Here is a 42,245-nt window from a genome sequence, read left to right as displayed (position 1 = left end):
CGACGGCGCCGGGGGCGCCGGCATCGTATGGCCCGCGTGGGGATCCTGGGCCTGGGCGCTGAGCGCGCCGGCGGCGAGGATCAGGGGCGCGAGGGCGATGGCGAGGCGGTTCATCGGGCGGCTCCGTCCATGGGCCGCACCGTCACAACGTTGAACATCCCCGCGTGCATATGCATCAGCAGATGGCAATGGAAGGCCCAGTCCCCGGGCGCGTCTGCGGTCAGGTCGAAGGTCACCTTGCCGCCCGGCGCGACGTTGACCGTGTGCTTCAGCGGCTGATGCCCGGCGGGGCCGCCGGTCACCAGTTCGAAGAAATGGCCGTGCAGGTGGATGGGGTGCGCCATCATGGTGTCGTTGACCAGGGTCACGCGCACCCGCTCGTTACGCTCGAACCGGATCGGCTCGACCAACTCCGAGAACTTGCGCCCGTCGAAGCCCCACATGAACCGCTCCATATTGCCGGTCAGGTGGATTTCCATCGTTCGCGACGGCGGGCGTTGGTCCTTGTTGGGGGCCAGCGACACCAGGTCGGTGTAGACGAGGACGCGGTGGTCGACGTTTGTGAGCCCGATCGGACGCTCGCCGAGCCGGTTGGCGGGGTCCATGGCGATCGCGTCTACGCCCACGCCGACCGCCATGTCCGGCGGAGCGTTCTCAGGATCGCGCATGTTCATGCCGGCCATGGGCATGCCGGCCAGGTCGTCGGCCGGAGCCGCGGCCTGGGCGGACGCTCCGTGGTCCATCCCGGCCATGGCGCCGTGATCCATGCCGTCCATGCCCATGTCGCGCATGGTGAGGTTCGGAACCTCGCGCAGCGGCGGAACCTCCGCCGTCATCCCGAGACGCGGGGCCAAGGTCGCCCGCCCCATGCCCGAGCGGTCGATCGCCTCCGACACGATAGTGTAGGCGCGGTCCTCGGTCGGCGTGACGATCACGTCATAGGTCTCGGCGACCGAGATCTGGAACTCATCGGTCTCGACCGGGCGCACGTTCTCGCCGTCGGCCTGGACCACCGTCATGGGCAGGCCGGGGATGCGGATGTTGAAGATCGACATGGCGGAGGCGTTGATGATCCGAAGGCGCACCCGCTCGCCGGGCCGGAACAGGCCGGTCCAGTTCTCCTGCGGTCCGTGGCCATTGATCAGATAGGTGTAGGTCGAACCGTTGACGTCGAGGATGTCGCGCGGGTCCATCCGCATCTGGCCCCACATGCGCCGCTCCTCCAGGCTCATGCGGTCGCTGCCGTCCATGAGGCCCGCGAGGGTGGTGCGTTGCTGGTTGAAGTAGCCGGGGCTCTTCTTCAGCTTGGCCAGAATTTCGTGCGGATGCATGAAGCTCCAGTCCGAAAGGACCAGCACATGCTCGCGGTCGTAGGCGACCGGATCGGCGCCCGCGGGATCGATGACAATCGGGCCGTAGTGCCCCATCGCCTCCTGCAGGTTGGAGTGGCTGTGATACCAGAAGGTGCCCGACTGCCTGATCGGGAACTCATAGACGAAGGTCTCGCGCGCCTTGATGCCGGGGAAGCTGATGCCCGGCACGCCATCCATCTGGAACGGGACCAGCAGGCCATGCCAGTGGATCGAGGTGTCCTCGTCCAGAGTATTGGCGACCGAAAGTCGGACGTTCTGGCCTTCGCGCAGGCGCAGCAACGGCGCTGGCAGAACGCCGTTGATCGTCACGGCGTGGCCCGTGCGCCCCCCGACCGTGAAGGGCGAGTGACCCACCGTCAGATCGATATTCGGGCCCGTTAGCGTCGGCAGGTCGGCCCGCAGACCCTGCGACCCCGTCTGCGCCCAGGCGGGGAGCAGGCCTTGCAGCCCCAGCAAGCCGCCGCCGACGGCGCCGCCACGGAGAAGCGTTCGGCGATCGAGGCGGGGCGTGGACATCAGCGAGAAGTTCCCTGGCGGGTATTGAGCCGCTATTCAGATACGCACTCCCGACAGTGCCCCGTTGCTTCAGGGCGCCGCTCGGTCGGGATCGCGGCCTTCTGCGCCTTCCCATCATGGCAAGGTCAAGAGCCAATCGTCCGCTTTGAGGGAGACCCCTACATGAACATCGGCAAAGCATCACGGGCGACCGGAGTCTCGACCAAGATGATCCGCTATTACGAGTCCGTCGGCCTGATCCGGCCGGCGGACCAGACGGACAGCAACTATCGCGACTTCAGCGACCGCGACATCAACGAGCTGCGGTTCATTCGCCGGGCCCGCGATCTGGGGTTCTCCGTCGGCGAGATCGGTCAGTTGCTTGCGCTTTGGAGAGACCGTGGACGGCCAAGCCGGGAGGTGAAGGCAGTGGCCGAAAAGCACATTGCGGATCTCGACGCCAAGATCGCGGCGATGAAGTCAATGGCCAACACGCTTCGTGATCTCGCCCACTGTTGCGCCGGGGACGAGCGACCCGGCTGTCCGATCCTCTCGGACCTTTCGGGCGCGGGGATCTCGGGCCGCGATGGCGAAGACATGAAAACTCGTCCAAAAACACCTGCCGCAACTAACCGGTGAGGTGTTGCCGAAGCGGCCGTGCTCCGACCGCCGTCAAAACATGCGTGGACAGCCGATGTCGGAGAGTAGGGCGTGAGGTCAATGGCGTATGCCTATGGTACCGGATACGCCGGAGTTAGATGCTTTCACGAAAAGACGTTAAAAACGCAAGTGAGTCAAAGTTTCTCACGGGCGCATCGATTATCAATATCAGGTGTCTAAATAGGTAGAAAAAGATACCGACATCACGGAAAATTTATACTGTCAAAAAATTGTTTGTTTTCAAGACGCTTAGTTTTTTGAGGTTTTTTGGTCGGCATTGGTGTAGTCTTTGCGATGAAAAGCTTAAATGCATCAGATGGTTACGAAACAACAAGATAATCGAGTGGGAGTGAGGGGCAGTCATAAGGCGGCCCCTGACGAGATGATTGCGGAGTAGTGAGCGGAGCATAGCTGCTTGGTTCACATGCTGCGCCCCGTAACCTCACGGTAGTGACGAAGCTACGGGATAGGGAGGCGTCTGTGGGCCGGGCGAAAGGGGATCACGACGTCATCCGCCGGCCCAGCCAGCGGCGCACCCGGCCGACGTACACGGACCACGCCGCGCCGAAGAGGGCCTCCAGGTGTCGTTCCTCGCGCCGGATGGCGAGACGGTCGGTGGCGAAGGCGGCGACGGGGGCGGCCACGAAGAACCAGGCGTTGTCGAACAGGCCCCCGAGGCCGAGCAGAAGCAGCCCGTTAGCGAGATAGATCGGGTTGCGGCTCCAGGCGAACGGACCGGTCGTGACCAGGGCGGTCGCCGCCCGGTGCGGCAGGATGTTGGCGCGCCGCCGCCGCATCTCCAGCATGGCCCAGAGGTCCAGACCAAGGGCGAGCCCGACCAGAAGGCCGCCGGCGGCGAAGGCGCCGGGGAAGAGGGCGGGCGGAGTCCATAGACGCGCCGTGATGAGCGCGACAAGGACGGCGCCGCCCGTGATGAGCGGCGGCCAGGGCCAGCGGTTCGGCGCCTGCGGCCTCACCCGCCGGCCAGCTTGAGAACGCCGCGCAGCAGATAGGCGACGACGCCCAGGACGCCCACGCCCAGCACCCAGAGGGCGACGAACCAAAGGCCCTGCCGAAGCCCGTTTGTGGAGCCGCGACGCATCAGTGGTAACCGTCGTCGCCGACCTTGCCGCGAAACACCCAGTAGGCATAGGCGGTGTAGGCTAGGATGATCGGGATCAGGATCAGGGCGCCGACCAGCATGAACAGCTGGCTGGAGGCGGGGGCGGCGGCCTGCCACAGGGTGATCTCGTCGGGCACAGCGTAGGGGAAGACGCTTACGCCCAGCCCCGCGAAGGTGACGGCGAACAGGCCCAGAGACAGCAGGAAGGGCCAGACCTCACGCTTCTGACGCATGGTCCAGAAGAAGGCGGCTGCGACGATCAGAACGAGCAACGGCACCTGGGCCGTCAGAAGCACGCCGGGCCAGTCGAACCAGCGCCGGGCGTATTCGCCGTCGAGGAAGGGGGTGGCCAGGCTGACCGCGCCAATCATCAGCAGGGTCGCCGGACCCAGTTTCCAGGCCTGGGCGCGGGCGTGGGCCTGGAGCGCGCCCTCCGTCTTCATGTTCAGCCAGGTGGCCCCCAGAAGGGCGTAGCCGACGACGACGGCGGCGCCGGTCAGCAGGCTGAAGGGGCTGAGCCAGTCCCACCAGCCGCCGCCGTAGGCGCGGCCCGACACCTCGACCCCCTGCAGGATGGCCCCCAGGGTGACGCCCTGGGAGAAGGCGGCCAGCAGGGAGCCGCCGAAGAAGGCGACATCCCAGACGGGCTTGGCCCGTACCGTACGCCAGCGGTATTCAAAGGCGACGCCGCGGAAGACCAGGCCCAGCAGCATGGCGATGATCGGCGTATAGACCGCCGGCATCAACACGGCGTAGGCGAGGGGAAAGGCGGCGAACAGGCCGCCGCCGCCCAGGATCAGCCAGGTCTCGTTGCCGTCCCACACCGGAGCGATCGAGTTCATCGCCTTGTCGCGCTGATCGCCGGCCTTCAGCGTCGGGAACAGGATGCCGACGCCCAGGTCGAACCCGTCCATGACGATATAGGCGAAGACGGCGAAGGCCAGCAGGCCGGCCCAGACCAGGGTCAGATCAACGCTCATGATCGGTCTCCTCGCCGGTCGGGATGGGGCGGTCCGGGTCGATGGCGGGGGCGGGGGTGATGCCCGCCGTGCGGATCGGGGTTTCCGCCACGCCCGGCTCGTCGCGGTGCGGCGCATGGCTCATCAGACGCAGGATGTAGAAGACCCCGGCGCCGAACACCGTGAAATAGACCACGGCGAAGGCGGCCAGGGAGGTTGCGACGGCCGGCGCCGCCAGGGGCGCGGCGCTGTCGGCGGTGCGCAGCAGGCCATAGACCGTCCAGGGCTGGCGGCCGACCTCCGTGGTAATCCAGCCCGCCAGCACGGCGACGAAACCCATCGGCCCCATAACCAGGGCGAACCGGTGGAGCCAGGGCGCGTCGTAGAGGCGTTTTCGCAGGCGCGCATACAGACCCCACAGCCCCAGCAGAAGCATGGCCATGCCCAGGCCGACCATGACGCGGAAGGACCAGAAGACGATCTCGACCGGCGGCCAGTCAGCGCGGGCGATGGTGTCCAGGCCGGCCAAGGGCGCGTTCGGATCGTGCTTCAGGATCAGGGAGGACAGCTTGGGAATCTCGACTGCGCCGTGGACCGTGGCCGCGTCCCGGTCGGGAATGCCGAACAGGATCAGCGGCGCCCCGTCCGGATGGCTTTCGAAATGGCCTTCCATGGCCATGACCTTGGCGGGCTGGTGCTCCAGGGTGTTCAGCCCGTGCATGTCGCCGATGAAGATCTGGACCGGGGCGGCGACCAGGATCATCCCCATGGCCATGGCGAACATCTTGCGTGCGCCCTTGTTCGTCCGTTCCTTGATCAGGTGCCAGGCCCCGACCGCGCCCACGACCAGGCCGGTGGTCAGATAGGCCGCCAGCAGCATGTGGGCGAGGCGATAGGGGAAGGAAGGATTGAAGACGATCTTGAACCAGTCCGCCGGTACGAACTGGCCGACCTCGTTGATGGCGTAGCCTTGCGGCGTCTGCATCCAGCTGTTGACCGACAGGATCCAGAAGGCCGAGGCGAAGGTGCCGATCGCGACCATCAGGGTGGCCAGGAAGTGCAGCTTCTTGCCGACGCGGTTCAGCCCGAAGAGCATGACGCCGAGGAACCCCGCCTCCAGGAAGAAGGCGCTCAGCACCTCATAGGCCATCAGAGGACCGATGACCGGTCCAGCCTTGTCGGAGAAGACCGACCAGTTGGTGCCGAACTGGTAGGACATGACCAAACCCGAGACGACGCCCATGCCGAAAGCGACAGCGAAGATCTTCAGCCAGTATTTGAACAGGTTCAGATAGAGGTCTCGCCCCGTCTTCAGCCACAGGGCCTCCAACACGGCCAGATAGCTGGCCAGGCCGATGGAGAAGGCCGGGAAGACGATGTGAAAGGCAACGGTGAAGGCGAACTGCATCCGCGCCAGGATCAGGGCGTCAAGTTCCATGGTGTGGTCTCACCCGATCAGGCCGAGCGCGCCGGCGCTGCGGTAAAGCATATAGAAGGCGACGACGAAGATCAGCCCGGCGAACACTGTGTTCAATAGGCCTTTTTGTCCTGACAGGGCTTTCGCGAGCCGTGCGCCGATCAGACCGCCAAGGACGCCGCCGCCGATGAAGACCGCGGCCAGGGGCCAGTCGACCCAGCCGTCCAGGGCGTAGTTGAAGGCCGTGGTCAGGCCGAAGGCCGTCACGCCGACCAGCGACGAGCCGACCGCATAGTAGATGGGCATGCGGGTCGAGACCATCAGTCCAGGGACGATCAGAAACCCGCCGCCGATGCCGAAGAAGCCGGACATAACGCCGGTCAGGGCGCCGGCTCCGACGAGCTTCGGCGCATTGCCCCGCGTCAGGACCACGTCGGGGTCCCCCGAAGCCGAGCGGCCTCTCAGCATCAGCACCCCGACCACCAGCATCAGGGCGGCGAACAGAGCCAGCAACTTCTGACCGTCCACGGCCTTGCCCAGGGTGGAGCCGAGAAAGGCGCCGAAGACGCCGGCCAAGGCGAACAGGCCGGCGATCTTCCATTTCACCGTGCCGTGGCGCGCGTGGTTCAACAGATTGGCGAAGGCGTTGGCGGCGACAGCGAAGGCGCTGGTGCCGATCGCCAGATGCGGATCCTTGACACCCACCAGATAGACGATCAGCGGCACAGCCAGGATGGACCCGCCGCCGCCGACGAGGCCGAGGGTGAAGCCGACAAGCGAGCCGGCGCCGGCGCCGAGGCCGTACTGCAGCGGAGACAGGTCCATGATCAGGCTCAGGCGACGATGGGTTGCGGGCGGTCGAGGGCGTCGACGTGGTGCGGTGCCGCCATCCATTCGCGTCCCTTCAGCATGGCTGACCAGTAGATTTCCGGAAGGGCCTCGGACTTCAGCAGCCAGGCCAGGCGGGTCGGCTTGGTGCCGTCCAGAAGCCATCTCGGGAAGCTGGGCAGGAGCTTGCCGCCATAGCCGAACTCGGCCAAAACGATCTTGCCGCGCTCTACTGTGAGCGGACATGAGCCATAGCCGTCATAGACCGCCCGCATCGGCTGACCGTCCAGCAGCGACAGGATGTTCTCGGCCACCACGGGCGCCTGTTTGCGGGCGGCCGCAGCGGTCTTGGCGTTGGGCGCCGAGCAGGCGTCGCCCAGACCAAAGACGTTTTCGAACCGCTTATGGCGCAAGGTGGCGTCGTCCACCTCGATCCAGCCGCTTTCGGCGGCCAGCGGGCTTTCGCGGACGAAGTCGGGCGCGGTCTGCGGCGGGCAGACGTGCAGGAAGTCGAACTCGCGCCGCGTCTGGCGCACTTCGCCGTCCGCACCCGTCACGGCGAAGGTCGCGATCCGCGCCGGGCCGTCCACCGCGACGAGTTTCGACCCGAAGTTCAGGTCGATGCGATACTTGCGAACATATTCCATCAGCGCCGGGACGTAGGCCTTGACGCCGAACAGCACCGGGCCGGCGTTGTGGAATTCGATCTCGATGTCGTTGCGGCCGTTGTCGCGCCAGTGGTCGGCCGACAGATACATGGCCTTCTGCGGGGCGCCGGCGCATTTGATCGGCATGGGCGGCTGGGTGAAAATCGCCCGGCCGCTGTGCATGGCCTGCACCAGCTTCCAGGTGTAGGGCGCGGTCTCGTAGCCGTAGTTGGAGGTGACGTTGTTGCGCCCCAGGGTTTCGGCCAGGCCAGGGATGGCCGCCCAGTCCAGCTTTAGCCCCGGCGCAGCGACCAGCATCCGGTAGCCAATCCAGCGGCCGTCGGTCAGTTCGACGCGATCATGGATGGGGTCGAAGGCCGCGACCGCGCCACGCACCCACTGGGCGCCCTGGGGGATCAGGTCCTCGGTGCGGCGCTGGGTCCGCTCGGGCGTGAAGACGCCGGCGCCGACCATGGTCCAGCCGGGCTGATAATAGTGATGTTCGGACGGCTCCACGATGCGAACGTCGAGGCCTGGGCGGCGGCGCAGGAGGCTGGCGGCCGTGGCGATGCCGGCGGATCCGCCGCCGACGATCAGGACATCGCAGGAATCCGGGGGGGCGTATTGGGCGCTCATGACGCGGCTCCTTCAAGACGGGGACGCAGGGCGCCGAGGTCGTAGCCGGCGCTCTTGGCGCGGGCGATCAGATGATCGGGGGTTTGTGCGCCGGCGTTCGCCAGCGCCCACAGGGTGGTGGTTCGCGTGCCGGTGCGGCAGAAACCGAACACGGGCTGGGGCAGGTCAGCCAGAGCCTCGCGGAAGTCCGCCACGTCCTGGTCGGAGATGGCGCCGCCGACCACGGGAACGTGGGCGAAGGCGAGGCCGGCGGCCTCGGCGGCCTGGCGCAGATCCTCGGCGCTGGGCTGGCCGGGCTCCTCGCCGTCGGGTCGGTTGGAGATCACCGACCGGAAACCCTGGGCCGCGATGGCGGGCAGGTCTTCCGGGGCGATCTGGGGCGAGGCGGATAGGGCCTTGTCCAAGGGGCGGATATCCATGGCTTTGTCTCCCTAGGGTCTTTTCTGGTTCAGGCGTTTCGGTCGAGCGTCAGGCGGAACAGCGCCATGCCGGCCACGAGGGCGCCGACGAAGACAAAGGCCTGCCAGGCGCCGGTCGTCAGGGCCGCCAGCGCCGGGCCGGGGCACAGGCCGACCAGCCCCCAGCCCAGGCCGAACACGACGGCCCCGCCGACCAGAGGGGTGTCGATGGTCCGGCTCTCAGGCACATGGAAGGTCTCGGCCGCGACCGGCGTCTCCATGCGACGGCGGATCAGATAGGCGATGGCGGAGGGGATCAGCGCCCCGCCCATGACGAAGGCCAGCGAGGGGTCCCAGGCGCCCGTCACATCCAGAAAGGCCAGGACGCGGGCCGGGTTGATCATGTCGGACACCACCATGCCGGCGCCGAACAGCAGGCCGCACAGGACGGCGACGATCAGCCGGTTCATGCCAGGCCTCCCAACAGATGGCGGGTGACGAAGACGGTCAGGGCCGCAACCGCCATGAAGACGCCGGTGGCGACGATGGAGCGGGACGACAGGCGGGCCAGGCCGCAGACGCCGTGGCCGCTGGTGCAGCCCGAGCCCCAGCGGGTGCCGAAACCGACGATCAGGCCGCCGAGCACCAGCAGCCAGATGTCCGAGGTAATCTGCACCTCGGGCCTGCGGATCAGCGCTGAGGCCAGGGCCGCGCCCCCCAGCAGGCCGGCGATGAAAAGCAGGCCGAGGGTGCGCGGCGCGCCTTTCGACAGGCCGGTCGCCGCGGCGGTCAGGCCGGAGATCCCGGCCACGCGCCCATTCAGCAACAGGTAGAGACCGGCCGACAGGCCGACCAGCAGACCGCCGGCCAGCGGCCAGACGAAGGGGATGGGCTCAAGCATGGGGGGCTCGCCTCACAGCGCGTTCAGCGGGACCTTGAGGTAGCGCACCCCATTGTCCTCGGGCTCGGGCGGGCGGCCGCCGTTCATGTTCACCTGGACTGACGGCAGGATCAGCCTGGGCATGGGCAGGGTGGCGTCGCGCTGGGTGCGCATGGCCACGAACTCGTCCTCGCTGACGCCGTCGCGGATATGGATGTTGCCGGTGCGCTGGGCGCCGATGGTGGTCTCCCAGGCGAACTCGGTCCGGCCCGGAGGCGCCTTGTAGTCGTGGCACAGAAAGACCCGCGCCTCGTCCGGCAAGGAGGTCAGGCGATGGATCGAGCGGTACAGGGTCCCGGCGTCGCCGCCGGGGAAGTCGCATCGCGCGGTGCCATAGTCGGGCATGAACATGGTGTCGCCGGGGAAGACGGCGTCGCCGATAACGTAGGCAAGGCAGGCGGGCGTGTGGCCGGGTACGTGCAGCACCGTAGCCTCGAGGTCGCCGATGCGGAAGTGGTCGCCGTCGTTGAACAACTGATCGAACTGGCTGCCGTCGCGGCGGAAGTCGGTCCCTTCGTTGAAGATTTTGCCGAAGACCGCCTGGACGGTGAGGATCTCATGGCCGATGGCCAGCTGACCGCCGAGCTTCTCCTGAAGATAGGGCGCCGCCGACAGGTGATCGGCATGGGCGTGGGTCTCCAGCAGCCACTGGACCGTGAGACCTTCGGATTTCACGTAATCAATGAGGGCGTCGGCCGAGTCGTGCGCGGTGCGGCCGGACGCCGGATCGTAGTCGAGCACGCTGTCGATGATGGCGCAGACGTCGGAGCCAGGATCGCGCACGACATGGCTGACGGTGAAGGTGGCCTCGTCGAAGAATGACCTGACGACAGGGCGCTGGCGAGGATCGCCCAGCGCGGCGCGCACGATGTCGGCGGCGTGGTCCCGGGCGGGATCGAGGATGGGCGAGGACATGGCGTGTCTCCGTTTCGGTGACCCAACACATATACCCATTCATAGTTCGTGCAAGTATGTATTTTATTGTAGCGGAAACGGTGGGAAGCGCTTAGCTTGCGGCTATGGAAACGATCGACACCGGGCCAGCCGTCTATCCCCCCGCAATTCGCGCCCTGCGCATCAACGACACGGCGCCGGACTTCACCGCGCGCACGACCCAGGGCGAAAAGCGCCTGAGCGACTACCGTGGACGCTGGCTGGTGCTGTTCTCGCATCCGGCGGATTTCACGCCGGTCTGCACCAGCGAGTTCGTGGCCCTGGCCCGGCAGGCCGAGGCCTTCGCGGCGATCAACTGCGATCTGATGGCCCTGTCGGTGGACAGTCTGTATTCGCACCTGGCCTGGCTGAAGGACATTTACCGCCGCTTCGGCGTGAAGGTGTCTTTCCCGATCATCGAGGATCCCTCCATGGCCATCGGCCACGCCTTCGGCATGGTGGACGCCGGCTCGAGCGACAGCGCGACGGTGCGCGCCACCTTCGTGATCGATCCCGAAGGCGTGGTGCGCGCCATCAGCTGGTACCCGATGAACATCGGCCGCTCGGTTGATGAGCTGCTGCGTCTCGTCACCGCCTTGCAGACTTCTGACCGTGAGGCGGCCTCCACGCCGGCGGGCTGGACGCCCGGCGACGCTCTCCTGGAGCCGGCCGCCACCACCCTGGACGCCGCCATCGCCGACGGTGACGGCGATGCGCCCTGGTACTACCGCGAGCGCCGCGCATGACCGACGATCAAGCGGCCGCCATGGAGCGGCTGAAGGAAAAGGCGCCGGAGGCCGCAGAACTGCTGCGCCAGTTGGCCAACGCCAACCGGCTGCTGATCCTGTGCCATATCGCCGAGGAGGAACGTTCGGTTGGCCAGCTCGAGGCGGACCTGGGCATCAAACAGCCGGCCTTGTCCCAGCAACTGGCTGAGCTGCGCCAGTACGGTCTGGTCAAGACGCGCCGTCAGTCGCGCTCGATCTTCTATTCGATCGCCGACGAGCGGGCCCAGGCGGTCATGGGCATGCTCTATGAGATCTTCTGCGGCGATGCGAAGGCGGTCGGCGCGCGCGTCGCCGCCCCGGCGCCCCGCCCATCGACGCCGGCTCGCGGCGACACGGCGCAATTCGCGCGCATCACCGCCGTCGCGCGTCGCTGACGGCCAACCCGCACAGGAGACTCTCGTGAAGGGCTTCATCGACAATATCGAACGTCTGACGGAAGAGAACACAGACTTTCGCCGTGTTCTCTACACCGGCCACAATCTGCAGCTCGTCCTCATGGCCATTCCGGCCGGTCAGGAGATCGGCGAAGAGGTCCACGACGACCGCGACCAGTTCTTCCGCATTGAGGCCGGTGAGGGCGAAATCTGGATCGACGGCGTGCGTCACGCCGTGAAGGCGGACGACGGTGTCATCGTCCCTCAGGGCGCCCGGCACAATGTGGTCAGCACGGGGTCCGAGCCGCTTCGGCTCTACACCCTCTACGGCCCGCCGGAGCATCTCGACGGGACGGTTCACGCGACGGTGGAAGAGGCCTCCGCCGACCACGAGCACTTCGACGGCCGCACGACCGAATAGCCGTCAGGGGCCGACGTCATCCGCATCGGCGCGGCGGTCGTCGGGCCGCGGCAGGTGCAGAGCGATACCCAACGCCTCCGCCAGACGGGTGTCGCGACGATAGATGTCATCGCGAAAGGCGACGCGGCCCTGGCCGTCCAGGAAGGCGGTCCAGTACAGCAGGCGCACGTCGATCGGTCGACCGGTCGCCACACGGACGGTCTGGCCGCTGTCCAGCGCGGCGTCGAAGCGGGTGAGTCTCTCGGGGTCGGGCGCCAGGAGAAGGCGGGCGAAGCCGACGGCGTCCTGCACCCGCACGCAGCCGTGACTGAGATGGCGGAAGCTCTGGTCGAACGCGCCCCGAGACGGGGTGTCGTGCAGGAAGATGGCGTAGCTGTCCTGAAGCTCGAACTTGACCTGGCCCAGGGCGGCATTCGGACCCGCGCGCTGAACCACCATGCCGTTCTGGATCGTCATGTTGTTCGCCCGCATATAGGCGGCGCCACGCGGCAGGATCTCGCGCTGGGCGATGGAGGTCGGCACCGTCCAGGGCGGATTGGCGACGACCGAGGCGAAGGGCCGTTCCAGGCTGGGCGTCGCATTGTCGGCGTCACCCGTCACGACCCGCATCGAATGCACGGGCCGACCGTCCTTCCAGTAGACCATGATGGAGGCGGCGGTATTCACCTCGATCCGCTCCGGGGCGACGTCTCTCTTCAGCCAACGGCGGCGTTCCAGATTGAGCGCGATCTGGCGAGCACGGGCCTCGGCCGAAATCGACAGCGCCCGCTGGGTCGCCGGGCCGATGCGGGCGTCCGCCTCCAGACCGTGGCGCACCTGGAACGCCCGAACGGCCTCTTGCAGAACAGAGCCGTAGTCACCGCCAGACGGGCCGATCATGGAGGCGGCGGCGTCGCTGAGATCGCCTTCCACCCGAAGGCGCGGCAGGAGGGCGGGAAGACGGGGGTCGGACGCAAACGGTTCGATCGTCGCGCCCAGGGCGAAGGGCGGCCAGCCGCCGCGGTCGGCGATGGTGCGATAGCGGAGGAAGCCGTCGCACAAGCCCTGATAGCCGCGGTCCTGAGGCGCAAGGCCCGCCATCGTCTCGGCCAACGTTCCGTCGTCGACCGCCGTCGCCAGCAGCGGCGGCGTATCGACCTGGTTGCGACCCATCTCCCAAAGGGTCTCGACGGATGCCGGGTCGACCCGGCCATGAGCGAGCGCCTCGACCAGGGTCAGGACGGCCTGGGTCAGTTCGGCTTCGCTCAGGGCGAGACCGTCGGGCGCCGACAGCCCGTGGCGGTCCGCCAGAGCCAGGGCGTCCATGGCTTGCCGGCGCGCTGGCCCCGCCCAGGCGGGGCGTCCGCCGCGGGCGGCGTAGAAGGCTGTGGTCAGGGCAGTGATGTCAAAGGCGGCGGGCGCGGGTGCTGCTCGCGCCGCCGTCGAAACCCAAAGCGGCGCCGCTGCGGCCGCCAGCAGGTGTCGGCGGTTCAGGGTGAAGGAGCGACGGTTGGCCATGCCGCCGACACGGCAGGGTTCACCTTAAGGCAGGCTTAAGGTTGGCCGGTCCGCCAGCCCCAACGCGCGAAGATGGCGGCCCCCTCGTCGGACTTCAAAAATTCGAGGAACGGCTGGGCGTCGGCGTCCTGGCGGCCGGTCTCAGTCACAACGGCGCCAGCGTCGCGGTAGATGCGGTAGGGCTCTTCGACCTCGACCACATCAGCGAGGTCCGGATTGGCGACCTGCCAGATGCCCCAGATGATCCAGGCGTCCAGCGTCGGGTCGTCAATCCAGGCCTGGCGAGCCTCGGCGCTGTTGCGGGCATAGACGGCGATGTTGCGACGCAGGGCGCGCACCTTGGCGATGTCGCCGGTGCGGCCCGCCATATCCTCCCACAGGCCGTTCTGGCCCGCGCCATTGACGACCAGGACTCGGCGACCCGGCTGGAAGAGATCTTCCAGGCCGCCGATGCCGTTCGGATTTCCCGGGCGAACGAGAATGGAGGCGGTGCGCAGATAGAGCGGCTCGACCGCCTCGGCGCGGATGCGGCCCTCCAGAGCGCTGACGAAGTCGGTCATCATCGTCTCGGAGCCTGAGAAGATCAGGTCGCCGTCCGCCTTGGCCTGGCCCAGCCATTGGGGCGTGGGTCCGGCGACGACGGCCACGGCGCGACCGGTGCGCGCTTCATAGGCCTTCGCCGCTTCGCGCATGGCGGGGGCGGGGCCGCCGGGACCATAGACATGAAGAGGATCGGCGGGCGTCTGGGCGTGGGCGGCCAGGGCCGTCGTGCTCAAAAGGGCGGCCAAGGCCAGGGTGGAAGGACGCATCAAGAGTTCTCCTGGGGCAGGGCGAAGTGATTGGCGGGGATCTTGAAATAGACGCGCCCGTCCGGTGCGGCCGGCGGCAACACGCCGCCGCGGATGTTCACCTGAAGCGCGTAGAGCATCAGGTTCGGCAGGGGAAGGGTGGCGTCCCGGCCGTCGCGAAGCCGCACGAAATCCGCCTCGCCGCGTCCGCCGCCGACATGGATGTTGTCCGCCTTCTGCTCTCTCACGGTGCTGAAGCAGGCGGGCTTGCGGCCATCGGGACCGTAGTCGTGGCCGACGAAGACGCCGGTCTCCTCGGGCAGGGCCAAGATGTCCTGGATGCTTCGGTAGAGGGCCTTGGAGTCGCCGCCCGGAAAGTCGGCGCGCGAGGTGCCGGCATAGGGCATCATCAGCGTGTCGTGGACGAAGGCGTTGCCGCCGATCACATAGGTGATGGACGCCAGGGTGTGGCCTGGGGAGAAGATGACCCGCCCCGGCAGGCCGCCGACAGCAAACGCATCACCGGCCTGGAAGAGACGGTCCCACTGGCGCCCGTCGGCCGGGAAGTCGTCGTCCAGGCCGTAGATGTCCTTCCACAGCCTCTGGACGCCAACCACTTTCTCGCCGATGGCGGTTGGAGCCTCCAGCTTCTCGTTGAGATAGGGCGCGGCCGAGAAATGGTCGGCATGGGGATGGGTGTCCAGCAGCCATTCGACGGTCAGGCCTTCAGTCTTGACGTAGTCCAGGATGGCGTCGGCGTTGCGGGTCGAGGTCGCCGCGGCCTTCTCGTCGAAATCCCAGACCGGATCGATGATCGCGCATTTGCGGCTGACCGGGTCGGAGACGACATATTGCCAACTGCCGGTCTTCTTGTCGTGGAGCGCCGCGATGCGCGCTCCGCCGTGGTCGATGATCTGCATGAAGTCTCCGTTTGGTTTGCGAAGAAAAGGGCCGGACCGCTTGCGCGGCCCGGCCAGCGTCCGATCACGCGGCTTTCGGGGCGTCGGGGAGGTCGCGCGTCGAGAAATACCAGTCGGTGTAGACGTAACCCTCGGAGGCGCGGGCCTCAGCCGCCTCGGCGGTCTTGGGTGGGGGGCGATGGCCGGCTGGCCAGGGCGCCAGTTCTCAGGCGTCGCGACCCCGTTGGCGTCGGACGCCTGGAGCGCGGTGAGCAGCCGAACGAACTCTTCGATGCTGCGGCCATTGCTCATGGGATAGTAGACCATGGCGCGCAGCTTGCCTTCCGGATCGATCAGGAAGGTGGCGCGAACAGCCGAGGTGTCGGCCGCCCCGGGGTGGATCATCCCGTAGGCCTGGGCCACCTCCATCTTCAGATCCTCGATGATGGGGAAGGGGATTTGGACGCCGAACTTCTCCTTGATGTTCCGCGTCCAGGCCAGGTGCGAGAAGATGCTGTCGATGGAGAGCCCCAGGAGCTCGCAGTTCATCGCGGCGAATTCATCCGCGTGCTTGGCGAAGCCGATGAACTCGGTCGTGCAGACCGGGGTGAAGTCCGACGGATGGGAGAAGAGGATCAGCCATCTGCCGCGGTAATCGGCCAGGCTGCGATCCCCGTGCGTGGTGCGGGCGTGAAAGTCGGGGGCGGGTTCGTTGAGGCGGGGCAGTCCGGTCATGTCGATGTCTCCTTCAGACGCCCCATTGAACACTTACATACACACTTACACAAAATAATAGTTCTTATGGCCAGGGAAGGTTCCGTCTATGCCGAGCCGTCAGTTCACAACCAGGGCATATCCAGCCTGCTGGTGGTGGATGACCGTCATCAGGGCGGCGAGATCGACGCTCACGCCCGGTTCGAGGTCGGCTTGCGCGATGCCGTTCCCCGCCATGGCCTGGCCGCACAGCCGAACCTGGACGCCGGCGGCGATGAGGCTGCGGATCAGGGCGCTGTTGGGATTGGCGTCGCCCTTGCCTCGCGCGGCCCAGGCGGCGTCGGACAGGACCGCAGGGGTGGCTGCGCCGTGTAACACGACGACGATCTGACGCTGGTCGGCGTCCACGCCGCCCGCCGCCAGCATATTCGCCAGCCGCGCAACGCGATCCAGCCCCTTCAGCGGCCTGTCGTCCGGACCGCCCTGGGAGACGTCGAAGATGACCCGATAGACGCGCGACGGATCCGGCTGTTCGCCGGCCTCGGGCAGGGGCTTGAAGCCGCCGAAGCCAGAGACAGCCTGGGCGAAGCTTGGGGAGGCCGCCAGGGAGGCGGCCAGGGACAGGGCGAGGAGGAGGGTTTTCATGGCGGGTTCCGGTGTGCGGGCGCTGGGGGTCAGGGACGGCGGGCGACGAGATCGATCAGGGCGGACCGGCCGCTATGGCCGGCGCCTTCGGAGACGTCGCTGTCGTGGCTATTCAGATGCAGGATGTCGAAGTCGGCGAAGGCGTCGCGGAGCAGCGCCTCGGTGTAGAGGTTCTCGACCTGCCCCGGGCCGCCCGTTCCATAGGCGATCTGTTCCGGCCGATAGCCCTGCAGCAGGATCAGGCCGCCAGGCTTCACGGCCGCCTTCATACGCTCGAAAATTCGGTCGCGCAGGGGAGGCGGGGCGAACTGAATGAAGACGGCGACCACGACGTCGAAGGCGTCCTGCGGCCAGGCCCAGGTCTCGAGGTCCGCCACCTGAGCGTCCAGTGTGACCCCGCGTCGCTCGGCCAGGGCGAGGGCCTTCTCGATCGCGCGTGGGGCGATATCCGTGGTGGTGACGGCCAGACCCTGTTCGGCGAGCCACACGCCGTTTCGCCCCTCGCCATCGGCGACCGCCAGAGCGGTCATGCCGGGCTGGAGCCGCGCGATCTGAGCGGCCAGAAAGGCGTTGGGCGTCTCGCCGAACAGATAGTCCTGGCGGTCATAGCGGCTGTTCCAGAAGTCGCGGGCGGCGACGGAGTCCATAAGGTGTTCCTTCATATGATGAGGACGCTCGCAGGCAGATCGGTCTCGCCGGGCGTATGGTCGGCGAACCAGGATTCAAGCGCGCCCACAGTGTCGATGTCGAGCGTCCGGCGGTCTCGCCCGTAACGTTCGGGCACCCCCTGGGCGGTGACGAAGGCCACCGGATAGTCCGCCTCCGGCTCGACAGGGCGGTCCCCGACCAGCAGGCGATCAAGGCGCTGCCCCTTGGGATTCTCCAGCTTCACAAAGGCCGTGAGGCCCCGGCAGCGTTTGATGTAGCCGCCCATCTGCGCGTAGGGGTCGGCGGCGAAGGTGCGCTCAAGATTCTCTTCCAGCATCGCCTTCAACTCGGCTCCGGTCAGCGTCGTGCGCGAGATGGGCGGGTTCATCGGCGCCATATTGTAGAGGTCGCCCAGAGTGACCGGGCCCGGTGCGACGCCGCGCCGTATCGCCAGCCGTTCGAGAAGGCGATGTCCACGCCCGCCGCCTGCGCCGCAGCCGCCAGCAGGACGTCGTCCATCGGCGCGCTGGCCATGGCGTAGCGGTGAAGGGGGATGGCCGTGCGGGCGATGACGCGCGCCAGACGTTCCCGCTCGGGAGCCAGGGCCGTCTCCACCAAGCCGGCGACTTGATCGTCTTGGGGGCCAGCGTCCACGGCTATGAGCCGATGGCGGCGCAGGGACACGCGGCCGTCTGCGATCTCCAGGTCCAGCCGGCCGATATAGGCGCCGTGGCAGCCGGACTGAATGATCAGGGTGTCGCCGACGCGGGCCGGCTCGTGCAGGCGGTTATGGGTGTGGCCGCTCAGGATCACGTCGACGCCCGGCGTCTCGGCGGCCAGCTTGAGATCCTGCGGAAAGCCCAGGTGGGACAGCAGGACGACCAGATCGACCTTCTCCTCGCGGAGCTGGTGCAGTTGCTCCCGGGCTTCGGCCACACCCATTTCAAACCGCACGCCTTCAGAGAAGGCGGGGGGCATGGTTTTGTCGACGATAGGGCAGGCCAGGCCGATCACGCCGATCCTCAGACCGCCGCGCTCGAACACCCATCGCCCGTCGAACACCGGCGCGCCGTCATCTTTGCGAAAGACATTGGCGGCCAGGACGGGATACTCCAGTCGCGCCGCCAAAGCCTTGAACCCCGCCGGGCCATAGGCGAACTCCCAGTGCGCCGTCATGGCGTCGATCTTCAGGGCGTTCATGATCGGAACCAGCGCCTCGCCCCGGCTCGCGACGGCGACCCGCGTGCCATGGAAGGTGTCGCCGTTATCCAGGGTCAGGCACGGACCTTCGGCGCGCGCCTCTTCGAAGAGACGGGCGATGCGGGCGACCCCGCCCAGCCGTTCGAACCGCCAGCCGCCTTCGGTGCGCACCAGTTCGGGATGCGGCTCGAGATAGCCGTGCAGGTCGTTCAGCTGGAGCAGGGTCAAGGTGGTCATGGCCGGTCTCAGCGCAGCGGTTGTCCGGAGCGGATACGACCGATCACCGCTTCGAGTTGCGCCTGGGGCATGCCGCCGGGGATCAGATTGCCGTTGATGATAAAGGCGGGCGTGCCCTGCAGGGCCAGGGCCGCCGCTTCTCGGCCGTTTCGGTCGAGCACCGCGTCGATGTCTGCGCGGTGATCGGCCAGGTCCTGATTCAGGCGCGCCATGTCCACGCCGGCCGACTGGACCAGACGCGTGATGTCCGCCTGGTCGCCGATGCGCGACGGCGACAGCATGAAGGCGTTATGGACGGCCTCGTACTTGCCTTGGTAACTGGCGGCGAGGGCGGTCAGGGCGGCGGTCTCCGAGACGTCGCCGAAGATCGGCCAGTCCTTGTACAGGACGCGCACCTTGGGGTCCGCCTTCAGCAGGCCGTCGATCTCCGGCTGCATCTTCTTGCAGTAGGGGCAGTTGTAATCGACGAAGCCGATGATGGTCACATCGGCGTTTTCGGCGCCGATGAAGGGCGCTGCCGGGTCGCGCAGCAGATCGTTGAAGCCGACCTGGGCGATGGGCGGCATGTCTTGTCCGGAGGCGGCGGAAGGGCTGGCGGGCGCCGCGCCGTTGTCGGCGTCGGCGGGGCCGCAGGCGGCGAGCGCCAGGACGGCGGCGAGGGCAGGGGCGAAGGTGCGGTTCATGGAAGCTCCGTGAGGCGAGGGGTCAGTGCAGACGCGCGATTTCGGTCGCGATCTGTTCGGGGGCGATTTCCCCCATGTGGGCCTTGGCCAGACGGCCGTCGGCGTGGAGGAACAGGGTCACCGGAATGCCGGCCGTGCCGTAGTGGCGGGGCACCGCCATGGCCTCGTCGAACAGCACATGGTCGAGGGCCAGCCCCTGGCTCTGCAGAAAGGCCCGAACGCCGGCTTCGCCCTCGCCCTGGTTGACGAAGAGGAAGCGCACATTCGGATGGGCTTTTTCGGCCTGGGCCAAAGCCGGCATCTCGCGCCGGCAGGGCGGGCACCAGGTGGCCCAGAGATTGATCACCGTGGGCCGGTCGCCCGGAGCGGAGAGGTTGATGGGCGGGGCGTCCATCGCGGCCAGCGTCAGGGCGGGCGGCGCCATGGGCTGCGTCGCCGAGGCCAACTGATGGGCGGTGGTCCAAACCAGGGCGCTGGCCAGCACAGGCGCAATGGCCCAGGCGCGTTCGCGCGTCGTGCGCAGCAGCAGGATCGTGGCCAGGATCATGACCGGCGCGACCCAGATCCAGCTGAACCCGCCCTGCCAGATCGCGAGCGCTCGCCACGGGTCGGCCCCGAAATACTCCCAGTGCGTCGCCACGTGACCGAGGCGGGCGGTGGCCAGACCGCCGAAGACCAGAACCGTGCTCCACAGATTGAAGCGCGGGCTGACCCGGCTGGCCAGCAGTCCGGCGCCGATCATGAAGACGAACACGCCGGCGATGATGGCGAACCGCTCTCCCGACAGGACGAGCGGGCCCAGGGTGATGGCGTTCATGCGGCGGCTCCGGCGCTCTGCAGGGCGGATGCGACGTCTTGGGCCGACATCTCTCCGATCAGTCGGCTGCCCGGCGCTTCGGTCGCCGAGGGCGAAAGGAAGATCATCGTCGGCGGTCCGACCACTCCGTGCCGCTCAAGAAGCGCGCGCGCCTCGGGCGTGCTGCGCGTGACGTCGACCTTGATGAGGTCGGTGTTCGAAAGGCCGGCGATGACGGCGGGGTCCTCGAACACCGTCCGCTCGATCACCCTGCAGCTGACGCACCAGTCGGCGGTGAAATAGACCAGGGCGGGACGTTTGCGCGCGCCGGCATCGGCGACGGCGCGGTCCAGCGCCGTCTGATCCAGCACGACCGCCGCGGTTTCGACCGGCGCGGCGGCTGCTAGTCCAGCGGGACGCGCCAGGGGCTCAAGCGGACGCCAAGGGTCGTCCGCCCCGAGGCTGAGGCCGACCAGCAGCAACAGGCCCCAGGTCGCGGCCGCCAGGCCGGCGACACGGGCGACGCCGTTTCTCAGGTTCGGGCTGAGCGGCTGGAACAGGCCGAGAGCCGCCGCCAGACCGAGCGCCAGCGCCGCGCCGAGAGCGAGCGTCGCCGTCGGCGGCAGGATGCGGCTGGCCAGCCACCAGGCCATGCCCAGGAAGATGAAGCCGAACAGCATCTTCACCCGGTCCATCCACGGCCCGGCCTTGGGCAGGAAGCGCGCGCCGACCGTGCCGAACACGATCAAGGGCACCCCCTTGCCCAGGCCCAGGAAGAACAGGGCCGCCGCGCCCAGCCCAACGTCGCCGGTCTGGGCGATGTAGAGCAGGGCGCCCGCCAGGGGCGCGGTGACGCACGGGCCCACGATAAGGGCGGAGACGAAGCCCAGACCTGCGGCTGAGGGCAGGGACCGCCGGCCGTCGCCGCCGTCGCGGGACAGGCGGCTGGTCCAGGCCGAGGGCAGTTGCAACTCGAAGCCGCCGAACATGGAGGCGGCGAGAACGACGAAGACGACAGCCAGAGCGCCGACGGCCCAAACCGACTGGAGCGCCATCTGCAGGTTCTGTCCGGACCAGGCGGCCGCGACGCCCAGGAGGGCGAAGGCGATGGAAAGGCCCAGCACATAGGCGACCGAGAGCATCAGGCCTCGGCGCGTACCGCGCCCGTCCACGCCGCGTCCGATGACGCCGGCCAGGATCGGATACATGGGAAAGACGCAGGGCGTGAAGGCCAGCAGCACGCCGAAACCGAAGAAGGCGAGCAGGACCCAGGTCGCCCCGCCCTGCAGCGCCAGGCGATCGACGAAGCCCGGGTTGGCGTCCAGCGTGACCGCCGGCGATGACGCGACCGGCGAAGGCGCCGCCGCTCCCTCGTCGTTCTCGGGCGCGGGTGCAGCGCCCGGCGCCTGGATCGCCAGCATGGCCGCGGCCTGTGCGGTCTGCGCATCGGCCTCCCGCGCGGCCACGTCGGACTGCGGCCGGGTCGGCACGTCGATGGTGCGCGTCATCGGCGGGTAGCAGATCGAGTCTTCGAGGCAGCCCTGATAGGTGATGTTGACCGACGTCGGCTCGCCGGCCTGCGTCAACGTCTGCGCCGACAGGGTCGCGCGACCCGCGTCGTGCCAGACGTCGACGACGCCGAAGCCCGGGTCGTCCTTGGTTTCGCCGGCGGCCAGTTCCAGCGGCAGAGACTCCTTCCCGCCCGGCGTGCTGGCGACGGTGTGGTCACGATAGAGATAATGGCCAGGCGCAATGTCCCAGGCGAAGGCCAGATCGCCGTCAGCCTCACGCGTCACCGTCAGGGCGAAGGCCTTGTCAGGCGAAAGCGGAGCCTGACCCAAGGCCGAACCCGGCAGGGCGAAGGACAGGACGGCGAGAGCGGTGGGCAGTAGTCGGCGGAAAAACCTCATGGCCATCTCGTCGGCAAGCGAGCTTAAGTCAGGCTTAAGCCGGAGCTTGCACGTCACACCGCATGAGATTGCTCGCCATAGAAGACGATCCCGTTCTCGCTGACGGCCTCCAGGTCGGGCTCAGCGCCTGTGGCTGGACGGTCGAGGTCGTTGGGCGGGTCGAGGACGCCCTCGCGGCGCTGGAAAGCTCGGCGTTTGATGCGGTCGTGCTGGATCTGGGCCTGCCCGACGGCGACGGACTCTCGGTGCTGCGCTTCGTTCGCGAGCGCGACATGGATGTCGGCGTGGTGGTCTTGTCGGCGCGCGATGACAGTCGGGACCGCATAGTGGGTCTGGACGCCGGCGCGGACGATTATGTCGGCAAACCGTTCGATCTCGACGAGCTGGCCGCGCGATTGCGCGCGGTGCGGCGTCGCCTGCTCGGACGTTCGACCCCCGCCTTGCGCCACGGCGGGGTGACCATCGATCCCAAGTCGCGTCTGGCCTGGCGGGAAGAGGGCGACCTGCCCCTTTCGAGACGTGAGTTTGCTATCCTGGAGGCCCTGATGGAACGGCCCGCACAGGTCCTCTCGCGCAGTCAGTTGGAAGAACGCCTGTACGGCTGGCAGGAGGAGATCGGCTCCAACGCCGTGGAAGTGCACATCCACTATCTTCGGGCCAAGTTGGGCGCCGGCTTCATCCGCACCGTGCGCGGCGTGGGATACACCCTGCAATGAGCTCGATCCGCCTGCGTCTGTTCGTCACTCTCGCGCTCGTGACCGCCCTGGTCTGGGGCGGCGCGGTCGTCTGGGTCGAAATCCAGACCCGGGCCGAAGTGCAACGGGTGCTGGACCGGCGCCTGATGGAGTCGGCCCGCATGGTTTCGTCCTTGATGCAGGCCGGCAGCGTGCGCCCGGCGATCCAGGCTCCGGACACCGGGGCCGCCGATGTCTATGACCGTCAGCTCTCCTGCCAGATCTGGTCACTGGAAGGCGATCTGATTGGTCGGTCCCAAAGCGCGCCTGCGGAGCGATTGTCGGAAGGGGGCGACGGATTTTCTGAGCGCACGATCCGGGGCGAGCGCTGGCGCGTCTATACGGTGCATGATCGTGACGCCGGTTTTCGGGTGATGGTTGGGGACAATCTGGCCGTTCGCGAACACCTGGTCGGCAATGTCGTCACCGCCTTGATCGGTCCGGCGGTCCTCGGTCTGCTGGCGCTGGGCGTGCTGATCTGGTGGTCGGTTGGGCGGGGGCTGGCCCCTATTCGACAAATGACCCGCAGCCTTGCGGTACGGGATGCGGAAGACCTGACGGCGTTGGACGTATCGCCGGACGCCCGCGAACTCCGTCCCTTCGCCCTGGCGCTGAACGATCTGATGTCTCGCCTTGGCGCAGCGCGGCGTCGCGAGGCCGAGTTCACGGCCGCCGCCGCGCACGAGTTGCGTACCCCTCTGGCGGGCCTGCGTGTCCAGGCGCAGATTGCGGCGTCGTCTTCGGACCCTGCCGTTCGAAGCCGCGCGTTGGAGCAGATTCAGACCTCTGTCGATCGCACCGCCCGCCTCGTCACGGGGCTTCTCGCCCTGGCGCGCGAGGACGAGATGCCGGTTAGCGACGAAGATCGCCGCTGGGTGACGCTCCGATCGCTGTTTGCGGGAGCGGAAGGCGATTCCCGGGTGTCGATCGTCGAAGGTGACGCCCTGCTGAATGTGGATCCGGATCGCTTCGGGGCAGCGGCCGCCAATCTGCTCGCCAACGCACAGGCGCACGCAAAGTCTTCAATCCTGATCAGTTACGACCCGACTTCCGGCCACTTGATCGTCGAGGACGACGGAGCGGGCGTGGCCTTCTCGGATCTACATCGTTTGGGACGGCGTTTTTTCCGCGCGTCGAATGCCCCTTCCGGAGGGAGCGGTCTGGGCCTCTCTATCGTCCTCGCCACTGTGAAGGCCCATGGGGGACAGGTGCAGTTCTTGCGCTCACCAGGAGGCGGTCTTCGTGTTGAGGTGACAATTCCGGAGCAGGCGTCGGAGTCTTTGAACAACTCGACCAAGCGAGACTGACGGTATCAACCGGCTTCAGTGGCGTCTGTTGTCGGTTTGATGATACGGTATAGTCCAACTACCTATTCGCTTGTCATAGCGGTGCTGGTTGGTCTTGAAGCAGAGTTGCCTGCCGATAGATGGCGACATCACTAGAATTTTATTACGTCGAATTTCACCAATGAATTCAAAAGCGCTGTCCAAGTGACGGTAGCTCGCGCGGTATGGTGCGCGGATGAGAGAAAAGGCGCTGATAAATCAGCGCCTTCTGGTCTATTGAAGGATCGAGTGGGGCTTGCTCGGCGAGGTCGCTACGCTTCCGACCATTCGGCTTGGCCTCAAGTTCATCCTCCTGAGCATGGTCAGGAAGAGCGAGTTGCAGGACGCGACCTGGGATGAGGTGGACTTCGCCAACGCGGTCTGGTCGATCCCCAAGGCGCGGATGAAGCGGTCGCGCCCTCACAACGTCTATCTCTCCACCCAGATGCTGGACATTCTGATCGCGCTGAAGACCTGCGCGGGGAACTCTCGCTACCTCCTGCCGTCGCGCTATGACGCCGACGCGCCGATGTCTCGCGCGACCTTCAACAGGGTGACCAGCGCCATAGCGGAGCGGGCTTCAAGCCAGGGCCTGCCACTTGAACCGTTCACGGTCCACGACCTGCGGCGGACGGCCTCAACCCTGCTCCACGAGATGGGGTTCAACTCAGACTGGATCGAGAAGGGGCTGGCTCACGAGGAGCGATCTTCACGCGGCGTCTACAACAAGGCGGAGTTCGAAGCGCAGCGCCGGCATATGGCTCAGCAATGGTCAGATGCGGTCGACGCCTGGGAGGCTGGCAGGCCCTTCACACCCGTGGTCACGGTGCAGGAGACCTCGGCTCCGCGTTTTGATCCGCGCGTCTGACAGGGCGCGAGCGCCGCAGGCGGACGTCCGGGCCGGCCGCCCTCGGAATTGGCCGATCCCGGCGAAGTTTCAGCCAGGCCTCGACCTCGGCGAGGTCCCACACGACGCAGCGCGGCGTGAGCAGGAAACGCTTGGGAAACTGACCCTTCTGCTCCATCTCCCAGATGGTGCTGTCGGCCAGCGGCACCATCTGACGAAGCTCAGGCTTCTTGATGGTTCGCTTGAGCGGCGGTGCGGCGGCTTGTGCCATCGGGCTCTCCTTTGAATACGACTCAAGGGAATCCGAAAGGCGACGACGGAGCCATCCGCAGGTCTCCTTGGGTGAAGTCGCCACCGTGTCGTTGCGGATTGCCGACCCTCAGCGGGGCTGGAAAGCTCTGCCCCGGTTGCCGATCATCACCCAGCCGGCGTTGGTCGGGCGGTAACCGCCTTTTGCGACGGCCTCGGCAAGTCCCAGCACCGTCAGTTCGCGTCCGCGGTTCTCGTTGCCGGCGCGCGCCGGATCCACGAGGTCCAGCAAGGCTTCGATGCGTTCAGCGTCAGTCATGGGTTCTCTATGGACGGATCGGCAGCGAGTTCAAGGAAAGAGGTATGTTCGTTGAGGTCGACCGGTCGGCATGTCGCGGCACGAAGGATCGCGAGTTCCAACGGACGCCGGCGTGCAAAATATGCATGGAATTTAAATCAAAATCTTTGCATAAGCGTCGGACGCTTCCTACGTAGGTGGCGAAGGATTTTCCCAATGTCGGCGCTCAACGATGTGAAGAAACGACTGCGGCCTGGTCAGGTCTATCGTCGTCAGGATTTCGAGAAGTGGTCCAATGCCGTAGATCGGCATCTGCGCCAGCTCGTGGAGGAAGGGCGACTGGAGAAGGTCTCCGGCGGCCTCTATCTGGCGCCGCGCCAGACGCGCTACGGCAAGGCTCCCGCCCGGCCGGAGAAACTGGTGGAGAGCTTCCTCAAGGACGACCGCTTCCTGCTGGTCTCGCCGAACGCCTACAACGGCCTGGGGGTAGGGACGACCCAGCTGTACAACGAACCCGTTGTCTACAATCTCAAACGCCATGGCCGGTTCGACCTCGGCGGCCGCGTCTATGACTTCCGCAAAAAGCCCTCGGTCCCGGCCAAGCTGACCGAGGAGGTCCTTCTCGTCGATCTGTTGCAGAACCTGGACCGGCTCGCCGAGACCCGCGCCGAGGTCCTGCCGCGCGCCCTGGATCGCGCCCGGCGCATGAACCCCGCGCGCCTGTTCAAGGCGGCGCGGGACTTCGGCTCCGTGCGCGCCCAACGGCTTCTCAGCCAAGCGCTGGAGGCCGCGTGAGGTCGTGACCGTCTTCCTGCATGATACCCCGGACTTCGGCGATCTGATCGAGGTCCTTGCCGGCCAGATGGGCATAGACCCCGGCTTGGTGGAGAAGGACTACTGGATCATGCAGGCTCTCTGGGGGCTGCAGGCGGGCGGCTTCGCCTTCGAGCTCAAGGGCGGCACGTCCCTGTCGAAGGGATATCAACTGATCCATCGGTTCTCGGAAGACATCGACATCCTCATCCATCCGGACGGCGATCTGCCCGTCGGGCGGAACCACACCAAGGCAGCGCAAGCGGCGCTTTGTCCTGCAGGCTTGGTCCGACTACGTCCGTCCGTTCCGAGATCCGTCGCCGCACATGCGCGTAGCCGACTTCGGTCCGCTCGAGAGGATGGGACGGCCCCTGGGGGAGTGTCTGTGGAAACCGACGCATCACGAGCTCCAGGACGGCCCGGGGAACTACGGAGCCAAGCTCGCCCGTCAGCTTATTTCAACTATGGGAAACACCGAGCCCAGCTAGGCCGGTCGGCAGTCCGAGCGCCAGAAGGCCTGAGAAGGTCCCTATCTGGAAGAAATATATATTGCTTGCTATAATATTGCGCACAATCTAATGGCGATGGGCCCGCTCCTTTACGGGCCCATCGCCCCGGTACCAAGGAGACTTTCCATGACCACCCTCTATAGCACCAAGGCCGTCGCGGTCGGCGGCCGTCACGGATCCGTTCGGACCGACGATGGTCTGCTCGACGTTCAATTGGCCTTGCCGACAGCGCTGGGCGGCAACGGCGGCGCGACCAATCCCGAGCAGCTTTTCGCGGCTGGTTATGCCGCCTGCTTTGAAAATGCGGTCATCCACGTTTCGCGCAGCAGGAACGCCCGGGTTGGCGATAAGGACGTAATCGTCGAGGCGACCGTGGGCATGCAACCCAACGGCGCTGGCGGTTTCGTCCTCACCGTCGCCATGGCCGTCGATATTGGCGGTCTGGATCAGGCGACCGCTGAACAGATCGTCCAGGCCGCGCATTCCGCCTGCCCTTACTCGAACGCGATCAAAGGGAACATCGACGTCGACATTACCGTCACGACCCACTGATGGGCGCGGAGGAGAGAGCATGACCGAAGACGATGTGTTGAGGCTCGACAGGCAGGTCTGCTTTCCGCTCTACGCAGCCTCGAACCTGATCACCCGGCTTTACCGGCCGCTCCTCGACGCGCTCGGACTCACCTATCCGCAGTATCTCGTCATGATGGTGCTGTGGGAGAAATCCCCCTGCACTGTCGGTGAAGTGGGGGAGCAGCTTCACTTAGAAACCGGAACATTGACGCCGCTGCTGAAGCGGATGGAGGCTGCGGGTCTGGTGGCTCGCAAACGCGACGCCTCGGACGAACGGCGGGTGCTGGTTACCCTGACGGAGCCGGGCGAGGCGCTTAGGGCTCCGGCAAAGAGCGTGCCGAGGGCGCTCGCCGATAAGCTGGCCATGCCCGTCACGGATCTGGAAAGGCTCCGCACGACTTTGACCGGTCTGCTCGGCGCCATGACTGAAAAGCCCTGAGTCGCTCGACGAACGGGGCTCCTGCGCGAACCCGGCGTCCGCCGCCGTCAAAGTGTGCAAGGGACGACTATTCGGTGATCGCCTCGGGTCGGTACCGGCTCCTCCCGTAGTTTCAGAGACGATTCGTGCTTTCCGAAAGCCAAGGACCGAACGAACATATCCAGCGAGCGGGATCGTGGGTCACGACCATGACGCACGCGTTGCGCTCCACGGCGTGCGGCGAAACAGTTCCATCACCTGGCGCCCGCGCACGCGATGGCCACGCGCTGTTGTTCGCCGCCCGAAAGTTTGGCCGGGCGCTTGTCGAGACGATGGCCCAGGCCGAGCGTGCGAAGCAATTCCACGGCGTAGCCGTGCGGCCGGAGGCGCGATGTCGGCGATCTCGAGCGAGATGGCGAGTTTCGCGGCGGTGGTGAGGGAGGGAATGAGGTTCGCCTTCTGGAACACGAAGCCGATATGGCCCCGACGAAACCCGCCTAGCCGGTCGAGATCGACCGCAGGGTTCGAGACCAGCTCGCCGCGGGATGTGGATCTCGCCACGGCTGGGCGGCTCGAGCAGGCGCGAATCAGAAGCAGCGTGCTCTTGCTTGAGCCGCTCGGCCCGGAGATGCCGACGAGTTTGCCGGCTTGGGCCTCCGGCGAGACGCCGTCTAGCGCCCGAACAACGGTCTCGCCGCGGGGATAGTAGCGCGCGGTCGCCCACGCGAAGCAGGGGCGGCGCGGTCATTCGTAGGACCTGGTCGCCTGGGTTGAGCTGAGCGATGGCCGCCGTCCTGAGACCGGTCATTTCGAAGCGATCGCCGACGCAGCATCGGGCTGCCGCTGGGCGCCGCCGTCCGGCTCGCCAAAGATGACTACCGCGTCGTCGGCTTGACCCCGGGGCTGGTCGATTCTGCGGGGGATGGCCTTCTGTTCCTCGACAACGACGCGACGACGATCGCTTCGCGTTGGCCGAGCGAGCAGGTCCTGCACGAGCCCCGTAGACGCCTTTCGCCAGGAGCCTTACGGCGCGCTGAAGCGCGCCTTCCGCAGGCTGATCGTGTTCGACGGCGCCGACCACGCCGTCTTCGGAGGCCGGACGCGAGGGGCGGCGGAATCAAGCGACCCGATGATCCAGGGCGAGGCGATCCGGATCACGTTCGCCTTACTGGACCATTTCCTGAGGGAGGAGCCTGCCGCCCAGCGGCTGAAGCGCTTGTGCGCCGCCTCCCACTTGCCGTAGCGCTCGAGAAGGTCCTGCCAGTGAGCGCAGGACCGCGGCACCCATAGCACTCCATTCACGAACAGCCGATTATCGGACCCCGTCCGACCGGGATCCGACTTTCCCGGCAGCAGCGGCTCGATACGGGCCCACTACGCGTCGTCCAAATATTGCATGACGTCACCGCTATGTGGAACGAATCCGCGCCCCCCGATCACCGCGTTGATGCGCTGCCCAAGTCGTCGGAAAAGCGGCGCGGGCGGCTGCATTAAACGGTCGGCTTTCAGCGCCGCTCGCGTGTGTGGACAGGTTACGTCTTGCCCAAACAACGGGTCGACCGGATCAACCGCAGCAGCGAACAGGCGGACAGCGGCGAGCGAGCGGCCGCCTCAGCGTTTCAACCGACCGAATGTCGTCAATCCGCAGCCAGATTGAGTTCCGTGCGCCAAGCCTCGCCGGACAGGGCCCGTACCCGACCCAGGTCGTATACCCGCTGCATCGCTTCCGGGCTGAAGTCGAGACTGTCACCGCCGTCGAACTCCGCGGGTATCGTGGTGACCGAGAAGCTGACGCCGTTGCGCGCGGCGAAGGTGCGGTTGGCGAACAGGTTGGCGCGCAGGTTGGCCTTGAGCGCCGTGTCGATCGTTCGTCCCAGCACGCTGCCCACGGCGTCGCTCGTGACGTTTACGACGGGCTCGGCCTTGCCGTTGACTATGATGTGGATGCGGGCGCCACGCAGGACCCCGTTCGGATCCGTCCAGTTCCACATCATCTGCGGAACGGCGACAAAGGGATTCATGACGCCGCCGTCGACGTGCATCTCCTCGAAAGCCGGTGAGTCCAGGGCGCCGGAGGCCCGGGCCTTTATCATCACCGGCGGGAAGGCTCCCGGAATACTGGCGGACGCTGTCAAAATGTCGCGAAACAGCGCCAGCGCTTCAGGGCCGCCACGCTCCGCGATCGCGCCCATGTTCCAGACCACGCCGCGTTGGGCGTCCAGATCGGTGGTCGCGACCAGCAGGACGCGCCCGCGGCGATGCTCGGCCGCGATCTCCGTCAGCATGGCCGCATCGACATAGGTCTCGATCAGGGCGCGAAGGGGCGCGCTTTGATAAATGCCGGATCCGACGAACGCGCCGAGGCCTCGTCCCTGGAGCAGATTCGCGGCCAGGCCCCCGGTATAGGCTTCGCGTAACTCGGCATCCCGGTCAGGACCCAGAAAGACGAACGGAGCGGCGAGCGCGCCGGTCGAAACGCCCGTCACCACTTCGAAGTCAGGCCGGTCGCCCCGTTCGGTCCAGCCGTTAACGAGACCGGCCGTATAGGCCCCCGCGGCGCCGCCGCCGGAGAGAGCGATCAGGTCGAACCGCCCATCCGCCCCGTGAGGCGCGCCCTCACTCAGCTGCAGCCCCATGACTTCGGCCGCAAGCGCGTCCTCGACTGAAAAGCGGACACCAGGAAAACCCACAGGGATGGCTGTTTCGCGAAAGCCCAGGCCGAAATCGCTGCGGGCTCCGCTCGCGCACCCCGCGAGCGCCAGGGTCGCGGCGACAAGAATACTGACCGTGGTCCGGATCATGGGCATGGCGTCGCTCCTTCACTACGCGGAACGTGGCGGCCGGGGTCGGAAGCCACGCAGGAGGCGGGCCCCGGCTGGCGACCACGGCCCCGCGCGACCCTGAGAATCCTCAACGTCCCGGCGCGACCGACCCGTCCGCCGCGGGGTTTGGGAAGCAGGCTCGTGGTCATGGAACGTTCCGGGGCGCAGGGGTGGTCCAGCCGCCACCCAACGCCTGATAGAGGGCGACGGCGTTGGTCATCTGCATCTCGCGCAGTTGAATGAGCGCCGTTTCAGCCGTCAACAGGCCCCGCTGCGCGTCAAGTTCCTCAAGATAGGAGGTGTAGCCGGCGCGATAGCGATTGCGGGCGTGAAAGACCGCCTCATTCAGCGCGAGGCGTTGCGCTTCGGCGCGGTCCGCCTGGGCCTGGAGACGGTCGACGCCCTCCATGGCGTTCTCCACCTCCGAAAAGGCTCCGAGGACCACCCGCCGATAGGCGAGGGCGGCCTGGTCGCGCCGGGCTTCGGATGCGTCGGTCTGGGCGGTCAGGCGACCGCCGTCGAACAGGGGCGCAAGGACGCTGCCGCCCGCGCTCCAGATCGTGACGGGGTCCAGCCCTTCGACGAACAGTTCGGCCAGCGAAGCGCTCAGCCGCACCTGGGGCAGCAGGGCGGCGCGCGAAGACGCAAAGCTGGCGTCAGCGGCGACCAGTTGGGCTTCAGCCTGGGCGATATCGGGCCGTCGGGCCAGCAGGGTCGATGGCAGTCCCGGTTCCGGGTCGGGCAGGATGAGAGCGTCGAATCTGCCCCTCGCAATCGGGCCGGGGAGGGCGCCTGTCAGCAGCCTGAGAGCATTCTCCTGACGACGGATCGCCAGTTCCAGGGTCGGGATCCGCTGCGCGGCGGCCTGAAATTCGGCTTCGGCCTGGGTCAGTTCCAGGCGCGAGGTCTGGCCGGCCTCCGCTCGCCGCCGGGCCAGCGTGACCGCATCCTCGCGCGACACCAGGGTGCGGCTGGCGACCTCGAGCTGGGCGTCCAGCGCCACGAGGGCTACATAGGCGCGCGCGGTGGCGCCCGCTACGGACAGGGCCGCCGCGTCGCGGCTGAAGCGACTGGCCTGTAGGGAGGCGCGGGCGGCGGCGTCGGCGCTGCGCAGGCGCCCCCACAGGTCAATCTCATAGGCGACCTGGAGCTGGGGTTGGGCGAGCGCGGCTTCGGCGGCCTGGCCGAAAGCGTTCAACTCACGCGCCTTCTGGACCGCGACCGAGCCGGTCAGCAACGGCGACAAGGCCGAGCGCGACTGGGCGGCGAAAGCCTCGGCCTCGCGGACCCGGCTCTCGGCGACGGCGACATCGGTGTTGCGCGCCAGCGCCTCGTCCACCGCGGCGGTGAGCGCGGCGTCGCCAAAGGCGCTCCACCAGCCCGCCTCGACCGCAGAGCCTGCCTGCGTTTCAGCGCGCCAGCTTTCTGGCGCGGCGAGGGCGGCCTCGACGGGGGCTTGCGTCGGCTCCACCGTGGCGCATCCCGACATCACCATGGCCGACGCGCCGACGATCAGGAGGCCGCGCATCATTGCGCGTCCCCGGCGCCGGCCGTGTCCACGCGGGCGACGACCGACATGCCGGGGCGCAGGCGCTGGAGCCCCTCCTGTCCTGGATCCAGAGCGATCCGGACCGGGAGTCGCTGGGCCACCTTGGTGAAATTGCCGGTCGCATTCTGCGCCGGGAGCACGGCGAATTCGGAACCGGTCGCTGGAGAAATCTGCTGGATTCTGCCGCGGAATTGCTTGTCGCCCAGGGCGTCGATGGTGACGGTCGCCGCCTGACCTTCGACCATCCGTCCAGCCTGCCGCTCCTTGAAGTTCGCGATCACCCAAAGCTGAGGTGGGACAAGAGAGACAAGCTGACTGCCGGCCGTCACATACTGGCCGCGGCGGGCCCCCACCTGGCTGACACGGCCAGCTTCGGGCGCAGTGATAACGGTATTGGCCAGATCGATCTCGGCCAGGCGCACCGCAGCCTGCGCACCCTCGACGGCCGCAACGAGGCCGTGACGCGACACCCCGACAGACCGTTCGTCCTGCCGCGCGACCTCGCGACCGGCCTGGGCCTGGCGCACGGCCGCCTGGGCGGATTTCAGAGTCGCTTCGGCCTGATCGCGTTCGCGCAGGGATACCGAGCCGTCGGCCGCGAGGTCAGCGACCCTGACCATGTCGGCTCGAGCCCGGGTCAACTGGGCCTCGGCGGAAGCGATATCAGCGTCGCGCGCGCCTACCGTCGCCCTGCGCGAGGCCCCGGTCTGGGCCGAATTGGCCAAATCCGCCTCGCGCGCCGCCAATGTGGACCGAGCCTGCTCCAGGCGTTGCCGATAGATCCGGTCATCGATGCGAAACAGCGGCGTTCCTGCGGCCACAGGCTGGAAATCCGCCACCAGGACCTCTGCGATGTAACCGTTCAGCTGGGGCGAAATCACGGTGATTTGACCCCGGACATTGGCGTTCTCGGTCCGCTCGATCGACGACGTGAACGGCGGCAGCTTCCAGGCGAACAGAATCAGCAGAACCGCGGCGACAGCCAGAACGGCCGTAACTATGGCGGCGACGGGGGGCTTTCGCTTTCCGGGGGGCGCGGACTCCCCGACCGGCGCGGCCGCAGGGGGCGGGCCTTCGTCCTCGGGCTGCCGGGCATGCGCCGGTTGCGCGTCCTTGGGGTCATGGTCGGTCATGGGGGCAATTCTTCGAAAAAGTTGGGCGTCAGATGGCGACGGCGCCGGCGACGTCGCCCGCAGGTTGAGGGTTGGCTTTGGCCTTGATGGCCTGGCGTACGACCAGCGCGAGAGAGACGATGAGCTGCACCACAGCCGTCACCCCAATCACGAAAAAGACGTCGTTGAACGCCAGGATGTTGGCCTGTTGCGTGACCTGCTGGGCGAGGGTGCTGACGCCATTGAGCGAAGCCGCACTGCGATCGGCCACCGTGGAGGCGAAGGCGCCGCCGTAGGTCTGGAGCAGGGCTGCGGCCTGCGGGTCAGAGCCGACGATGGCTTCGGAGAGATAGGCGCCATGATGCTGGGCGCGCATCACCTGAAAGGTTGAAAGCACGGCGGCTCCCAGCACCCCGCCCAGCACCTGGGTGACGCCGAACATGACGGCGAAGGTGACGACCGAGCCAAAGCCTCGCGCCAGAAGTTGTCCCACGCCGATGATCACGGCCGCGCCCATGAACATGGCTCCGGCGAAGCCCAACAGGGCCTGGCTGACATAAAGATTGACGGGATGGGTCTGGGCCGTGGCCCCCGCATCCATGAAGGCGCCGACAGCGATCAGGATCAGCGACAGTAGCACCTGGATGATGACCAGCTTGGGCGAAATGAGGAGCGAAAAGGCGCTCACCAGAACACCGGCGACCGTCGCCATCAGAACGACGCCATACAGATGGCGCAACTGCTCGGCTCCCATGCCCAGTGTCTGCAGCAGGCCCGTGGAACCAAACGTCTGTTCGCTGAGGAGCACCCGAACCAGCAGGATCGATACCGCGAACCTGAAAAAGCTTCCGGTGAAGAGCCAGCGGGTGTCCACCAGGGGGTTGGCGCGGTGGTGTTCGAAGGCGGCGCCGCCGGCGATCAGAATAACAGCGAGCGCCAGCGCCCAGCCCAGCCAGGGCGCCTCGAACCACCACTCCACCCGGCCCAGGCCCGCCACGGCGACGATCAGTCCCAGGCCGGCCGCCAGCAGGACGAAGCTGAAAAAGTCCCTTCTTTCGAACGCGTGGATACGAACGCCCGGAGGGAGCCGAAGGATGCGCACCGCCGCGAGGCAGGAGAGGGCGAGGCCCGCCTCAAGAACATAGAGGCCATGCCAGTTGCCCAGGTCGAGGAGGTCAGGCGAGATGATCCGCGCCAGGGGCATTCCCAGTTGCGACACGCCGATCCCGAGGATCAGAGCCGGCAGGCGCAGCTTGGCCGGAAACGCCTGCAGCATGTAGAAGACCGCCAGAACACCGAGCGCTGCGCCGGCGACGCCGCTGAGCGCGCGGACGGCCAGGGCTCCGGTGAAGCTGTCAGTCGCCAGATGGGCGAAGGCGGCGAGGGCGTAGATCGACAGGAAGACCATCACGAATGAGGTCAGGCCGAACTGCTGACGATATTTGATGACCAACAGATTCATCGAGACGTTGAACATCACATAGACGGTGCTCAGCCAGGCTCCCTGCACGGGATCGAGTCCGAGTTCCCCCTGGATCGCGGGCAGATTCACGGCGACAAGGGCGGTGCCGAGACCGCCCGTGAACCCGAGCAACAGGGCGACTAGGCCGTAGCCCAGCCGGACCGGATTGGAAAAATCAGGGGTGGATGGGGAGCCGGGCATCATCGGCCGTTCGTGAGGTTTCCAGTCGGGAACCTCGCCGATGACCTGGCCGAGCTGGCGCCGGGCTGCGGTCATTGATCGCGCCTCAGGATGCCCTTGAGGACCAGATCGAGCACGCGGCTCGCTGTCTGGTCTTCATCCGCATCTTCCTGGCGGCTGGCCGCGATCACCATTCGTATCACGGCCAGCACATCGCTGATTTTCAGGTCGGGACGCACAGCGCCCTCGCTCAGGGCGGCGGCGAGCGGAGCCTCGAAAAGCCTGACGAACTCTCGCTGGCGCTCCTGCAACTGCGGATGGTCGGCGGCGACAGCGCGCCAGGCGTCCGCCAGAGCCGGGGCCTCACGCGCTGCGCGGCCCGATTGCGCGATCATGGAGAACAGCGCCTGACCAGGCTCGACATCCACGCTGGCCCGGCTGACGGCCGCCATCTCCCGCTCGAACAGCGCCAGCAGCAGCGCGGCGCGGTCGGGAAAGTGCCGATACAATGTCGCCCGGCCTACGCCGGCCGCTTCCACAACGGCGTCCAGCGAAACATGCACGCCCTGCTCGGCAAACACGTGTGACGCCGCATCCAGAATGGCCCCCCGATGGCGGGCGACATCCCTGCGTTCCTTGCGAAGACCTGACATGGGTCGCAAGTGGACAATACTGTCCGTTTTGTCAAGCGCCGCATTTACGCTCCCGGGAGATATCGACAAGGGGTCTAGGCGTGGCTAGGCGGTTTGGAAGCGGATGCCGGTGTTTTGAACGTCAGAACGTCGCCCTTGGCCGATTCCGCGCCGGCTACACCTCAGGTCCGCCGGGGCCTTCGGCGGCGGCTCAAGCGATGGTCCCTGCAAGAGGCGGTCTCCGAGCCCGAAATCCTTGGACCAAAGTGAGGACATGACGGCGGCGCAGAAGTCCGGATCTCCCGTCGGTTGCCCGGCTTATTCGCACGAGGCTGCTGGCCGAAACCACGGCGCGACCGGGGCGAGTTCGACACAGCTTTTTAAAGCTAGTCAGGCGAGGGGGGGCACCATCAGGCCGACCGCCAGACCGCCCCAGCCCAGGCCGGGCCATGCCAGGACTGTGGCGGCCAGATCGGCCAAAAAAGCGGCTAGTACTATCGACCCGACAGCCCCGAAGCGCATGATTAATCGCAGCGCGTTCAACTCTTGCATGGTGTCTTTCCTGATCGCGCTCCGTCCTGGCAGCAGTTCCGGTTGGCCATCTTTCCTGATTGGCTGGGCCGCGCGGAGGTTGACGAACTGGTCCAGGCACGATCATCGGAAAAGCCGTTGCAGCGCGCTGCAGCAGGCGCCGAGGACGCCGGGTGGCCTCAACCCTCCCGCGCGCAGAATAAGCTATAGCCAGCGCTACGCGGGGAGGATCTCCAGCATGTCAAGCGGCCGAGATGCCGCCGTTGACGCTTATTGCCTGACCCGTCAACCGGCGCGCCGCGGGACTGGCGAGGAACACCGCAAGGGCGGCCAGATCGGCAGGGTCCGCGACGCCTAGGCTCGCCATTGACGCGGCCTTGGCGAACAGTTTGGCGCTGAAACCCTCCTTCAGCACGCGAGCCGAGGTCTCTGTGCCTGCAATCAGGGAGGGAGTCAGCACATTGACCCGGATCCCATCGCGCTTGGCCTCCATCGCTACGGTGCGGCTGAACCGATGATCGCGGCCATGGCGGCGCCGATGATGGACTCGCCCGGCGTGGCGGTCTTGCCGGCGTCGGACGCCACATTGATGATCACCCCGCTGCGCTGGTCGCGCATGCTGGCAAGGACGGCGGCGGTCATCAGCATCGGGGGCGCCGTCAAGGCGGCGATCGTTTCAGGTATGGAGCCTATGTCGGTTCGAAACAGCAGATCCGGGACGATCGGCGGAACGGTGGAGCACATCAGGATGTCGATGATTCCGAGTTCGGCGCGCGCTTCGCTTTCGATGTCCGTGGCTCCAGCCGCTGTCGAGGCGTCGCCGCGAATGAACGTCACCGGTCCGAGGGAGGACAGGCTCCGGATCGCCGCTGCGCCGCGCTCCGCGTCTCGCCCGGCTATCGCGACCGTAACCCCGGCCGCGAGCATTTGCCTGGCTGTCTCCAGACCGACGCCTGCGGTTCCGCCGACAAGAAGGGCCGTGCTGTCGACCAGGGCCTTCGGCGAAGGGAGAGACGATTGCGTCATTTGGTGTCCGGTATCTCGGTGGGATGGTGCGGATTGCGATGGGTCAGGCCGCTGTGGTTTCGGCCTCGCAGCGGGTGGTTACATCGAAGTGATATCCGCCGAGAGCGTCTTGCAGCGCGGCCAGCGTAGCCCCGTTCGCCGCGAGCGAGCCGCAGACCTGAACCACCACCAACGGTCGTCCGGTGCTGGGCGGGGTCTCGACCGAGAGGAGCCGGTCCGGCCCGACGATGTCCGTCGCGATCCGGGCTGCCACCCGACGCGTGGCGTCGAGCCTCAAGTCGGGCTTGAAGATCTTGCCCACCGCCGTCAACGGCATCTTGTCCATGATCGTCACTTCGACCGGACAGGCCGCACGCTCCTTGACGTGTTCCCGGCACCATTGGAGGAGTTCGGCCGGGGTGGCGCTGCGTTCCGGGAGCAACTGGACGTAGGCCACCGGAAGTTCTCCCTTGGACTGATCCGGACGGCCCACCGCCGCCGCGAGCTGGACAGCTGGGTGCGAGACGAGGACTTCCTCGATCATACGAGGGTCCAGATTGTGCCCACCCCGGATTATCACGTCCTTGGCGCGGCCGTGGATCCAGATGTAGCCGTTCTCGTCGACACAGCCGACGTCCCCGGAACTTCCCCAGACCTCGCTTCCCGGGGCTCCGGTGACGAAGAAGCTTTCATCGTTGGACGGATCGACATAGCCGTCCGAAACGCCGGGCCCCTTGCCGACGATTGTTCCCTGCTCACCGGGCGCGGCTTCGCGCACGAACTGATTGTCCTCCAGGATGAAGGCCCGAACATCGTGGAACGGAGTCCTCAGGCCGACCGACCCGAGGACGGGAGGCGCTTCATTGGGCATGCAGCCAAGGAAGCCGTGGAATTCGGTGGCGCCCCAGACTTCCCGTAGATGCAGGTCGAAAGTCTGATGGAATTTGCGCCCCAGTTCGACCGGGATGGTGCTTCCCCCGGAGGTCATGGTCCGTATCTTGTGGTTGGCCGAGTCGCCCTTGGCCGCGAGGAGCGCGGCGGTGTCGGGCTATGCGCTAGGCGGCGGGTGCGAACTGGCCATGCTGTGCGACTTCATCATCGCCTCGGACACGGCCAAGTTCGGCCAGCCCGAGATCAACCTGGGCGTGGCGCCCGGCATCGGCGGCTCGCAGCGGCTGACGCGGCTGGTGGGCAAGTCCAAGGCCATGGACATGATCCTGACTGCGCGGATGATGGATGCGGCCGAGGCCGAGCGCGCCGGTCTGGTCAGCCGCGTGGTGGCCGGCGACGCCCTGCTGGACGAGGCGCGGGCGGCGGCGGCGAAGATCGCGTCGCAGAGCCCGCTGGCGGTGATGATGAACAAGGAAATGGTCAACGTCGCCCTGGAGACGACGCTGACCGAAGGCGTGCGGTTCGAGCGCCGCCTGTTCCACAGCCTGTTCGCCTTCGAGGATCAGAAGGAGGGCATGTCCGCCTTCGTCGAAAAGCGGAAGCCCGACTTCAAGGGGCGGTAGCCCTGGCATTGGCAAGATAACGGATCGGGCGCCGTCTTGTAGCGCCCCCCAGCGGTTCTGCAGGCTAAAGCCGCAATGTCCGTTGTTGGTTGATTTTGAGCGTAGGGCACGAGTTTCGAAGGCGCGGTCGATCTAGCGCGCGCTGATTTCCTTCGCATGTTTTTATGCAGCGACCGATTCAATCTTGGGCCAAGTAAAGGCTTCAAAACTTATTCTCACAGCACCCTCTCACAGGGCAGGGTCACGATGCGTTATTGCGCCGTATATCCGCCATCGACGGCCAGGACGGCGCCGGTAACGAACGAGGCGCGATCGGACAGCAGGAACGCCGCGGCATCGGCGATTTCCTCGGGCTTACCCAGGCGACCGATCGGGTGGAGTGCGACGATCCCGTCGAATTCCTCCTGGCTGACGACGCTGCGGACGAGCGGCGTGTCGATATAGCCCGGCGCGATCGCATTCACGCGGACGCCGCGATCCGAATAATCCAAGGCCGCGGATTTCGTGGCGCCGATGATCGCGTGTTTGGAGGCGATATAGGCCGCGTTGTTCCGTTGGCCGACGAGCCCCAAGGCGGAGGCCATATTGACGATGGCGCCCCCGCCGGACGCGATCATCGCCGGAATCTGATACTTCATGCAGCCGAATATGGCGTCGAGATTGACGGCCTGCACCCGGCGCCACGTGTTCGGATCATACTCGACCACGCCGTTTGAATCGCCGCCGATCCCGGCGTTGTTCACGGCCAGATCAAGCCGGCCAAACGTCTTCACGGTCCAGTCAACCATCCGCTCGATCGCGTCGAAGTCACCAAGATCGATCTCCCAGGCGCGAGCGCCTCCACCGATCTTGGCGGCGAGGGCCTCTGCGCCGTCATGATTGAAATCGGCGACCACGACCGCCGCGCCCGAGGCCGCGAGCCTGCGGGCCGTCGCCGCGCCGATGCCCGAGGCGGCGCCGGTGACGATCGCCACCTTGCCTGCGAAGTCCTGATCCATGTCCTTGCCCTTCGCGATATGGGTCACTGGGCCGTCATGCCCGCATCGACGACATGTTCGGCGCCGGTGATATAGGAGGCCTCGTCCGAGGCGAGGAACAGCACCAGATTGCTGACCTCGGCGGGATCGGCGATGCGACGCAGCGGGATTTGCACGAGTGCGTCGCCCCCCTCCTCATCCGTCGCCTCAGCCATCATGGGCGTTCGGATGAAGCCGGGGTGAACAGAGTTCACGCGAATGTTGTTCGGGCCATATTCGATCGCCGTCGCCTTGCTCATGCCTCGGACCGCGAATTTGCTGCCGACGTAAGCCAGGCTGGGAAAGCCGTAATTGGCGACGATGCCGGCGATGGAGGAGATGTTGACGATCGAACCCACGCCCGCCTTCAGCATCGATGGAATGACCGCCTTCATGCCCAGGAACACAGACGTCTGGTTGATCGCGCAGACCTTCAGATAATCTTCTTCGGAAATATCGGACGTCCTGGCGATCGGGCCGAGCACGCCGGCATTGTTGACCAGGACCGTCGGGGGACCAAAAGCAGCTTCGGTCCGCTCAACGACCTGGGTCCAGTCCTGCGCCCGCGTCACGTCGTGCCGCACGAACAGCGCCGAACGGCCCAATTCATCGGCCAGCGCAGCGCCGCCTGCCTCGTTCAGGTCTGAAAGGACGACCCGCGCGCCCTCGGCCACGAAGCGCCTTGCGTGCGAGGCGCCCATGCCCTGCGCCGCGCCGGTGATGATCGCCACCTTGCCCTTAAGCCTGCCCATCCCGCTCTCCATGCCGTCCGTCCGCCCTACGGGCGGGACGGATTAATTGATGATGCGTGGGAATATAGGAATTGATTGACGCGTCAACAATAGTGGTTGCGACTGACGTCCAGGGCTGATGCGACGAGGCGTTGACAACTGTCAGCTTGGGTTGTCACGCCGACAGGCAGAATCCGGACCAGACGTGCGCCGGGCGTATCAAGGATGGGACTTACGCCATATGTCATTTCGAGAAGGCGAAGATTGGCGAAGGACGCTGACCTGGACGATCCTGCCTGCGGGTCGCGCCTGGCAACGCGCGGCTGGAACGGCCTTGGCGCAGTTGGGCGTCTCCCTGTCCACGGCGGCGATCCTGCTTGTGATCACCCGGCTGGGCGATGGTATCCGCCAGCAAGATGTGGCCAAGGAATCGACGCTTGATCCGGCCGCCATTGCGCGATCGGTCACTCAACTTGAGCGGGATGGTCTGCTGGAGCGACGCAAGGACCTGTCCGATGGCCGCGCCAAGACCCTGCACTTGACCGAGTTGGGCCGTGCCCTGTCCCTCAAATTGGATGAGGCGCTCGACCGCCTGCGGGACGAGCTGGTCGCTGGCATAGACGACGCCGATGGTCAGATTGCGGTGCGCGTGCTTCGCGCTCTGGAGACCCAATGCCTGACGTTCTCAAATGGAGAGCCCCGTCGGCAGCCCTTCGAAGCCTGACCGCCTGGGCAAAGTCAAGACAGCGCTGTCAACCTGACCGCGTGAGCCGCGACTTCTCTAGCCAGCACTGTCAAATTAAGCGCGCCGGGCCGCGACTGTTCCGCAGCCCGACGAAATCTCAGGCGACAGCCACTGCCCAGGCCGCTTAAGCTCCGGCGCGAAAACGGCGGAGGGTCGGTCGGCTGATGAGATGTCTCTGGGTGTAAATGGTGTTGTAAATCGCTGCGTGGGTGGTGAGGAAGCGCTGGGCCGACACCTGCGACTTGAACAGCTGCTGCTGTCGCTCTCGTCGTCGGATCGGCAGTGAGAGTTCTCCGCCGATTCTCCCTCAGCCGGCCGGGTGAATGCAGGTGCCGGAGACCGAAGCTGATCCAGCGCCGCTGGGTAGGATCCAAGGCCGTCGGTCACGATCCTCTCCGGAGCGACAGGCTGATTTCGCAGCAATCGCTTCAATAGCTTCAGGGCTGCCTCCGTGTCCGGTCGCCGCTGGACGACGAGGTCTAGACCTCGAATTCCTTGTCGACGGCGCGCCACAGGAGCATCCGCATGCCTCCGCTGGAACAACCCACCTCGTCCAGGTGCCAGCGGGGTGGAGGGGAGGGCGCAGCTTCTTCGGTCGCCTAGCGATCTGGGGTCCGAACTTGCTGGTCCAGCAGCGGATGGTCTCATAGCTGACGTCGATCCCACGCGCCGCCATCAACTCCTCGACGTCACGTAAGCTGAGGCTGAAGCGGAAGTATAACCAAACAGCCTGAGGGATCACCGCCGCTGGAAGCGGTGGCGCCTTAACGACAGTGGTTTCACGAAATGGGCTTTTCGAACTCCCCGCCCATTCTGAAACAGGATGAGGGACTCCGTCTGATTCATCCGAATGGCGCGACCGATCTTCACTGGTGTGGCGCAGAGGTTCAGGATCGACCCTGTTTGGTTGATGAGGGGCGGCGGCGGCGACGTAGATTCTTTCGAGCCAAAGGTGCTACGAAGAGATGATATCGCGCTTGCGGCTCAGGTTCGATTTAATTTACGCCTCGAATTGGTTGTTATGCGCCGGATGGTCTCGAAAGATAGCGTCATCACTAAAATTTTACATCGCTATATTGCTGAGTATTTTCAATATAGTTATCTGGCGACGGTAGCCTAGGTAGTGTGGACAAAGTGGATTCCCAAATCACCAGATGACTGATTCAAGGCT

The 42,245-nt window shown here is 66.4% G+C and carries 47 protein-coding genes and 6 pseudogenes; 15 read left to right on the top strand and 38 right to left on the bottom strand.

What is annotated here, in order from left to right; translation table 11 throughout:
• Positions 1-110: 110 nt before the first annotated feature.
• The gene (locus RTU05_RS04805; RefSeq protein ID WP_312596195.1) at positions 111-1,889 is read right to left on the bottom strand and encodes a copper resistance system multicopper oxidase; all 1,779 of its coding nucleotides are present in this window, start codon (positions 1,887-1,889) and stop codon (positions 111-113) included.
• A gap of 162 nt (positions 1,890-2,051) precedes the next feature.
• Between RTU05_RS04805 and cueR the strand changes: the two genes are divergently transcribed.
• On the top strand, positions 2,052-2,507 hold the full coding sequence (gene cueR / locus RTU05_RS04800) for a Cu(I)-responsive transcriptional regulator (protein ID WP_312596193.1): 456 nt from the start codon (positions 2,052-2,054) through the stop codon (positions 2,505-2,507).
• A 521-nt stretch (positions 2,508-3,028) separates the two neighbouring features.
• Here cueR and RTU05_RS04795 read toward each other — a convergent pair.
• From RTU05_RS04795 to RTU05_RS04750, 10 genes are read right to left on the bottom strand one after another with little or no spacing between them, the layout of a single operon-like run.
• Positions 3,029-3,505 carry an isoprenylcysteine carboxylmethyltransferase family protein gene (locus RTU05_RS04795; protein WP_312596191.1) on the bottom strand — a complete coding sequence of 159 codons (477 nt, stop codon included), beginning with the start codon at positions 3,503-3,505 and terminating at the stop codon, positions 3,029-3,031.
• Positions 3,502-3,630 carry a hypothetical protein gene (locus tag RTU05_RS04790; RefSeq protein WP_255413955.1) on the bottom strand — a complete coding sequence of 43 codons (129 nt, stop codon included), beginning with the start codon at positions 3,628-3,630 and terminating at the stop codon, positions 3,502-3,504. Before RTU05_RS04790 ends, RTU05_RS04795 begins: the two co-directional genes overlap by 4 nt.
• Entirely contained in the window at positions 3,630-4,631 is a 1,002-nt protein-coding gene (cydB, locus tag RTU05_RS04785) for a cytochrome d ubiquinol oxidase subunit II (RefSeq protein ID WP_205682545.1), read from the bottom strand. The genes RTU05_RS04790 and cydB overlap by 1 nt, the downstream gene beginning before the upstream one ends.
• Positions 4,621-6,048, bottom strand: coding sequence for a cytochrome ubiquinol oxidase subunit I (locus RTU05_RS04780; RefSeq protein WP_250201362.1), 1,428 nt, complete (start codon positions 6,046-6,048; stop codon positions 4,621-4,623). Before RTU05_RS04780 ends, cydB begins: the two co-directional genes overlap by 11 nt.
• Before the next feature lie 9 nt (positions 6,049-6,057).
• On the bottom strand, positions 6,058-6,852 hold the full coding sequence (locus tag RTU05_RS04775; protein ID WP_250201361.1) for a sulfite exporter TauE/SafE family protein: 795 nt from the start codon (positions 6,850-6,852) through the stop codon (positions 6,058-6,060).
• Between the two features lie 8 nt (positions 6,853-6,860).
• On the bottom strand, positions 6,861-8,138 hold the full coding sequence (locus tag RTU05_RS04770; RefSeq protein ID WP_250201360.1) for an FAD/NAD(P)-binding oxidoreductase: 1,278 nt from the start codon (positions 8,136-8,138) through the stop codon (positions 6,861-6,863).
• A complete protein-coding gene (locus RTU05_RS04765; protein ID WP_250201359.1) occupies positions 8,135-8,557 on the bottom strand; it encodes a TIGR01244 family sulfur transferase in 423 nt (140 codons plus the stop codon). Before RTU05_RS04765 ends, RTU05_RS04770 begins: the two co-directional genes overlap by 4 nt.
• Before the next feature lie 29 nt (positions 8,558-8,586).
• The gene (locus RTU05_RS04760) at positions 8,587-9,006 is read right to left on the bottom strand and encodes a DUF6691 family protein (protein WP_250201358.1); all 420 of its coding nucleotides are present in this window, start codon (positions 9,004-9,006) and stop codon (positions 8,587-8,589) included.
• A complete protein-coding gene (locus RTU05_RS04755; protein ID WP_250201357.1) occupies positions 9,003-9,437 on the bottom strand; it encodes a YeeE/YedE family protein in 435 nt (144 codons plus the stop codon). The genes RTU05_RS04760 and RTU05_RS04755 overlap by 4 nt, the downstream gene beginning before the upstream one ends.
• A 12-nt stretch (positions 9,438-9,449) precedes the next feature.
• Positions 9,450-10,391, bottom strand: a complete 942-nt coding sequence (locus RTU05_RS04750) for an MBL fold metallo-hydrolase (protein WP_250201356.1) — start codon at positions 10,389-10,391, stop codon at positions 9,450-9,452.
• Positions 10,392-10,495: 104 nt separating this feature from the next.
• Here RTU05_RS04750 and RTU05_RS04745 point away from each other — a divergent pair, with 104 nt between their 5' ends.
• Genes RTU05_RS04745 through RTU05_RS04735 form a run of 3 tightly spaced genes read left to right on the top strand, consistent with a single transcriptional unit; the run spans position 10,496 to position 11,992 of the window.
• Entirely contained in the window at positions 10,496-11,155 is a 660-nt protein-coding gene (locus tag RTU05_RS04745; RefSeq protein ID WP_250201355.1) for a peroxiredoxin, read from the top strand.
• Entirely contained in the window at positions 11,152-11,571 is a 420-nt protein-coding gene (locus tag RTU05_RS04740) for an ArsR/SmtB family transcription factor (protein WP_008259045.1), read from the top strand. The genes RTU05_RS04745 and RTU05_RS04740 overlap by 4 nt, the downstream gene beginning before the upstream one ends.
• Positions 11,572-11,596: 25 nt before the next feature.
• Positions 11,597-11,992: a cupin domain-containing protein gene (locus RTU05_RS04735; protein ID WP_008263599.1), complete on the top strand. Its 396-nt coding sequence runs from the start codon at positions 11,597-11,599 to the stop codon at positions 11,990-11,992.
• A 3-nt stretch (positions 11,993-11,995) separates the two neighbouring features.
• On the opposite strand, the gene RTU05_RS04730 is transcribed toward RTU05_RS04735, so the two are convergent.
• From RTU05_RS04730 to dsbD, 10 genes are all read right to left on the bottom strand, one after another.
• Positions 11,996-13,489 (bottom strand): murein L,D-transpeptidase, encoded by a 1,494-nt coding sequence (locus RTU05_RS04730; RefSeq protein WP_250201354.1) that lies wholly within the window; start codon positions 13,487-13,489, stop codon positions 11,996-11,998.
• A gap of 35 nt (positions 13,490-13,524) precedes the next feature.
• Positions 13,525-14,298 carry a substrate-binding domain-containing protein gene (locus RTU05_RS04725; protein WP_250201353.1) on the bottom strand — a complete coding sequence of 258 codons (774 nt, stop codon included), beginning with the start codon at positions 14,296-14,298 and terminating at the stop codon, positions 13,525-13,527.
• Positions 14,298-15,911 (bottom strand): peroxiredoxin, encoded by a 1,614-nt coding sequence (locus tag RTU05_RS04720; protein WP_312596162.1) that lies wholly within the window; start codon positions 15,909-15,911, stop codon positions 14,298-14,300. Before RTU05_RS04720 ends, RTU05_RS04725 begins: the two co-directional genes overlap by 1 nt.
• A 99-nt stretch (positions 15,912-16,010) precedes the next feature.
• The gene (locus RTU05_RS04715) at positions 16,011-16,535 is read right to left on the bottom strand and encodes a DsrE family protein (protein ID WP_312596160.1); all 525 of its coding nucleotides are present in this window, start codon (positions 16,533-16,535) and stop codon (positions 16,011-16,013) included.
• A 29-nt stretch (positions 16,536-16,564) separates the two neighbouring features.
• Entirely contained in the window at positions 16,565-17,197 is a 633-nt protein-coding gene (locus tag RTU05_RS04710; protein WP_008260598.1) for an SAM-dependent methyltransferase, read from the bottom strand.
• Positions 17,194-17,580, bottom strand: coding sequence for a 5'-nucleotidase C-terminal domain-containing protein (locus RTU05_RS04705; RefSeq protein ID WP_312596156.1), 387 nt, complete (start codon positions 17,578-17,580; stop codon positions 17,194-17,196). The genes RTU05_RS04710 and RTU05_RS04705 overlap by 4 nt, the downstream gene beginning before the upstream one ends.
• Positions 17,568-18,620, bottom strand: a complete 1,053-nt coding sequence (locus RTU05_RS04700; RefSeq protein WP_312596154.1) for a metallophosphoesterase — start codon at positions 18,618-18,620, stop codon at positions 17,568-17,570. The genes RTU05_RS04705 and RTU05_RS04700 overlap by 13 nt, the downstream gene beginning before the upstream one ends.
• An 8-nt stretch (positions 18,621-18,628) precedes the next feature.
• Positions 18,629-19,303: a DsbA family protein gene (locus tag RTU05_RS04695; RefSeq protein ID WP_312596152.1), complete on the bottom strand. Its 675-nt coding sequence runs from the start codon at positions 19,301-19,303 to the stop codon at positions 18,629-18,631.
• A 22-nt stretch (positions 19,304-19,325) separates the two neighbouring features.
• The gene (locus RTU05_RS04690) at positions 19,326-20,120 is read right to left on the bottom strand and encodes a TlpA disulfide reductase family protein (RefSeq protein WP_008260699.1); all 795 of its coding nucleotides are present in this window, start codon (positions 20,118-20,120) and stop codon (positions 19,326-19,328) included.
• Positions 20,117-22,009 carry a protein-disulfide reductase DsbD gene (gene dsbD, locus RTU05_RS04685; RefSeq protein WP_312596149.1) on the bottom strand — a complete coding sequence of 631 codons (1,893 nt, stop codon included), beginning with the start codon at positions 22,007-22,009 and terminating at the stop codon, positions 20,117-20,119. The genes RTU05_RS04690 and dsbD overlap by 4 nt, the downstream gene beginning before the upstream one ends.
• Positions 22,010-22,071: 62 nt before the next feature.
• Between dsbD and RTU05_RS04680 the strand changes: the two genes are divergently transcribed.
• The 3 genes and pseudogenes from RTU05_RS04680 to RTU05_RS04670 all read left to right on the top strand — a co-directional run.
• A complete protein-coding gene (locus RTU05_RS04680) occupies positions 22,072-22,725 on the top strand; it encodes a response regulator transcription factor (protein ID WP_008264155.1) in 654 nt (217 codons plus the stop codon).
• On the top strand, positions 22,722-24,050 hold the full coding sequence (locus RTU05_RS04675) for an ATP-binding protein (protein ID WP_008261954.1): 1,329 nt from the start codon (positions 22,722-22,724) through the stop codon (positions 24,048-24,050). The genes RTU05_RS04680 and RTU05_RS04675 overlap by 4 nt, the downstream gene beginning before the upstream one ends.
• 259 nt (positions 24,051-24,309) lie before the next feature.
• Positions 24,310-24,936, top strand: a pseudogene (locus tag RTU05_RS04670) (tyrosine-type recombinase/integrase); the annotation flags it as partial.
• Here the strand turns inward: RTU05_RS04670 and RTU05_RS04665 are convergent.
• On the bottom strand, positions 24,890-25,186 hold the full coding sequence (locus RTU05_RS04665; protein WP_066629210.1) for a helix-turn-helix transcriptional regulator: 297 nt from the start codon (positions 25,184-25,186) through the stop codon (positions 24,890-24,892). The pseudogene RTU05_RS04670 and the gene RTU05_RS04665 overlap by 47 nt on opposite strands.
• Before the next feature lie 108 nt (positions 25,187-25,294).
• Complete coding sequence (locus RTU05_RS04660) at positions 25,295-25,483, bottom strand: hypothetical protein (protein ID WP_183195817.1); 189 nt, start codon at positions 25,481-25,483, stop codon at positions 25,295-25,297.
• A gap of 195 nt (positions 25,484-25,678) precedes the next feature.
• On the opposite strand from RTU05_RS04660, the gene RTU05_RS04655 reads away from it, so the two are divergent.
• Complete coding sequence (locus RTU05_RS04655) at positions 25,679-26,257, top strand: hypothetical protein (RefSeq protein WP_312596145.1); 579 nt, start codon at positions 25,679-25,681, stop codon at positions 26,255-26,257.
• On the opposite strand, the gene RTU05_RS04650 is transcribed toward RTU05_RS04655, so the two are convergent.
• A complete protein-coding gene (locus RTU05_RS04650) occupies positions 26,232-26,489 on the bottom strand; it encodes a hypothetical protein (protein ID WP_312596198.1) in 258 nt (85 codons plus the stop codon). The genes RTU05_RS04655 and RTU05_RS04650 overlap by 26 nt on opposite strands.
• Between RTU05_RS04650 and RTU05_RS04645 the strand changes: the two genes are divergently transcribed.
• The 3 genes from RTU05_RS04645 (at position 26,385) to RTU05_RS04635 (ending at position 27,796) form a co-directional block, all read left to right on the top strand.
• Positions 26,385-26,837: a nucleotidyl transferase AbiEii/AbiGii toxin family protein gene (locus RTU05_RS04645; RefSeq protein WP_312596197.1), complete on the top strand. Its 453-nt coding sequence runs from the start codon at positions 26,385-26,387 to the stop codon at positions 26,835-26,837. The genes RTU05_RS04650 and RTU05_RS04645 overlap by 105 nt on opposite strands.
• A gap of 73 nt (positions 26,838-26,910) precedes the next feature.
• Entirely contained in the window at positions 26,911-27,336 is a 426-nt protein-coding gene (locus RTU05_RS04640) for an organic hydroperoxide resistance protein (RefSeq protein WP_003164518.1), read from the top strand.
• 19 nt (positions 27,337-27,355) lie between these two features.
• On the top strand, positions 27,356-27,796 hold the full coding sequence (locus RTU05_RS04635) for a MarR family winged helix-turn-helix transcriptional regulator (RefSeq protein ID WP_003164519.1): 441 nt from the start codon (positions 27,356-27,358) through the stop codon (positions 27,794-27,796).
• A 233-nt stretch (positions 27,797-28,029) separates the two neighbouring features.
• Here RTU05_RS04635 and RTU05_RS18290 read toward each other — a convergent pair whose 3' ends face one another.
• Together RTU05_RS18290 and RTU05_RS18285 are read right to left on the bottom strand one after the other, a co-directional pair.
• A complete protein-coding gene (locus tag RTU05_RS18290; protein WP_409411591.1) occupies positions 28,030-28,140 on the bottom strand; it encodes an ATP-binding cassette domain-containing protein in 111 nt (36 codons plus the stop codon).
• Between the two features lie 91 nt (positions 28,141-28,231).
• A pseudogene (locus RTU05_RS18285) lies at positions 28,232-28,405 on the bottom strand (ABC transporter ATP-binding protein); the annotation flags it as partial.
• A gap of 430 nt (positions 28,406-28,835) precedes the next feature.
• Between RTU05_RS18285 and RTU05_RS04630 the strand changes: the two are divergent.
• The gene (locus RTU05_RS04630; RefSeq protein WP_312596142.1) at positions 28,836-29,018 is read left to right on the top strand and encodes a hypothetical protein; all 183 of its coding nucleotides are present in this window, start codon (positions 28,836-28,838) and stop codon (positions 29,016-29,018) included.
• Here the strand turns inward: RTU05_RS04630 and RTU05_RS04625 are convergent.
• The 9 genes and pseudogenes from RTU05_RS04625 to RTU05_RS04585 form a co-directional block, all read right to left on the bottom strand.
• Positions 28,973-29,140: pseudogene (locus RTU05_RS04625) on the bottom strand (transposase); the annotation flags it as partial. The gene RTU05_RS04630 and the pseudogene RTU05_RS04625 overlap by 46 nt on opposite strands.
• A gap of 272 nt (positions 29,141-29,412) precedes the next feature.
• Positions 29,413-30,582: a patatin-like phospholipase family protein gene (locus tag RTU05_RS04620; RefSeq protein ID WP_003164522.1), complete on the bottom strand. Its 1,170-nt coding sequence runs from the start codon at positions 30,580-30,582 to the stop codon at positions 29,413-29,415.
• A gap of 160 nt (positions 30,583-30,742) precedes the next feature.
• The gene (locus RTU05_RS04615; protein ID WP_003170309.1) at positions 30,743-32,128 is read right to left on the bottom strand and encodes an efflux transporter outer membrane subunit; all 1,386 of its coding nucleotides are present in this window, start codon (positions 32,126-32,128) and stop codon (positions 30,743-30,745) included.
• Positions 32,125-33,279: an HlyD family secretion protein gene (locus tag RTU05_RS04610; RefSeq protein WP_003170308.1), complete on the bottom strand. Its 1,155-nt coding sequence runs from the start codon at positions 33,277-33,279 to the stop codon at positions 32,125-32,127. The genes RTU05_RS04615 and RTU05_RS04610 overlap by 4 nt, the downstream gene beginning before the upstream one ends.
• 28 nt (positions 33,280-33,307) lie before the next feature.
• On the bottom strand, positions 33,308-34,996 hold the full coding sequence (locus RTU05_RS04605; protein WP_003170307.1) for an MFS transporter: 1,689 nt from the start codon (positions 34,994-34,996) through the stop codon (positions 33,308-33,310).
• Complete coding sequence (locus tag RTU05_RS04600; protein ID WP_003170306.1) at positions 34,993-35,553, bottom strand: TetR/AcrR family transcriptional regulator; 561 nt, start codon at positions 35,551-35,553, stop codon at positions 34,993-34,995. Before RTU05_RS04600 ends, RTU05_RS04605 begins: the two co-directional genes overlap by 4 nt.
• Positions 35,554-35,922: 369 nt before the next feature.
• Positions 35,923-36,054 (bottom strand): hypothetical protein, encoded by a 132-nt coding sequence (locus tag RTU05_RS04595; RefSeq protein ID WP_312596136.1) that lies wholly within the window; start codon positions 36,052-36,054, stop codon positions 35,923-35,925.
• 250 nt (positions 36,055-36,304) lie between these two features.
• Positions 36,305-36,990 (bottom strand): annotated as a pseudogene (locus RTU05_RS04590) (SDR family NAD(P)-dependent oxidoreductase).
• A 142-nt stretch (positions 36,991-37,132) separates the two neighbouring features.
• A complete protein-coding gene (locus RTU05_RS04585; protein WP_003170302.1) occupies positions 37,133-38,056 on the bottom strand; it encodes an AMP-binding enzyme in 924 nt (307 codons plus the stop codon).
• A 46-nt stretch (positions 38,057-38,102) separates the two neighbouring features.
• Here RTU05_RS04585 and RTU05_RS04580 point away from each other — a divergent pair.
• Positions 38,103-38,582: pseudogene (locus RTU05_RS04580) on the top strand (enoyl-CoA hydratase-related protein); the annotation flags it as partial.
• Positions 38,583-38,833: 251 nt separating this feature from the next.
• Here RTU05_RS04580 and RTU05_RS04575 read toward each other — a convergent pair.
• On the bottom strand, positions 38,834-39,607 hold the full coding sequence (locus RTU05_RS04575) for an SDR family NAD(P)-dependent oxidoreductase (RefSeq protein WP_003170300.1): 774 nt from the start codon (positions 39,605-39,607) through the stop codon (positions 38,834-38,836).
• The gene (locus tag RTU05_RS04570; RefSeq protein ID WP_178826776.1) at positions 39,604-40,350 is read right to left on the bottom strand and encodes a glucose 1-dehydrogenase; all 747 of its coding nucleotides are present in this window, start codon (positions 40,348-40,350) and stop codon (positions 39,604-39,606) included. The genes RTU05_RS04575 and RTU05_RS04570 overlap by 4 nt, the downstream gene beginning before the upstream one ends.
• Positions 40,351-40,663: 313 nt before the next feature.
• On the opposite strand from RTU05_RS04570, the gene RTU05_RS04565 reads away from it, so the two are divergent.
• Positions 40,664-41,053: a MarR family winged helix-turn-helix transcriptional regulator gene (locus tag RTU05_RS04565; protein ID WP_003170298.1), complete on the top strand. Its 390-nt coding sequence runs from the start codon at positions 40,664-40,666 to the stop codon at positions 41,051-41,053.
• A 145-nt stretch (positions 41,054-41,198) separates the two neighbouring features.
• On the opposite strand, the pseudogene RTU05_RS04560 reads toward RTU05_RS04565, so the two are convergent.
• Positions 41,199-41,857, bottom strand: a pseudogene (locus RTU05_RS04560) (IS6 family transposase).
• A 67-nt stretch (positions 41,858-41,924) separates the two neighbouring features.
• Between RTU05_RS04560 and RTU05_RS04555 the strand changes: the two are divergent.
• Complete coding sequence (locus tag RTU05_RS04555; RefSeq protein WP_312596132.1) at positions 41,925-42,194, top strand: hypothetical protein; 270 nt, start codon at positions 41,925-41,927, stop codon at positions 42,192-42,194.
• Positions 42,195-42,245: the final 51 nt, after the last annotated feature.

The sequence above is a fragment of the Brevundimonas sp. genome (assembly GCF_032017145.1).
Taxonomy (GTDB): Bacteria; Pseudomonadota; Alphaproteobacteria; order Caulobacterales; family Caulobacteraceae; genus Brevundimonas.
The sequence above is the reverse complement of the archived record's forward strand: the minus strand, read 5'-3'. Positions and strand labels throughout refer to the sequence as shown.

Excerpts from the sequence above, each read along its gene's own strand:
- RTU05_RS04620 (WP_003164522.1), bottom strand. The coding sequence starts at position 30,582 with ATGCCCATGATCCGGACCACGGTCAGTATTCTTGTCGCCGCGACCCTG.
- RTU05_RS04655 (WP_312596145.1), top strand. The coding sequence starts at position 25,679 with ATGTCGGCGCTCAACGATGTGAAGAAACGACTGCGGCCTGGTCAGGTC.
- RTU05_RS04755 (WP_250201357.1), bottom strand. The coding sequence starts at position 9,437 with ATGCTTGAGCCCATCCCCTTCGTCTGGCCGCTGGCCGGCGGTCTGCTG.
- RTU05_RS04585 (WP_003170302.1), bottom strand. The coding sequence starts at position 38,056 with ATGACCTCCGGGGGAAGCACCATCCCGGTCGAACTGGGGCGCAAATTC.
- RTU05_RS04725 (WP_250201353.1), bottom strand. The coding sequence starts at position 14,298 with ATGCGTCCTTCCACCCTGGCCTTGGCCGCCCTTTTGAGCACGACGGCC.
- RTU05_RS04730 (WP_250201354.1), bottom strand. The coding sequence starts at position 13,489 with ATGGCCAACCGTCGCTCCTTCACCCTGAACCGCCGACACCTGCTGGCG.
- RTU05_RS04555 (WP_312596132.1), top strand. The coding sequence starts at position 41,925 with ATGGCGCGACCGATCTTCACTGGTGTGGCGCAGAGGTTCAGGATCGAC.
- RTU05_RS04740 (WP_008259045.1), top strand. The coding sequence starts at position 11,152 with ATGACCGACGATCAAGCGGCCGCCATGGAGCGGCTGAAGGAAAAGGCG.
- RTU05_RS04595 (WP_312596136.1), bottom strand. The coding sequence starts at position 36,054 with ATGCGCTTCGGGGCTGTCGGGTCGATAGTACTAGCCGCTTTTTTGGCC.
- RTU05_RS04615 (WP_003170309.1), bottom strand. The coding sequence starts at position 32,128 with ATGATGCGCGGCCTCCTGATCGTCGGCGCGTCGGCCATGGTGATGTCG.
- RTU05_RS04695 (WP_312596152.1), bottom strand. The coding sequence starts at position 19,303 with ATGAACCGCACCTTCGCCCCTGCCCTCGCCGCCGTCCTGGCGCTCGCC.
- RTU05_RS04635 (WP_003164519.1), top strand. The coding sequence starts at position 27,356 with ATGACCGAAGACGATGTGTTGAGGCTCGACAGGCAGGTCTGCTTTCCG.
- RTU05_RS04675 (WP_008261954.1), top strand. The coding sequence starts at position 22,722 with ATGAGCTCGATCCGCCTGCGTCTGTTCGTCACTCTCGCGCTCGTGACC.
- RTU05_RS04710 (WP_008260598.1), bottom strand. The coding sequence starts at position 17,197 with ATGAAGGAACACCTTATGGACTCCGTCGCCGCCCGCGACTTCTGGAAC.
- RTU05_RS04570 (WP_178826776.1), bottom strand. The coding sequence starts at position 40,350 with ATGGGCAGGCTTAAGGGCAAGGTGGCGATCATCACCGGCGCGGCGCAG.
- RTU05_RS04640 (WP_003164518.1), top strand. The coding sequence starts at position 26,911 with ATGACCACCCTCTATAGCACCAAGGCCGTCGCGGTCGGCGGCCGTCAC.
- RTU05_RS04745 (WP_250201355.1), top strand. The coding sequence starts at position 10,496 with ATGGAAACGATCGACACCGGGCCAGCCGTCTATCCCCCCGCAATTCGC.
- RTU05_RS04770 (WP_250201360.1), bottom strand. The coding sequence starts at position 8,138 with ATGAGCGCCCAATACGCCCCCCCGGATTCCTGCGATGTCCTGATCGTC.
- RTU05_RS04705 (WP_312596156.1), bottom strand. The coding sequence starts at position 17,580 with ATGGCGCCGATGAACCCGCCCATCTCGCGCACGACGCTGACCGGAGCC.
- cueR (WP_312596193.1), top strand. The coding sequence starts at position 2,052 with ATGAACATCGGCAAAGCATCACGGGCGACCGGAGTCTCGACCAAGATG.
- RTU05_RS04780 (WP_250201362.1), bottom strand. The coding sequence starts at position 6,048 with ATGGAACTTGACGCCCTGATCCTGGCGCGGATGCAGTTCGCCTTCACC.
- RTU05_RS04690 (WP_008260699.1), bottom strand. The coding sequence starts at position 20,120 with ATGAACGCCATCACCCTGGGCCCGCTCGTCCTGTCGGGAGAGCGGTTC.
- RTU05_RS04605 (WP_003170307.1), bottom strand. The coding sequence starts at position 34,996 with ATGACCGCAGCCCGGCGCCAGCTCGGCCAGGTCATCGGCGAGGTTCCC.
- RTU05_RS04610 (WP_003170308.1), bottom strand. The coding sequence starts at position 33,279 with ATGACCGACCATGACCCCAAGGACGCGCAACCGGCGCATGCCCGGCAG.
- RTU05_RS04720 (WP_312596162.1), bottom strand. The coding sequence starts at position 15,911 with ATGACCGGACTGCCCCGCCTCAACGAACCCGCCCCCGACTTTCACGCC.
- cydB (WP_205682545.1), bottom strand. The coding sequence starts at position 4,631 with ATGAGCGTTGATCTGACCCTGGTCTGGGCCGGCCTGCTGGCCTTCGCC.
- RTU05_RS04775 (WP_250201361.1), bottom strand. The coding sequence starts at position 6,852 with ATGGACCTGTCTCCGCTGCAGTACGGCCTCGGCGCCGGCGCCGGCTCG.
- RTU05_RS04665 (WP_066629210.1), bottom strand. The coding sequence starts at position 25,186 with ATGGCACAAGCCGCCGCACCGCCGCTCAAGCGAACCATCAAGAAGCCT.
- RTU05_RS04650 (WP_312596198.1), bottom strand. The coding sequence starts at position 26,489 with ATGGATGAGGATGTCGATGTCTTCCGAGAACCGATGGATCAGTTGATA.
- RTU05_RS04750 (WP_250201356.1), bottom strand. The coding sequence starts at position 10,391 with ATGTCCTCGCCCATCCTCGATCCCGCCCGGGACCACGCCGCCGACATC.
- RTU05_RS04600 (WP_003170306.1), bottom strand. The coding sequence starts at position 35,553 with ATGTCAGGTCTTCGCAAGGAACGCAGGGATGTCGCCCGCCATCGGGGG.
- dsbD (WP_312596149.1), bottom strand. The coding sequence starts at position 22,009 with ATGAGGTTTTTCCGCCGACTACTGCCCACCGCTCTCGCCGTCCTGTCC.
- RTU05_RS04700 (WP_312596154.1), bottom strand. The coding sequence starts at position 18,620 with ATGACCACCTTGACCCTGCTCCAGCTGAACGACCTGCACGGCTATCTC.
- RTU05_RS04660 (WP_183195817.1), bottom strand. The coding sequence starts at position 25,483 with ATGACTGACGCTGAACGCATCGAAGCCTTGCTGGACCTCGTGGATCCG.
- RTU05_RS04760 (WP_250201358.1), bottom strand. The coding sequence starts at position 9,006 with ATGAACCGGCTGATCGTCGCCGTCCTGTGCGGCCTGCTGTTCGGCGCC.
- RTU05_RS04765 (WP_250201359.1), bottom strand. The coding sequence starts at position 8,557 with ATGGATATCCGCCCCTTGGACAAGGCCCTATCCGCCTCGCCCCAGATC.
- RTU05_RS04715 (WP_312596160.1), bottom strand. The coding sequence starts at position 16,535 with ATGAAAACCCTCCTCCTCGCCCTGTCCCTGGCCGCCTCCCTGGCGGCC.
- RTU05_RS04805 (WP_312596195.1), bottom strand. The coding sequence starts at position 1,889 with ATGTCCACGCCCCGCCTCGATCGCCGAACGCTTCTCCGTGGCGGCGCC.
- RTU05_RS04680 (WP_008264155.1), top strand. The coding sequence starts at position 22,072 with ATGAGATTGCTCGCCATAGAAGACGATCCCGTTCTCGCTGACGGCCTC.
- RTU05_RS04790 (WP_255413955.1), bottom strand. The coding sequence starts at position 3,630 with ATGCGTCGCGGCTCCACAAACGGGCTTCGGCAGGGCCTTTGGTTCGTC.